We start from the raw sequence: 57,671 nt of genomic DNA, 5'->3' as shown, positions 1-57,671 counted from the left end.
CAGGGGGTCGCCGCGCCACAGCGCTTCGGCGTCGGCCAGCAGCGTCAGCGCCGACTCGGGCGAGCCGTCCTTCGCCGCACGGGCGGCCTCGCCGACGAGCCGGGTGAACCGGTGCGCGTCGACGGCGTCCGGGTCGACGGCCAGCGAGTACCCCGGGCCGCGGGTGGACAGGACGGCGCCGTCCGGCAGCAGCCGGCGCAGGCGCCACACGTACGTCTGCAGGTTCGCGGTGGCCGACGTCGGCGGCCCGGCCGGCCAGATCGCCTCGGTCAGCTGCCCGGGCGTGACCATCCGGTTCGCGTTGAGCAGCAGGTGGGCCAGCAGCACCCGCTGCTTCGCCCCGCCGAGCGCCAGCGAGCGGCCGCCGTCCGTCACGGTCAGCGGTCCGAGCAGGTGAAACCGCAGTTCAGGCCCCATGTGCACCCCGTTCCCCGGCGGCCGCCCCCAGGCGGAACCGGTAGCCGGACTGTAACCGGACGACCCCGCGGCCCGTGGGCAAATCGCCCACATCCGAGACAGCGCGGGGGTGGATGTCACTCGATTGCCGCACCCCGATTTGCCCTCGCGACGAGAGTGAGTGTACAGTCACTCACATGACGAAACGCGGTGCCACCCTCTCCACCTCCGACGCCCGGCGGGACGCCGTCGTCGACGCGGCCATCGCCGAGTTCGCCCGCGGCGGCTACCACAGCACGCCGATCAGCACCGTGGCCGCCCGGGCCGACATCTCCCCCGCGTACGTCTTCAAGTTGTTCCCCGGCAAGGTTTCCCTGTTCGTCGCCGCCCTCGACCGCTGCTACGAACTCGTCGCGCACGCCCTCTCCCACGGCGCCGCCCGTGCCGAGGACGCCGAGCCCGGAAAGATCCTCCACGAGATGGGGGGCGCCTACGCACAGCTCATCGCCGATCGGAACCTGCTGATGCTGCAGGTGCACGCCCAGTCGGCCGCGGACACCCCGGAGATCGCCGACGCCGTCCGCCGCGGCCTGGCCAAGGTGACCGAGCTGGCCAAGGCCCGCTCCGGCGCCGAGGACGACCAGGTGCAGCGGTTCATCGCCTACGGCCAGCTCTGCCACCTGATCGCCACCCTCGACCTCGACGAGCACACCGGCGACTGGGCCGCCGTCCTGTCCGCCGGCATCCGCCACCCCGGCAAAAACTGACCTTCACCAGGTCGTTCTTTTTCGCGCCCGTCGAGTGACTGACCAGTCACTCACACTGAAAGGAAGCACCATGAACGTCACCGAGATCGTCCTCCCCGGCCTCGTCGAGCCGGACGGCCTGCGCGTCGAGCACCGCGAGCTGCCGCCCCTGGCCCGCGGGGAAGCCCTGGTCCGCGTCGAAGCCACCGGCGTCTCGTTCGCCGAGCAGCAGATGCGCCGGGGCAAGTACTACGACCAGCCGCCGTTCCCCTTCGTGCCGGGCTACGACGTCGTCGGCACCGTGCTCGAAGCCGAGGACGAGACCTTGGTCGGGCGCCGCGTCGCCGCCATGACCAAGATCGGCGGCTGGCGCAGCCACCTCGCCGTCCCCGCCGACGACCTGGTTCCGGTGCCCGACGCGCTGGACGCGGCCGACGCCGAGACGTTCGTGGTCAACGGCATCACGGCCCACCAGATGCTGCACCGGACCGCGAAGGTCGGCCCCGGCGGCACGATCCTGGTCCACGGCGCGAGCGGCGGCGTCGGCTCGACGCTGGTGCAGCTCGCCCGGGCGGCCGGGATCGAGGTGATCGGCACCGCGTCGGCCCGCAACCTCGACGTCGTGACCGCGCTCGGCGCCACCGCCCTCGACTACCGCGGCGACGTGCCGGCCCGCGTCCGCGAACTGGCGCCCGGCGGGGTCGACGCCGTCTTCGACCACGTCGGCGGTCCCGGCATCGTCGACTCGTTCCGCCTGCTCGCCCCGGGCGGCACGCTGGTCGCCTACGGCAGCGCGTCCACGGTGAACACCGGCGGCAACCCGAAGCCCGCCGTGCTGAAGCTGGTCGCCCGGCTGCTGTGGTGGAACGTCCTGCCGAACCGCCGCGGGGCGCACTTCTACAACGTCTGGGGCGGCAAGCGGAACCTCGCGAAGTTCCGCGCGCGGCTCACCGAAGACCTCACCGCCGTCTTCGCCCTGGCGGCGAAGGGGCAGCTCACGGCGCAGGTGGCCGCGCGGATCCCGCTGACCGAAGCCGGGAAAGCCCTGGCGCTGGCCGAATCCGGCACGGTCACCGGCAAGGTCGTGCTCGTGCCCTGACCGCGCGGAAGGCCACCACGAGCACCGTGGTGGCCGTCGCGGGTCAGTCCGTGCCGAACTCCATCGCGGCGCTGTCGAGCAGTTCGACGTCGTCGGTCTTGCCGCGCGAGGCGATCACCTCGGCGCCACCCTCGGGCATCGCGCCGATGAGCCCGGTCGACGCGGCCTGGGCGGCGCCGATCAGCTTCGGGTTCGAGCCGCCGACCATGCCGAGGAGCGCGTACTGCTCCAGCTTCGCCCGCGAGTCCGCGATGTCGAGGTTGCGCATGGTGAGCTGGCCGATCCGGTCGACCGGGCCGAACGCGGAGTCCTCGGTGCGCTCCATCGACAGCTTGTCCGGGTGGTAGCTGAACGCCGGGCCGGACGTGTCGAGGATCGAGTAGTCCTCGCCGCGGCGCAGGCGCAGCGTCACCTCGCCGGTGATCGCGGTGCCGACCCAGCGCTGCAGCGACTCGCGCAGCATCATCGCCTGCGGGTCCAGCCAGCGGCCCTCGTACATCAGGCGGCCGAGGCGGCGGCCCTCGTTGTGGTAGCTGGCGAGGGTGTCCTCGTTGTGGATGGCGTTGACGAGCCGCTCGTAGGCGGCGTGCAGCAGCGCCATGCCCGGGGCCTCGTAGATGCCGCGGCTCTTCGCTTCGATGATCCGGTTCTCGATCTGGTCGGACATGCCCAGGCCGTGCCGGCCGCCGATGGCGTTGGCCTCCAGGACCAGGTCGACGGCGGTGGCGAACTCCTTGCCGTTGATCGTCACCGGCCGGCCCTGCTCGAAGCCGATGGTGACGTCCTCGGCCGGAATCTCGACCTCGGGGTCCCAGAACGCCACGCCCATGATCGGCTTGACGATCTCGATGCCGGTGTCCAGGTGCTCCAGGGACTTGGCCTCGTGCGTGGCGCCCCAGATGTTGGCGTCGGTCGAGTAGGCCTTCTCGGTGCTGTCCCGGTAGGGCAGGTCGTGCGCGGCCAGCCACTCCGACATCTCCTTGCGGCCGCCGAGCTCGGTGACGAAGTCGGCGTCGAGCCACGGCTTGTAGATCCGCAGGGAGGGGTTGGCCAGCAGGCCGTAGCGGTAGAACCGCTCGATGTCGTTGCCCTTGTAGGTGGAGCCGTCGCCCCAGATCTGGACGTCGTCCTCGAGCATGGCGCGCACCAGCAGGGTGCCGGTGACCGCGCGGCCGAGCGGGGTGGTGTTGAAGTAGCTGCGGCCGCCGGTGCGGATGTGGAACGCCCCGCAGGTCAGGGCCGCGAGCCCCTCTTCGACCAGCGCTTCCCGGCAGTCGACGAGCCGCGCGATCTCGGCGCCGTACTGCCCGGCCCGGCCGGGCACCGACTCGATGTCGGGCTCGTCGTACTGGCCGATGTCGGCGGTGTAGGTGCAGGGGACCGCGCCTTTGTCGCGCATCCACGCGACCGCTACGGAAGTGTCGAGGCCACCGGAGAAGGCGATACCGACACGCTCGCCGACGGGCAGGGAAGTGAGCACCTTGGACATGCGAATGATTATGCACGCCCATGCATCGTCGTGCAATCCGGGGTGCCCTGGCTCACGGAAACCCGGTTGACCTGCATGGTTCGCTGATCGCATGGTCCGGATGCACGCCGACGAGCACGCCGTCGACACCGAGCTGGCCGAGCGGTTGGTGCGCGGGCAGTTCCCGCAGTGGGCGGACCTCCGGGCCACTCCCCTGGCGTCGGGCGGCACGGTCAACGCCGTGTACCGCCTCGGGGACGAGCTGACCGTCCGGCTTCCGCTCACCGCGGGCGGCGCCTCCGACATCGCGAAGGAACGCCGGGTGCTCGGTGCCCTGGGCGAGCTGCCGGTGGCGGTCCCTGCTGTCCTCGCCGTGAGCGAACCCGCCGAAGGCTTTCCGTGGCCGTGGGCGGTGCACGGCTGGCTCGACGGCGAACCGGCGGTCGAAGGCCGCCCGGCCGAAGGCTTGGCGGAGTTCGTCGTCGCGCTGCGGGCGAACACCGCGACCGGTCCCCCGGCCTCGCGCGGCCGGCCGCTGTCCACAGTGGACACGGCCACCCGCCGGGCGATCGAGGAGCTGAGCCGGACGGATGAGCCGTTCGACGCCGAGGCGGCCCGGCACGTCTGGGCCGAGGCGCTCGACGCTCCACAGTGGACCGGGCCGCCGTGCTGGGTGCACGGCGATCTGATGCCGAGCAACCTCCTGCTGCGCGACGGCCGCCTCTCCGGCGTCCTCGACTGGGCCACGGCCGGCGTGGGCGACCCGGCGATCGACCTGATCCCCGCGTGGAACCTCCTGACCGCGGCCACCCGATCCGCTTTCCGCGACGTCGTGGGCGCCGACGACGCGAGCTGGGCCCGCGGCCGCGGGCGGGCGCTGTCGATGGCCGTCATCCAGCTGCCGTACTACCGGCACACGAACCCCGTCATCTCGGCCAACGCGCGCTACGTGCTCACGGAGCTGGGATGCGCTCCAGCTCCGTGAGCACGCCGGATCAGCTCGGCAGGAGCGCCGGCGCCGCGAGGCGGGTGGCGTTCGCCGCCGCGTCGTCCGGGGCCTCCTGGGCCGAGCGCTCCGCCTCGACGCGGGCCAGGTAGTTCGCCACCTCGCGGTCCGTCCGGTGCGCGTCCCAGCCCAGCAGCGGCGCCATCAGCCCGGCGACGACCGGAGCCGCCGCCACCCCGCGGTCGCGCTCCTCGATCGAGATTCGCGTCCGCCGGGTGAGGACGTCCTCCAGGTGCAGCGCACCCTCGTGGGAGACCGCGTAGACGGCCTCCACGCGCAGGTACTCGGAGGTCTCCGTGATCGGGTCCCCGAGCGAAGGATCGTCCTCGATCAGCGAAACGAGGTTCCAGATCCGCGTGCCGTACCGCTGCAGCAGGTGCTCGACGCGGGTCAGCGGCAACCCGGCCCGCGCGGCCAGGGCGAACCGGCCCTCCCACAGCTCGTGGTAGCCGTCGGCGCCGACGATCGGGAGCCGGTCGGTCCACGACGGCGGAGCCGGGCGGCCGACCTCCTCGACCGCGGCGTCGACCGCGTCCGCGGCCATCACCCGGTACGTCGTGTACTTGCCGCCGGCCACGATGACCAGGCCCGGCACCGGGCGGGCCACCGCGTGCTCCCGCGACAGCTTCGTCGTCGCGGTCGCCTTCGCCGCCAGCAGCGGGCGGAGGCCGGCGTAGACGCCCTCGATGTCATCGTGCGTCACGGGTGTCCGGAGCACGGCGTTGAGGTGCCCGAGCACGTAATCGACGTCCGCCCGGCTGGCCGCCGGGTGCTCGCGGTCGAGGTCCCACTCGGTGTCGGTGGTGCCGACGATCCAGTGCCGTCCCCACGGGATGACGAACAGCACGCTCTTCTCCGTGCGCAGGATCAGCCCGGTGTCCAGGTCGATCTTCTCCCGCGGCACCACCAGGTGGATGCCCTTCGAGGCGCGGACGGTGAACGGCGCGGGAATGCCCGCCGCCTCCGCCATGTCGTCGCTCCACACCCCGGTCGCGGCGACCACCGTGCGAGCGCGGATCTCGAACTCGACCCCGCTCTCGCGGTCCACGACCTTCGCCCCGACGACGCGCTCGCCGTCGCGAAGCAGCGACGTCACGCGTGTCCGCGTCAGGACCGAAGCGCCCTGCTCGGCGGCCGTCCGCGCGATCGTCATCGTGTGGCGAGCGTCGTCGACCTGGGCGTCGTAGTACTGGATCGCCCCGATCAGCGCGTCGTCCGCGAGCGCCGGCGCCGCTTTGAAGGCACCCCGCTTGGACAGGTGCCGGTGCCTCGGCAGCGCGCGGGCGCCGCCGAGGGTGTCGTACAGCGTGACGCCGGCGCCGATGTAGCCGCGCTCCCACACCCGGTGCTGCAGCGGGACCAGGAACTTGACCGGCCGCACCAGGTGCGGGGCCAGCTTCTGCAGCAGCAGGCCGCGTTCCTTGAGGGCTTCGCGCACCAGCTTGAAGTCCAGCTGCTCCAGGTAGCGCAGGCCGCCGTGGATCAGCTTGGACGACCGGCTGGACGTGCCGGCGGCGAAGTCGCGGGCCTCGACCAGCGCGGTCTCCAGGCCCCGGGACGCGGCGTCGAGCGCGACGCCGGCCCCGGTCACGCCCCCGCCGACGACGAGCACGTCGACCTCTTCGCTCACCAGCTTCCGCAGGGTCTCCGCCCGGTACTGCGGGGAAAGCGGGGTCACGGTGTTCCTCCTCGTACTCACTGCACGTCGACCCAGTCGAGCGTGCGGCCGACGGCCTTCTGCCAGCCCGCGTAGCCCTCGGCGCGCTGCTCGTCGCTCCACGACGGCGTCCAGCGCTTGTCCTCGTTCCAGTTCTGCTCCAGCTCGTCGGTCGACTTCCAGAAGCCGACCGCGAGCCCGGCCGCGTACGCGGCACCGAGCGCGGTGGTTTCGGCGACGACCGGCTTCGACACCGGCACGCCGAGGATGTCCGCCTGCAGCTGCATGCACAGCTCGTTGGCGGTGACGCCGCCGTCCACCCGCAGCACGTCCAGCGTCACGCCGGAGTCGTTCTGCATCGCCTCGACGACGTCGCGGGTCTGGTAGCAGATCGCCTCCAGGGTGGCCCGCGCGATGTGGGCGTTCGTCGTGGCGCGGGTGAGGCCGACGATCGCGCCGCGGGCGTCGGAGCGCCAGTACGGGGCGAACAGGCCGGAGAACGCCGGGACGAAGTAGACGCCGCCGTTGTCCTCGACCTGGCGGGCCAGGCTTTCGCTCTGGGACGCGCCGCTGATGATGCCGAGCTGGTCGCGCAGCCACTGGACGGCCGACCCGGTGACGGCGATCGAGCCTTCGAGGGCGTAGACCGGCTTGTCGTCGCCGAACTGGTAGCACAGCGTCGTCAGCAGGCCGTGCTGCGAGCGCACCAGCTCCTGGCCGGTGTTGAGCAGCAGGAAGTTGCCGGTGCCGTAGGTGTTCTTGGCTTCGCCGGGCCGGAAGCAGACCTGGCCGACGGTGGCGGCCTGCTGATCGCCGAGGACGCCGGTGATGGCGACCTCGCCGCCGAGCGGGCCGCCGGTGCGGGTGGTGCCGAAGCCGGGGTTCGACGACGGCCGGATCGCCGGGAGCATCTGGCGGGGGACGGTGAAGAACGACAGCAGCTCGTCGTCCCAGTCGAGGTTCTCGAGGTCCATCAGCATGGTGCGGGAGGCGTTGGTCGGGTCGGTGACGTGCACGCCGCCGTCCGGGCCGCCGGTGAGGTTCCAGATGAGCCACGAGTCGGTGGTGCCGAAGAGGGCGTCACCCTTCTCGGCGTCCTCGCGCACGCCCGGGATGTTCTCGAGGATCCACTGCAGCTTGCCGCCGGAGAAGTAGGTGGCGGGCGGCAGGCCGGCCTTGCGGCGGATGATGTCGCCCTTGCCCTCGCGCTCGAGCGCGGAGGCGATCCGGTCGGTGCGGGTGTCCTGCCAGACGATGGCGTTGCCGTACGGGCGGCCGGTGCGGCGGTTCCAGACGACGGTGGTCTCGCGCTGGTTGGTGATGCCCAGCGCGGCCAGGTCGTTGACGGTCAGGCCGGCCTTGTTGAGCGCGGTCGCGATGACCGAGCGGGTGCGTTCCCAGATCTCGGTGGCGTCGTGCTCGACCCAGCCCGGCTTGGGCAGGATCTGCTCGTGCTCGAGCTGGTGGCGGGCGATTTCGTTGCCGCCGTGGTCGAAGATCATGAAGCGGGTGCTGGTCGTGCCCTGGTCCACGGCACCGACGAAGTCCGGCATGGTCGTGCTCCTGTGTTCGATCGGTGGGTCAGTTGGCGGGCTCGAGGTCCTTGGCGGGCATGGCGTCCAGCGGGTCACCGGCGGGCAGGAACCGCTCGATCAGGTACTTGTAGATCGCGCCGCCGACCAGGGCGCCGATGACCGGGCCCACGATCGGGATCCACCAGTAGGGGAAGCCGTACTGGTCGGTGAACGCCGTGTCGTAGCCGGTCAGCCAGGAGGCCAGGCGCGGGCCGAAGTCGCGGGCGGGGTTGATCGCGTAGCCGGCGTTCGTGCCCCAGGCCATGCCGATGGCGACGACGAGGAAGCCGACGACGACCGGGGCCAGGTTCGCGCCCGGCGAGGTGTTGCGGAGGTCGGTGATGGCGAACAGGACGATCAGCAGGATCGCGGTGCCGATGATCTGGTCGCGGAAGGCACCCCAGTCACCCACCGGCAGGGTGCCGTTACCCGGCAGGGTGGAGAACACGCCCTGGGTCTTGATCGTCAGGCCGGGGTCCTTGGCGTTGAGCACCTCGGTGTAGTTCCAGCGCACCAGCAGCGCGGCCAGGAACGCGCCGACGGTCTGCGCCAGGGCGTAGGGGGCGACCTTGCGCCACTCGAAGCCCTTGAACACCGCGAGGGCGATCGTTACGGCCGGGTTCAGGTGCGCGCCGCTGATCCGCGAAGCGACGTAAACACCGAGCGTGACGCCCAGGCCCCAGGCCCAGGCGATGCTGTCGTGGTCCCCGATGCCCGCGGCGGCGACCTGCGCCACCACGCCACACCCGAAGAGGATGAGGATCATCGTCCCCACGAACTCGGCGGCCATTTCGCCGGCGAGTCCACGGGCCTTGAGGCTTCGCACCATTGCTTTCCTCCACAAAGGACCTTGTCCCCCTATTGGTGGATGAAAGTTAAGTTCGCTGGTCGAGAGGGTCAACGGACGGCGGTCGGCATTGTCGAACGGCCGATGTGGATGTTCGACATTGTCGAATCGCGGCCGGTCGCGTTAGGGTCGCGCGGTGCCCGGTCCGATCCAGTCCATCGAGCGCGCCGCCGCGATCCTGCGGTTGCTGGCGCGCGGCTCGGGGCGCCTGGGCGTCGGCGAGATCGCCGAGTCACTCGAACTGGCGAAGGGCACCGCGCACGGGATCCTGCGGACGCTGCAGGGCGTCGGGTTCGTCGAGCAGGACCGCGACACGGGCAAGTACCAGCTCGGCGCGGCGCTGCTGCACCTGGGCACGAGCTACCTGGACGTCAACGAGCTGCGCTCCCGGGCGATCAACTGGGCCGACGCGCTGGCCGCCCGCAGCGGCGAGGCGGTCCGGATCGGCGCGCCCCTGGAGGGCCGGGTGCTGGTCGTGCACCACGTGTTCCGGCCGGACGACAGCCTGCAGACCCTCGACGTCGGGACGCTGCTGCCGCTGCACGCGACCGCGCTGGGCAAGGTCCTGCTGGCCTACGACACGACGCTGAAGGCGGCTCCGGAGCCGTACACGCGCCGCACGCTGGTCACCCAGACGGCGATCAAGCGCGCGTGTGCGAGGGTACGGGAGGCGGGCTGGGCCGCGGAAAACGGCGAAATGATCTCGGGCGAGGCCGGGATCGCGGCCCCGATCCGCGGCCACGGCGGCATCGTGGTCGGTGCGATCGGCGTGTCCGGCGCGGTGGAGCGCATCTGCGAGCCGGACGGCACCCCGAGCCCGCGGCTGCTGGGCCACGTGCGCGACGCGGCGCGCGCGGTGTCGCGGGACCTGGGTGCGTCACGATGGTGAAGGAGGCGACGAGGGTGACCCGCCCGCGGCCCGGCCGGGCCGCGCTCGACCGCGCGGCGCGGCGCCGCCTCACGCGGCCCTTGCCGTGTCGAGCCACGACCGCGGCCCCTCGCGCCCGGCTCGGCTACGCTCCCCGCCGCGGCGGGCCCTCGAGACCCGGCCTGCCGCCCACGGCTTGCGCCGCCGACCGCGCGGCCCGGCACGCCGCGCAGCCTGTGCCCAGTACGCCCGGCCGAGGGAGGTGAGTCCATGGTCCAGCGGTACGTGATGTCCATCGACCAGGGCACCACCTCCACCCGGTGCATCCTGTTCGACGCCCGCGGCCGGCTCGTCTCCGTCGTGCAGCGGGAGCACCAGCAGCACTTCCCCCGCCCCGGCTGGGTCGAGCACGACGCGACCGAGATCTGGCGCAACCTCTCGCGGATCGTCCCGCAGGCCCTCGCCGACGCCGGGGCGAGCGCCGAGCAGGTCGTCGGGCTCGGGATCGCCAACCAGCGCGAGACCACCGTCCTCTGGGACCGGCGCACCGGCAACCCGGCCGGGCGGGCGATCGTCTGGCAGGACACCCGCACCGACGCCATGCTCGAACAGCTGGCCCGCGAACCCGGCGCCGACCGGGTGCGGCAGCTGTGCGGCCTCCCCCTGGCCACCTACTTCTCGGCGCCGCGCATCCGCTGGCTGCTCGAACGCACGCCGGGGCTGCGCGAGCGCGCCGAACGCGGGGACGTCCTCTTCGGCACCATCGAGAGCTGGCTCATCTGGAACCTCACCGGCGGCGCCGAGGGCGGCGTGCACGTCACCGACGTCACCAACGCCTCGCGCACCATGCTGATGAACCTGCGCACGCTGAACTGGGACGACGAGCTCCTGGACTTCTTCGACGTCCCGCGCGCGATGCTGCCGGAAATCCGCTCGTCGACCGAGGTCTACGGCACCACCTCGCGGGTCGTCCCCGGCATCCGGATCGCCGCGGCCCTCGGCGACCAGCAGGCCGCCCTGTTCGGCCAGACCTGCTTCGCGCCCGGCGAGGCGAAGTGCACCTACGGCACCGGCAGCTTCCTGCTGCTCAACACCGGCCCGACGCCGGTGCTGTCCACCCACGGCATGCTCACCACGGTCGGCTTCAAGATCGGCGACGAGCCCGCGGTGTACGCCCTGGAAGGCTCGATCGCCGTCACCGGGTCGCTGGTGCAGTGGTTCCGCGACGGGCTCGAACTCATCGGCAGCGCACCGGAGATCGAGACCCTCGCCCGGACGGTCGAGGACAACGGCGGCTGCTACATCGTGCCCGCGTTCTCCGGCCTCTTCGCGCCGCACTGGCACAGCGAAGCCCGCGGCGTGATCGCCGGGCTGACGTCGTACATCACGAAGGGCCACCTGGCGCGGGCGGTGCTGGAAGCGACCGGCTGGCAGACCCGCGAGGTCGTCGACGCGATGAACGCCGACTCCGGGCTGGCGCTGACGTCGCTGAAGGTCGACGGCGGCATGACCGCCGACAACCTGCTGATGCAGTTCGTCGCCGACGTCCTCGACGTGCCGGTGGTGCGCCCGATGGTGGCGGAGACGGTGTCGCTGGGCGCGGCCTACGCGGCGGGGCTGTCCGTCGGGTACTGGCCGGACCTGGAGGGCCTGCGGCGCAACTGGCACCGGGCCGGGCAGTGGCTGCCGGCGATGGACCCGGCCCGCCGCGACACCGAGTACGCGCACTGGCGCCAGGCCGTCGAGCTGACGTTCGGCTGGATGCGCCCGGCCCCGGCCGCGGCCGCCCCCGGCTCGGACCTGGTCGAGGTGCTGCTGGCCGACCACCGCCGGTTCGAGCAGCTCCTGCGCGACCTGCGCAACGCCGAAGCCGACCGCCCGGCCCTGGTGGCCGAGCTGGCTGCGCTGCTGGTCGCGCACGCGACGGCGACCGAGCGGATCGTCCGCCCGGACGCGCCCGGTTCGCCCTTCGCCGAGGACCTGCTGGCGGTCCTGGAGGGCGACGACTTCGAGAAGGCGTTGCTGCGCCTGGAGAACGCCGTCGACGCGCACGTACGCGGCGAAGAACGCGGGCTGCTGAACGAACTGCGCCGGACGACGTCCACTTCGGACCGGACCGGGCTGGGCCGCGCGTTCGTCGCGGAACGCCGCCGCCAGCTCGACCTGGGCTGCGGCGACGCCGGCCACATCCGCGGCCTGGGCGACCGCTTGAAGCTCTGAAACCCGTTGCCCGATGCGGGTGGCGTCTGCCAGGGTCGGCTCCAGTCGTCCGGACCGCCTCGGCCGGGCCGCGTCCCTCCACAGGGGACTTCCCATGCCATCCACCTATCGCTCGGTGCTGCGCGTTCCCGGCGCCGCCCCCTTCTTCTTCACCGCCGCCGCGGGACGCGTGGGCATCGCCATGACCGGCCTCGGCCTGCTGTGGCTGCTCCACGCCCGCACCGGCTCCTACGGCACCGCCGGCCTCGCCGCCGGCGGGTTCGCCGTCGCCGAAGCCGGGCTCGGCCCGCAGCTTGCCCGCCTGGCCGACCGGTTCGGCCAGCCGCGCGTCCTGACGGTTTCCGTTGCCGTGCACGGGATCGCCATCACCGGCGTGCTCTGCTCGCCCACCCCGGCGGCCCTCGCCTTCGCCGGCTGCGCGGGCGCGGCCGTCCCGCAGCTCGGTGCCCTCTCCGCGGTCCGCTGGGCGCACCTGCTGCCGGCCGCGGACCTGCCCACCGCCTTCGCCCTGGAGTCCCTGGCGAACGCCACCGCGTTCTTCCTCGGGCCGGTACTGGTCACCGCGCTCGGGGCCGCCGGTCAGGCAGCTCTGGCCAGTGCGCTCGCCGCGGCCCTGATCGTCGGCGGCGGCGCGGCCCTGGCCGTCCAGCGCCGGACCGCGCCCCCGCCCGCGCGCCCCGGTTCTTCGCGGCCGCGGTTCCTGCGCCTCACCTTGCTCAACCTGGCCGTGGGGCTGTACTTCGGCACCATGGGTGTGTCGGTGAGCGCGTTCGCCACGGAGTACGGCGTGCCCGGGGCGGCGACGCCGATCGTGGCCGCCGGGAGTGTCGCCGGGCTGGTTTCCGGCTGGCTCCACGGCCTGCGCCGGCACCCCGCCCCGGCGCGTCTCCAGCTCGTCGTCGCCGCTGCCTACCTGACGGGAACGGCGTTGTTGCTCCCCCTGGCGCCGTCGGCGCTGTGGCTCGGCGCCGCGGTGGTCGTCACCGAGGCCGCGATCCCGCCCACGCTGGTCCTGCTGAACGTCCTCACCGAGCGGGCCGTCGACCCGGCCGTCCTCACGCGGGCGTTGACCTGGAACAACTCCGCCAGTGCGGCCGGTTCCGCGCTGGCGGGGTTCCTCGCCGGACGCGTCGCCGACACGCTGGGCGCGTCCGCCGCCTTCGGCGTCGCCCCGGTGGCCGGGTTCGCCCTGCTCGCGCTGGCCGTCACTCTGCCATCGGGGTGACACCGGGTCCGGACCCTGCCCCGGCGCGGGTGCCGAGGAGAAGACTGCGGGCATCGGTTCGCCACCGGAGGGAGCGCTCGTGTCCGCAGCCGCCGACCAGGCTTTGCTGTCCCTGTCCACCCCGGCCGGGCTCGCCGATCCGTACCCGGTCTACGCGAAACTCCGCGAAGAGACGCCGATCTTCCGCAGCGAGGTCTTCGGCGGCTGGGTCCTCAGCCGGTTCGCGGACTGCCAGCAGGTGCTCGCCGACGGCGATACGTTCCGCGTGCTGGACGCCGGGTGGCGCGACCGGCACCGGCCGGGCTGGCGCGACAACGCCGCGATGGCGTTGCTGGCCGACCTGCTGCCGTGGAAGAACCCGCCGGACCACACGCGCGAGCGCCGCCTGCTCGTCCGCGACTTCACCGTCCGGCGCGTCCAGGAGCTGGAACCCGCCGTCCGCCGGGCCACCGACCGGGTCCTGAACCGCTTCGCCGACGCCACCGCGGACGGGACCGCGGCGGAGTTCGTCGGCCTGGTCCTCTACCCGCTCGGGATGGCCGTGATCGGCGACCTGGTCGGCGTGCCCGAAGCCGACCACGACCGGCTCCGCCGCCTCACCGACCTGATCGGCAAGCAGGTGAACCCGGCGATGTCGCCGGACCTGCGCGCCGAGGTCGACGCGGCCGCCGTCGAATTCCGGGCCTACTTCACCGAGCTGATCGTGCGGCGGCGCGCGGAACCGGGCGCCGACCTGACGTCCGCGCTGCTGGCCAGGCCCACCGGCGGCGCGGAGCCGATGTCCGAGGAGGAGGTGCTCAACGCGCTGGTCGTGCTGTTCGGCGGCGGCTACGAGACCACGGCGGGCGCGCTGGGCAACGGGATCCACGCCTTGCTGACCCACCCGGACCAGTTCGCCCTCCTCTCCGGCGACCCCGGACTGGCGGCCGGCGCGGCCGAGGAGGCGTTGCGGTGGGACGGAGCCGCCCAGATGAGCCAGCGCGCGGCCGCCCGGCCGGCCGTGCTCGACGGACACGAGATCCCGGCGGACGACGCGATCACCGTTCTCGCCGGAGCGGCGAACCGGGACCCCGCGCGCTTCGCGGACTCGGACCGCTTCGACATCACCCGCGACGACGGCCGCGGGTTGTTCTTCGGGCACGGCCTGCACCTGTGCCTCGGCGCGGCCTTGGCCCGGCTCGAGATGACCGTGGTGCTCGAACAGCTGGGAAAGCGGTTTCCCGGACTGCGGATCGGCGGGGAGGTGCAGCGGCGCCCCAACCCGGCGCTGCGCGGGATGGCGGCCCTGCCGCTGACCCGGTGATCGGCAGGCCGGGCTCGCGCTGGAGCAGGGCAAGGGTCCGTCGACCGCGGCCGGGTACTGCCCCATCATGACGGGCGCCCCGGCGATCCCGGACCGGAAGCCGGTGTGTCCCAGGCGCCCCTGAGGCAGCGGCTGCTCTCCCGGACCACGAGCTCGACCTCGGCCGCACCGCGGGCCGGCGCCGGCCCGCCGTCGATGCGGGCCGCGAGTGCCGCCAGGGTCTGGCGGCCCGCCGCCACGAAGTCCTGGCGGACCGTCGTCAGCGGGGGCGCGAAGTAAGCCGCCTCCGGCACGTCGTCGAAGCCGACCACGTGCGCGTCACGCGGGACCCGCATGCCTGCTTCCGCGAACGCCGCCAGCAGGCCCAGTGCCATGTGGTCGTTGGCCGAAAACACCGCGCCCACCCCGGATTCCACGGCCAGGGACTGGCCGGCGCGGTAGCCGGACCGGGCGGACCAGTCGCCGCGGACCACCGGCGGGACCTCGGCCCCGTGCCGCTCCAGGGTCTCGCGCCAGCCGCGTTCGCGGGCGCGGGCCATGGGGCCGTCCTCCGGGCCGCCGAGGTGCCAGACGGTCGGGTGGCCGAGCTCCAGGAGGTGCTCGGTGGCCCGGCGGGCGCCCGCGTACTGGTCGGTGGACGCCGCCGGCACGAGCGGGATCCCGGTCACCGGCGCGAGTTCGGCCAGCAGGTGCCCGTCGAGCATCACGATGCCGGCCACACCCTGCAGCCGGAGGCCGGCGACCGCCGCCAGCACGGCCGGGCCACTGTGGCCGGACACGCTGAACACGCTCAACGCGTACTCCTGCTCGCGCGCGGCCGCGCGCAGGCCGTGCAGGACCGGCCCCGACGCCGCCGCCCCGGTCGCGATCACCCCGAGCGTGCCCCGCCCGCGCACCCGCGCGCCGAGCGGACCTGCGTCGTCCACGGACATGGGTTGATGTTAGCGATCACAGAGTCAGACGTGAACTTTGTTCACCTTCCATAAATAACAAACGGATAACGGCGGAATCGCGGCCTGAACCGGTCCCGGTCCGCAGCCGTTCCCCCCAATGCCGGAACCAGTGACACCGGGCGGGGTCCCCCGATACCCGAGCCCCGGTGCCGCTCCCCGGGTTCCGCGCGTCTCCAGCCCGGGAACGCAGGCTCTCTTCGGCGTGCCCGGAAAACCGAACGAGGTGACCATGGCCCGGAATACCACCCGCACCCCCGCCACGGGCAGGCATCGCATCAGCCGCCGCACGAAGATCGCCACCGGCGGTCTGGCCCTCGCGATCGCGGTCGGCGGCATCGTCGTCGCGACCACCGCCGGGCGCACCGGCGAGGCCAGCGCCGATCCCGCCGACAAGTCGTTCTTCATCGACATCGCCAAGGTGCCCGCCGGGATCAACGTGAACAAGGCGCTGCAGCGCAAGGGCGCCCGCGGAACGTTCACAGTGGACTGCGGCCGCAACGAGAACCAGCACTTCAATCCCGACAACTTCATCGCGCAGCCGGGGATCAAGAACGGTGCCCAGCACCTGCACGACTACGTCGGCAACCTCTCCACCAACGCCGACTCCAACAACAAGAGCCTGGCGAAGGCCGGCACCACCTGCAAGAACGGCGACAAGTCCGCCTACTTCTGGCCGGTCGTCCGGATCGACACCGGCGACGACGAGAAGAACCCGCCCGCCACGCAGCCCGACCGCGCCGGCAGCGCCAAGGACAAGGCGAGCGCGCAGGTGGACTGCCCGGACGTCGCGAGCAAGCTGCCCGACGTCCCGGACCAGGCGATGGACGAGGTCAACCGCAACCTCGACCTGCTGGACAAGCAGATCGACGAGGCGAACAAGCGGATCGCGAACGGGGACCTGAAGACCCCGCAGGACATCCAGAACGCCGTCGTCGGCCCGCTGAAGGACAAGCGGGCCTCGACCATCGACCGGATCGCCATCGCGATCGGCCGCCGGGCCGCCAAGCCGACCGACCTCGGCGAGCTCGCGCAGTGCGCGCTCAAGCAGAACGGCCAGGGCGGCCTCGACAACGGCGGCCAGAACTCGGGCGGTCAGCCGGCGGAACTGCCCGGCGTCAACGACAAGAACGAGGTCGGCGACAACGACGGCGAGATCCAGCGCGTCCAGTCGGCGACGATCACGTTCACCAGCGGCGGCGCGAGCAAGGTCGTCGCGATGCCGCAGTTCCTCAGGATCCTGTACGGCGACGCCAAGCAGAGCACCAACGGCCCGGCGAACGCCCGCCCCAGCTGGACCTGCACCGGCTTCGAGGACCGGCTCACCGACCACTACCCGATCTGCCCGCAGAACAGCAAGGTCGAGCGCATCCACGCCTTCCCGAACTGCTGGGACGGCAAGAACATCGACAGCACCAACCACCGCACGCACATCGTGTTCGCCGACCAGCAGGGCAAGTGCCCGCAGGGCTTCAAGAACGTCCCGCAGCTGGTGATCAAGCTGGTCTACAACATCCCGCACGACATCCAGGTCAAGGGCGAGTACAAGGTGGACGCGTTCGCGCAGGAGAAGCACAACCCGCGTTCGGACCACGACGACTTCGCCAACGTCATGGGCCAGCGCCTGATGAACCAGGTCGTCAACTGCATCAACACCGGCAAGCGCTGCCAGCAGTGAGGGCGAGGTGGCCGCGCCGGGAAATCCCCGGCGCGGCCCTTCGTGTCGTCTTTCCAGTCACGCGTGATGCCCCTTCGATCACGCATGAAGCCCGCTGGCTCACACGTGATGCCCTTCCGCGCACGAGCGAAGCCGCGGCCGGCGTGACCGAACCCGGGACTCGCGTGATCGGCGGCGGATCTCGCGTGATCGGCGGCGGATCTCGCGTGATTGGAGGGCGACACGGCGTGTAAAGGGGGCCTCCCGCGGTGACGCGGGAAGCCCCCTTCGACCACCCGGCTCAGGAAGCCGCGCGGCGCTTGGTCCAGATGTCGTAGGCCACCGCCGCCAGCAGGACCACGCCCTTGACCAGCATCACCCGCTCGCTCGGGGCGCCGATCAGGGACATGCCGTTGTTGATGACCGCCATGATCAGGCCGCCCGTGATCGCGCCGACCACCTTGCCGACGCCGCCCTGGACCGCCGCGCCGCCGATGAAGGCCGCCGCGATCGCGTCCAGCTCGAAGTTCACGCCCGCCGTCGGGCCCGCCTGGTTGAGGCGGCCGGCGAAGATGATCCCGGCCAGGGCCGCCAGCACGCCCATGTTGACGAAGATCCAGAACGTCACCTGCTTGACCTTGACACCCGAGAGCGTCGCCGCCTGCAGGTTGCCGCCCACGGCGTAGATGTGCCGGCCGAACACCGACTTGCCCGCCACCAGCGAGTAGCCGAGCACCAGCACCGCCAGCAGGATCAGCACCCACGGCAGGTTCTTGAACCGGGCCAGCTGCACGACCAGGGCGAGCACCAGCACCGCGATCCCGGCGATCTTCAGCACGAACAGCGGGAACGGGTCGACGTCCTGGCCGTAGCCCAGCCGGCCCATCCGCTTGCGCCACTGGGTGAACACGATCCCGGCCACCGCGGCCACGCCGGCCAGCAGCGACACCAGGTCGGCGCCACCCAGCGGCCCGAGGCCGATGTTGCCCAGGTAGCCGTCGGTGAAGCCGTTCGACAGCGTGCGGATCGTGTCCGGGAACGGGCCGATGCCCTGGTTGCCCAGCACCGTCAGGGTCAGGGCCCGGAACGCCAGCATGCCGGCCAGCGTCACGATGAACGCCGGGATGCCGAAGTAGGCGACCCAGTAGCCCTGCCACGCCCCGATCGCCGCGCCGACGACCAGGGTGATCAGCACGGCCAGGAACCACGGCACGTGCGAGTTCACCATCAGCACCGCCGACACCGCGCCGGTCATCGCGACGACCGAGCCGGCGGACAGGTCGATGTGCCCGGAGATGATCACCAGGATCATCCCGATCGCGAGGATCAGCACGTAGCTGTTCTGCACGATGATGTTGGAGATGTTCTGCGGTTCCAGCAGCGCGCCGCCGGTGAGCACCTCGAACAGCACCACGATCAGCGCGAACGCGACGTAGATGCCGCTCTGGCGCGGGTTGATCGAGATCCTCCGCTTGGAGCGCTCAACCGGGGGCACGGCGGGCCGCGCTTCGGTCGTGGTCATTCCCGTTCCTTAGTCATGTACTGCATCAGCAGTTCCTGGGTGGCTTCTTCGCGCGTGGCCTCGCCGGTGATCCGGCCCGCCGAGAGCGCGTAGATCCGGTCGCAGAGCCCGAGCAGCTCCGGCAGCTCGGAGGAGATGACCAGGACGGCCTTCCCCTGGGCGGCCAGCTCGTTGATGATCGTGTAGATCTCGAACTTCGCGCCCACGTCGATGCCACGGGTCGGCTCGTCCAGGATCAGCACGTCCGGGTCGGTGAAGATCCACTTCGCCAGCACGACCTTCTGCTGGTTGCCGCCGGAGAGCTTCCCGGTCACGCTCTGCACGCTCGGCGCCTTGATCCGCAGGTCTCGGCGGTATCGGTTGGCGGTGTCGTGCTCGGCGTGCTCGTTGACCCAGCCGCGCTTGGCCAGCTTGCCCAGCCCGGCCGCGGACACGTTGCGCTGGATGTCCTCGATCAGGTTGAGCCCGTAGCGCTTCCGGTCCTCGGTGGCGTAGGCGATGCCGTGGCGGACGGCCTCCTGCACCGACCGGACCTCGATCTCCTGGCCGTGTTTCAGGATCCGGCCGGAGATGTCCTTGCCCCACGACCGGCCGAACACGCTCATCGCGAGTTCGGTGCGGCCCGCGCCCATCAGCCCGGCGAGGCCGACGATCTCCCCGCGCCGCAGCGAAAGTGACGCGTGGTCGACGACGACCCGCCCGGCCTGGGTCGGGCTGTGCACCGTCCAGTCCTCGATCCGCAGCACCTCTTCGCCGATTTCCGGCTCCCGGGGCGGGAACCGGTGCTCGAGGTCGCGCCCGACCATGCCGGTGATGATGCGCTCTTCGGTCAGCCCCGCCGCGTCGAGCGTTTCGATCGTCCTGCCGTCACGCAGGATCGTGACGGTGTCGGCGATCGCCGTCACCTCGCCGAGCTTGTGCGAGATGATCACGCAGGTGACGCCCTCGTCCCGCAGCCCGCGCAGCAGCTCGAGCAGGTGGGCCGAGTCGTCGTCGTTGAGCGCCGCGGTGGGCTCGTCGAGGATCAGCAGCTTGACCTCTTTGGACAGTGCCTTCGCGATCTCGACGAGCTGCTGCTTGCCGACCCCGAGTTCCTGCACCGCCCGCGTGGCGTTTTCGGCGAGGCCGACGCGCTTGAGCAGCGCGCCGGCCTCGTGGTTGGTGCGGTTCCAGTCGACCCAGCCGCGCTTGGCCTGCTCGTTGCCGAGGAAGATGTTCTCCGCGATCGACAACTGGCCGCACAGCGCGAGTTCCTGGTGGATGATCACGATCCCGCGCCGTTCGCTGTCGCGCACCGACCCGAACTCGCACCGCTGCCCGTCGAAGGTGATCTCGCCGTCGTACGTCCCGTGGGGGTAGACGCCCGAGAGCACCTTCATCAGGGTGGACTTCCCGGCGCCGTTCTCCCCGCAGATCGCGTGGATTTCCCCGCGGCGCACGGAAAGAGTGACGTCCGACAGCGCCTTGACCCCGGGGAAGGTCTTGGTGATCCCGCGCATGCCGAGCAGTTCGGTCATTTCAGCTGACCTGCCGTGTAGTAGCCCGAGTCGACGAGTTCCTTCTGGTAGTTGGCCTTGTCCACGGTGACCGGCTGCAGCAGGAAGGACGGGACGACCTTCTTGCCGTTGTCGTAGTCCTTCGTGTTGTTGACCTCGGGCTTGCCGCCCTTGAGCACCGCGTCGGCCATCTTCACCGTGGTGTCGGCGAGGATGCGGGTGTCCTTGAAGATCGTCGAGTACTGCTCACCGGCGATGATGGACTTGACCGAGGCGACCTCGGCGTCCTGCCCGGTGACGATCGGGTACGGCTGGCCGGCGGTGCCGTAGCCGTTGCTCTTCAGCGCCGACAGGATGCCGATCGACAGGCCGTCGTACGGCGAGAGCACGCCCTGGACCTTCGCGCCACCGGTGTAGGTCTTGGTGAGCAGGTCTTCCATGCGACGCTGCGCGGTGGCCGGGTCCCAGCGCAGGATGGCCGCGCGGGCGAAGTCGGTCTGACCGCTCTTGACGACCAGCTTGCCGCTGTCCATCAGGGGCTTGAGGACCGACATCGCGCCGTTGAAGAAGAAGGTCGCGTTGTTGTCGTCCGGGGAACCGGCGAACAGCTCGATGTTGAACGGGCCTGCTCCGTCACCCAGGCCCTTGACCAGCGAGTTCGCCTGCTCGACGCCGACCTTGAAGTTGTCGAAGGTGGCGTAGTAGTCGACGTTCGGCGAGTTGCGGATCAGCCGGTCGTAGGCGATGACCGGGATCTTCTTGTCCGCGGCCTCCTGCAGCTGGGTGGTGATCGCGGTGCCGTCGATCGAGGCGATGACCAGGAGCTTGGCGCCCTTGGTGATCTGGTTCTCGATCTGGTTCACCTGGGTGGGGATGTCGTTCTCGGCGTACTGGAGGTCGACCTTGTAGCCGAGCTTCTCCAGTGCGGACTTGATGTTGTCGCCGTCGTGGATCCAGCGCTCCGACGACTTCGTCGGCATGGTGACGCCGACCAGGCTGCCCGCGGCACTGGCACCCGACGAGGCCGCCGCCTGGTCCGCGGTCTTCTGGCTCGAGCCGCACGCCGACAGCGTGAGCACGAGCCCCGCGGCGGCGACCGCCGCGATTCCTCTGGTGAACTTCATCGTTCCTTCTTCCTTTCTCAACGACCCGGCACTTCCACGTGGAAGTGCCGCGTCAGAAACCTTGGGCGAGCCGGTGGTAGGCCTGGTTCCAGCGGATGCGGTCGGCGAAGTCGTGCGGGGTCGTGTCCTTGTCGATGACGAGGAGTTCTACACCCAGCAGGTTCGCGAAGTCGCGAAGGGTCTCCGTGCCCACCGCCTGGGTCAGCACGGTGTGGTGCGGGCCGCCCGCGGTGATCCAGGATTCCGCGGACGTCGACAGCGACGGCGCCGGCTCCCAGACCGCCCGGGCGACCGGCAGGTTCGGCAGCGGCTCGTCCGGCGTGACGACGTCGATCTCGTTGGCCACCAGGCGGAACCGGTCGCCGAGGTCGACCAGGCCGAGCACGACACCCGGGCCGGGCGCCGCGTCGAACACGAGCCGGACCGGGTCCTCGCGGCCGCCGATGCCCAGCGCGTGGATCTCGCAGGACGGCTTGGCGGCGGCGATGCTCGGGCAGACCTCCAGCATGTGCGCGCCGAGGATCTTCGGCTTGCCCGGCCCGAAGTGGTAGGTGTAGTCCTCCATGAACGACGTGCCCGCGGTCTTGCCGACGCCCATCGCCTTGACCGCGGCGAGCAGCGCCGAGGTCTTCCAGTCGCCCTCGCCGCCGAAGCCGTAGCCGTCGGCCATCAGGCGCTGCACCGCGAGGCCCGGCAGCTGCCGCAGGCCGCCGAGGTCCTCGAAGTTCGTGGTGAACGCGCCGAACCCGCCGTCGGTGAGGAACTTCCGCAGCCCGGCTTCGATGCGGGCCGCGTAGCGCAGCGACTCGTGCCGCGCTCCCCCGGCCGCCAGGTCCGGGACCACGTCGTAGTCCGCGGCGTAGGCGGCGACCAGCTCGTCCACAGTGGACACGGCGTCCACCAGTTCGACCAGGTCGTTCACGCCGTAGGTGTTGACCGAGACGCCGAACCGCAGCTCGGCCTCGACCTTGTCGCCTTCGGTGACGGCGACGTCGCGCATGTTGTCGCCGAACCGGGCCAGCCGCAGGTTGCGCAGGTGGTCCGCGCCGATCGCGGCGCGCGCCCACGCGTCGATCCGGGCGACCACGGCCGGGTCGGACACGTGCCCGGCGACGGTCTTGCGCGGCACGCCGAGGCGGGTCTGGATGAACCCGAACTCGCGGTCGCCGTGCGCGGCCTGGTTGAGGTTCATGAAGTCCATGTCGATGGTCGACCACGGCAGGGCTTCGTTGAGCTGCGTGTGCAGGTGCAGCAGGGGCTTGCGCAGCGCGTCCAGCCCGGTGATCCACATCTTCGCGGGCGAGAAGGTGTGCATCCACGCGATCACGCCGACGCAGGCGGCGTCGGCGTTGGCCTCCTGCAGCACGCGGCGGATCGACGCGGCCTCGGTCAGCACGGGCTTGCCGACGATCTCGGCCGGGAGCGCGCCCGAGGCGGTCAGCAGCTGCTGGATCCGCAGCGACTGGCCGGCGACCTGCTCGAGGGTCTCCTCGCCGTAGAGGGCCTGGCTCCCGGTGAGGAACCAGAGCTGGGGTTTCGATGCCGGAGTCATCGTTCTCCTTGGGAAGGTCAGTGCTGGCCGTAGACGTTCTGGTACCGGGCGTAGAGCCGGTCGACGTCCTCGGGCGGGAGGGGTTCGGGCGTGCCGAGCTCGAAGGCCTTGTGGACGGTGCGGGCCACGTCCTCGACCATCACCGCGGCCTTGACCGCGTCGCGCGCGGTGCGGCCGACGGTGAACGGGCCGTGGTTGCGCATCAGCACCGCCGGCGAGCGGCTGGAGCGAAGCGTTTCGACGATGCCGCGGCCGATGGAGTCGTCGCCGATCAGGGCGAACGGCCCGACCGGGATCTCCCCGCCGAACTCGTCGGCGATCATCGTCAGCACGCACGGGATCGGCTCGCCGCGGGCCGCCCACGCCGTGGCGTAGGTCGAGTGGGTGTGCACGACCCCGCCGATCTCCGGCAGGTGCCGGTAGACGTAGGCGTGCGCGGCGGTGTCGGACGACGGCGCGAGGTCGCCTTCGACGAGCTCGCCGTGCAGGTCGGTGACGACCATGGTGTCCGCGGACAGCGTGTCGTAGGAGACGCCCGAGGGCTTGATGACCAGCAGGTCCCGGCCGGGGACCCGGGCCGAGACGTTGCCCGCGGTCCAGATGACCAGCTCGTTGCGGGTCAGCTCGCCGTGCAGCTTGGCCACCGACTCCTTCAGTTCGGCGACGGTGTCGAGCACTTCACCGGTCAGCGACATCAGGACTGTCCTTTCGCGACGGCACGCTTGCGGGCGGCCAGCCGGTGCATGACATCGTTGCCGCCACGGCCGAAGTAGTCGTGCAGCTCGGTGTATTCGGCGTACAGCTCGTCGTAGGCGACGACGTGCGCGGGCACCGGCCGGTACACCGCGCGCCGGACCGACCCCATCGCCGCGGCCGCTGCGCGGATGTCCGCGTGGGCCCCGGCGGCGACGGCCGCGTGGATGGCCGACCCGAGCGCGGGCCCCTGGTCCGATCCGATCACCGACAGCGGGAGGTTGGTGACGTCGGCGTAGATCTGCATGAGCAGCGCGTTCTTCGTCAGGCCGCCCGCGATGATCAGCTCGGTCACCGGGACGCCGGCCGCGTCGAACGTTTCGATGATCTTCCGGGTGCCGAACGCGGTCGCCTCCAGCAGGGCGCGGTAGACGTCCTCGGCGCGGGTGGCCAGCGTCTGCCCGACGACCACGCCGGACAGCTCGTGGTCGACCAGCACCGACCGGTTGCCGCTGTGCCAGTCCAGGGCGATCAGGCCGTGTTCGCCGATCTCCTGCTGGGCCGCCAGGCGGGTCAGCTCTTCGTGGCCGGCGCCGGCGAAGTGCTCGACGAACCAGCCGAAGATGTCGCCGACGCCGCTCTGGCCGGCCTCGTACCCCCACAGCCCGGGCACGATCCCGCCTTCGACGACGCCGCACATGCCCGGCACCTCGTGCAGTTCGGCGCCGTTCATCACATGGCACGTCGAGGTGCCCATGATCGCCACCATCTGCCCCGGCTCGACCGCCTGGGCGGCGGGGGCGGTGACGTGGGCGTCAACGTTGCCAACGGCCACGGCGATGCCTTCGGGCAGCCCGGTCCACCCGGCGGCCTCGGCCGACAGCGAACCGGCGCGGGAACCCAGCTGGCCGAGCGGGTGCTCCAGCTTGTCGGTCACGAAGGACTCGAAGCCGGGGGCGAGCTCGCGGAGGAAGTCGCGGCTCGGGTACTGGCCGTCCTGCAGGATGCCCTTGTAGCCGGCCGTGCAGGCGTTGCGGACGTAGCTGCCGGTGAGCTGCCAGACGATCCAGTCGGCGGCCTCGACCCAGTGCCGCATCGCGGCGTAGACGTCCGGGGCCTCCTCGAACAGCTCGAGGGCCTTGGCGAACTCCCACTCGGACGAGATCAGCCCGCCGTAGCGCGGCAGCCACTTCTCGCCGCGGGCGCGGGCCAGGTCGTTGATCCGCACGGCCTGCGGCTGGGCCGAGTGGTGCTTCCACAGCTTCACGTACGCGTGCGGGTTGCCCTCGAACTCGGGCAGCGCGCACAGCGGCGTCCCGTCCGCGGTCGTCGGCACCATCGTGCACGCGGTGAAGTCGGTGGCGATGCCGACGATGTCGCCCGCGTCCACGCCGGCGTCCCGCAGCGCCGCCGGTACGGCGTTGCGGAGCACTCCGACGTAGTCCGCGGGCACCTGCAGCGCCCATTCCGGCGGCAGCGCGCGGCCCGTGGCCGGCAGCGTCTCGTCGAGCACCCCGTGCGGGTACTCGAAGACGGCGGAACCGAGTTCCGCTCCGTCACGGACCCGCACGACCACCGCGCGGCCCGACAACGTGCCGAAGTCGACGCCGACGGTGAGTGGTTCTCCCACGGTGTCCTCCCTCCTGGTTGGTGACCGGGACGCGGCGCGGGCGGCGGTGAACGCGCCGCGTCCCGGGGTTCTAGCGGCCGGTGAGGACCAGCGTCGTCACGGAGTTCGCCGGCAACGTCAGCTTCGACGTCGCGGCCAGCCCGGTGATCTCCCTGGTCTGCGGCACGATGGCGGCGGGCGCGGCGAGGCTGTTGCGCCCCGCCGGGTCGCCGGTGAGCGTGGTGAGCGTCCCGGTGCCGTCGACGGCGGTGACGCCGGTGAGCGACAGCCGCGCGGTCTGCACCTGCGAAGTCGGGTTGACGAGTTTGACCGTGAAGGTCTTCCTTCCGCTCTTCGTGGTCACGTTGACCACCTGCCGCAGGGGGCTGCCCTGGTTGAGGCGGCTGGTCACGATCTGCTTGCCGAGGGTGCTGGAGAACATCTGCTGCACCCAGTACGACGGCGAGGCGTAGCTGGTCCCGGCGTCGAAGCCGATCAGGTTGACCGGCCAGTTGGCCTGGTTCTCCTGCACCAGGACCGGCGCGTACATCGAGCCGATGACGACGTCGCTGTTGCGTTCGAGCCCGGTGAGGAACGCGGCCTCGCCGATGGCGGCGGCCAGGGTGCCGGTGGGCCGGCCGTCCTGGGCGCCGTACTCGCCGACGAGGATGTCCGGGCCGCTGCGGTCGGCGGTGTCGTACCGGGTCGAGTTGTCGGTGAACCACTGCGGCGACTGGTAGTAGTGGTCGTCCGCGGCGTCCGGGCGGACCCCGGTCGACGTGCTCGACGCCGAGCCGCCCTGCAGGCCGCCGGTGGTGGCGATGACGGTCAGCTGCGGGTACTTCGCCTTGATGGCGTTGTTCATGTCGGTGAAGCGCCAGGCGTAGCTGCCCGAACCGTCGAACCAGTCCTCGTTGCCGACCTCGACGTAGTGCAGGTCGAACGGCGCCGGGTGCCCGTCGGCGATCCGCTTGGCCCCCCACGTCGTCGAGCTGTCGCCGATGGCGTACTCGATCTCGTCGAGGGCTTCCTGGACGTAGGCCGGGTAGTCGGCCTGGTCGACGTGCTGGCCGTTGAGGGTGTAGCCGGCGAACAGCGCGAGCAGCGGCTGGGCGCCGATGTCCTCGGACAGCTTCAGGTAGTCGAGGATGCCGAAGCCGTCGGTGGACCAGTAGCCCCACGCGGTGTTCTGGTGGCCGGGCCGCTGCTCGAGGGGCCCGGTGGTGTTCTTCCACGCGAACCGCGTGTCGAGGGTGTTGCCCTCGAGGTAGTTGCCGCCGGGGACGCGGAAGAGGCCGAGCTTCATCGCCGCGAGCTTCTGCCCGAGGTCGGCGCGGACGCCGTTGGGCCGGTTCTTGAAGGTCGGCGGGAACACCGACACCTGCTGGAACCAGGCGTCACCGCCCAGCGCCTTCTTGCCCTTGTTGACCAGGGACACGACGATCCGGTTGTCGGTGGACGCGGTGATCGTCGAAGGCGTGGTGAAGCTGAAGCTCTGCTGCGCCCAGGCCGGGCCGACCGGCTGGAGGTCCTTGCTCGCCAGTACCGTGCCGTCCGGCTTCTCCAGGCTGACCCGGACGCCGCCGGTCCAGGTCCCCTTGGCGAAGAAGCTGCCGGTGTACTTCGTGGACGGCTTCGCGGCGACACCGTAGAAGCCGACGTTCGCGGCGGCCACCCGGCCGGCGGCCGGGACGGTGTCGGCGTGCAGCTTCAGCGAGCGGTCGAGCGCGGTGTTCAGCGGGTTCGCGGTGTCGACCGCGTAGGTCCCGGCCGCGCCCGTCGAGGTGAGCAACGACCAGTACGGCACCGGCGTGTTGCCCGCGCCGCTGCCGGGCTGGTAGCCCTCCTTGAACGTGCGGTTGCGGACGAGCTCGGCGTAGAGCCCGCCCTCGACCGAGTGGCTGATGTCTTCGAGGATCGAGCCGTAGGTGGTCGGGCGGGTGTTGGCGCGGACGACGTTGGCGTCGACGGCGAGCTGGTTCGCGCCGGCGAGGGTGCCGATCTGCGCCGCGGTAAGCGGGAAGCGGCGCAGCTCGACCTCGTCGACGGCGCCGGTGAAGCCGGCGCCGACGGTGAACGGCGCGGCCGCGGTGCCCGAAGCCGGGCAGGCGGAGACGTCGAGGGTGGTGCCGGTGGGTGTGCCGCAGGTGCTGGTGACCGCGGACGCGTCCCCGTCGGCGTACACGGTGAGCCGCTGCGACGCGCGGTCGAGGACCAGGGCGGCGTGGTGCCAGTTGCCGTCGGCGAGGCCGCCGCCGCTGGTGGTCACCTGGATCGTGCCGACGCGGGCGGTCAGCTTGCCGCCGGTCACGCCGAGCGCGTAGCCGTCACCGTGGTCGACGAGGGTGCCGGACCCGGTGGTGCGGAACCACGCGGCCAGGGACAGCGAGCCGGTGCCGGTGTCGAACGCGGGCGAGCTACCCATGTCCACAGTGGACTTTCGGTCGAGCTGGACGGCCCGGCCGGCCGCGCCCGCGGTCCACGTGGCCCCGTGCAGCGTGCCGTCGGCCGCGTTGGCCGAGGAGTCGCGAGCCACCGTGCCGGTGCCTTCGTCGAAGTGCCACGACCCGCTCGCGGCCAGCGCGGCCACGGCGGACGCGGTCAGCGGCGTCGGGTACGCGCGGACGTCGTCGACGCCGCCGTCGAACCAGTCGACCGGGCTGCCCGCCCACTTGCCGCGGCCGATCTCCAGGTGCCCGGAAGCGGTCCACGGCGTGGTGAACGGGACGCTCTGCTGCAGGGTTCCGTTGACGTACAGGGAAAGCGTGCCGGCGACGCGGTTGTAGACACCCACGACGTGCTGCCACTGGCCGGCCTGCGCGGGCGATGTGGAGACCGCCGAGGACGCGGCGGAGTCACCGTCGGCCGCGCGGCGGGTGAAGGCGAACCGGCCGTCGGCGGCGCGCTGCAGGTAGAAGCCGCTGATCGCCGAGCCGTCGATGCTCACGGCGGTCCGGAAGCCGGTGGCCGCGGTGGGCTTGACCCACGCCGAGACCGAGAAGCTCTGGGCGGTGTCGACGACCGGGGCCGGGACGTCGACCGCGGCGTCGGCGCCGTTCAGCGCGACGCCGTGCGGTCCGACGACGCCGTCGCCCCAGGCCGCACCGCCGGTCAAGGTGCCGGTGCGCAGGTCGAGGGAGTCGTCGGCGGTGGTGGTGCCGGTGCCCTCGTCGAGGCCCCAGTGCCCGGCGATGGCCAGGCGGGCGGCGCCGGCGGCGGTCACGGCGCCCGGGTAGGCGCGGACGTCGTCGATCGTGCCGTCGACGAAGTCCACCGGGTTGCCGCCGTACTTGCCGCGGCCGATCACCAGGTGGCCGGTGCCCGCCCAGGCGGTGGGCGCGGCGACGGTGGTCTGGCGGGTGCCGTCGACGTACAGCGACAAGGTCGACGCGCTCGCGTCGTACACGCCGGTCAGCTGGTACCACTGGCCGGCGACCGGGTCGAAGTTCGCGCCCGCGACGACGCCGTCGGTCGGCGCGTCGCCGGCCAGCCGGGTGAAGGCGAACCGGCGGGAGTCGTCGCGGAACTGCAGGAAGAAGGTGCTCACCTGGGTGCCGTCGACGCTGACGAACGTCTGGAAGCCGGACGTCTTGTCCAGCTTCACCCAGCTGCTCACCGAGAAGCTCTTGGCCGTATCGAGCACGGGCGCGCCGGCGTCGGCGAACCCGGAGGCGCCGTCGGTCGTCAAGGCGCCACCGCGCAGGCCCGGGCCCCAGCCCGCGCCACCGGTCAGCGTCGCCGGGTGGCTGCCCGCCGTGTCGGCGGCGGTCGACCCGCTGCCGTCGTCGAACGTCCAGTGCCCCGCCAGGGCCGGGTCGGCGTCGGCCGAAGCCGCTGGTGCCACCGCGATCGGGACGGCGGAGCACAGCGCCAAAGCGGCGAGCACGGCCATGGGCCGCCGCAGTCTGCGGAGCATGACTCTCCCTCGAGGGTTCAGCGGGTCCGTCGGGTGACGAGACGCTGCAGGACGATGAAGACGAACAGGAGAGCCCCGGTGATGATCGAGGTCCACCAGGAGTTGAGGGTGCCGTCGAAGGTGATCAGCGTCTGGATGATGCCCAGCACCATGATCCCGAGCACGGTGCCCAGCACGTAGCCGGAACCACCGGTGAGGATGGTGCCGCCGATGACGACCGCGGCGATCGCCGTCAGCTCCAGGCCGACGCCGTTGAGCGGGTCGCCGGAGGACTTGTACAGCACCAGCAGCAGGCCGCCGAGCGCCGAGCACAGCCCGCTGATCGTGTAGACCGCGATCTTGGTGCGGCCGGTCTTGAGCCCCATCAGCATCGCGGACTGCGCGCTGCCGCCGATCGAGTAGACCGTGCGCCCGAACCGGGTGAAGGCCAGGACGTAGGCCGCGGCGGCGACGACCACCAGGGCGACCACCACGCTGATCGAGATGTGCAGCTCGCCGCCGAGCGGGAGCTGCGTCTGGGCCAGGGTGGCGATCGTGGTGTTGTCGATCGAGTACGCCTCGGTGGTGATCGTGTAGCAGAGGCCGCGGGCGAAGAACATCCCGATCAGCGTCGCGATGAACGGCTGGATCTCGAAGAAGTGGATCAGCGCGCCCATCCCGGCCCCCAGCAGCGCCCCGACCACCAGCACCACGGCGATCGCCGCGTACGCCGGCCAGCCGTGCTTCTGCAGCAGGTCACCGGAGATCACCGTGGACAGCGCCACCACCGAGCCGACCGACAGGTCGATGCCGCCGGTGAGGATCACGAACGTCATGCCGACGGCGACCACGAGCAGGAAGGCGTTGTTGATGAACAGGTCCAGGATGACCTGGCCGGAGCCGAACGCGTCGTAGCTCGACGCGCCGAAGATGTACGCGCCGATGAGCAGCGCCATCGTCGCGAGGATCGGCAGGTGCCGCTGCTGCGGCCGGTAGCCCTTGACGCGGGCGAGCGTGGTCATGCCGTGACCTCCACCTTCTCCGGAGCGGGCGTGGTGGCCGGCTGCCCCGCCGCGGGCGTCCGGCGGCGGCGGAGCTTCCGGCGGAAGGCCGGCGACTGCAGCAGGCACACGGCCAGCACGACCAGGGCCTTGAAGAGCATGATCGCCTCGGGCGGGATGCCGAGGGCGTAGACGGTCGTGGTGAGCGTCTGGATGAGCAGCGCGCCGATCACCGAGCCGCCGAGGGAGAACCGGCCGCCGGTCAGCTGGGTGCCGCCGACGACCACGGCGAGGATCGCGTCGAGTTCGATGAACAGGCCGGCGTGGTTGCCGTCGGCGCTGTGCACGTTCGCGCTGATCATCAGCCCGGCGATGCCCGCGCACAGCGCGCAGAACACGTAGACGAGCCAGGTCAGCCGGGCCGAGCGGAGACCGGCCAGCCGGCTGGCTTCGGGGTTGCCGCCGACCGCCTCGACCAGCAGGCCGAGCGCGGACCGCCGGACGAGCACCGACGCCAGCACGAACACCGCCAGCGCGATGAGGATGGCGCTGGGCAGGGTGAACAGGAACCCGCTGCCGATCCACTCGAAGGAGTGGGAGTTGACGGTGATGATCTGACCGTCGGTGATCAGCTGCGCGATGCCCCGGCCGGCGACCATCAGGATCAGCGTGGCGATGATCGGCTGGATGCCCAGGGCCGCGACGAGCCAGCCGTTCCACACGCCGAGCACGAGCGACAGGCCGAGCGCCAGCCCGAACGCGATCAGTGTCGTCCCGATGCCGTCGGGGTTGTCGCTCACCCAGAGGCAGGCGAGCGCACCGCTGATCGCCACCACCGAACCGACCGAGAGGTCGATGCCGCGGGTGGCGATGACCAGCGTCATGCCGATCGCGATGAGGATCAGCGGGGCGCCGTTCTTGAGGATGTCGACGAGGTTCCCGTAGAGGTGCCCGTCGCGCAGCTCGATCTTGAAGAACGACGGGCTCGCGATCAGGTCGCCCAGCAGCAGCACCAGCAGCGCCACCACGGGCCAGAAGAGCCGCTGTTTCGTCAAGCCGGTCAAGCCTTTCACGCCTGCACCCCCTCGGCCATCGTGGCCATGACGTCGTCCGCGGTGAGCGCCTGGTTCTCCCGCTCCGCCACGACCTTGCGATCCCGCAGCACCACGACCCGGTGGCTCAGCCGCAGGACCTCTTCGAGTTCGGCGGAGATGAACACCACGGCCATGCCGTCGCCCGAGAGCTGGGTGACCAGCCGCTGGATCTCCGTCTTGGCGCCGATGTCGATGCCGCGGGTGGGCTCGTCGAGGATCAGCAGCCGCGGTTCGGTGATGAGCCAGCGGGCCAGCAGCACCTTCTGCTGGTTGCCGCCGGACAGGTTGCCCACCAGCGCTTCGGGGTCGGCGGGCCGGATGTCGAGCGCCTTGACGTACTTCTCGGCGATTTCGTCCTGGCGGCGGCGCGACAGCGGCCGCGCCCAGCCGCGGGACGCCTGCAGCGCCAGCACGATGTTCTCGCGGACGGTGAGCTCTTCGACGAGCCCCTCGGCCTTGCGGTTCTCCGAGAGGAACGCGATCTTGTGGTCCAGACCGGCCCGCGGGGTGCGCAGCGAGGTGGGTTCGCCGTCGACCTGCACCGAGCCGCTGTCGGCGTGGTCGGCCCCGAAGAGCAGCCGGGCGAGCTCGGTGCGCCCGGAGCCGAGGAGACCGGCCAGGCCGACGACCTCGCCGGCGTGGATGGTGAAGTCGAAGGGCGCGACGCCGCCCTTGCGGCCGAGGCCCTCGGCGGCCAGCAGCACCGGCGCGCCGGCGACCTCGGCCCGGCTCGGGCCGGAGTCCTCCAGGTCCTCGAGGACCTGGAGCTCCTTGCCGATCATCCTGGTGACCAGTTCGACCGGGGTGATGTCCGCGGTGCGGTACTCCCCGATCAGCTTTCCGTTGCGCAGCACGGTCATCCGGTCGGCGATGGCGAAGACCTGGTCGATGAAGTGGGACACGAACAGGATCGCCAGGCCGCTTTCGCGCAGGGACCGGACGACCTCCAGCAGCTGCTCGACTTCGCCGGCGTCCAAACTGGACGTCGGCTCGTCGAGGACGAGCACCCGCGCGTCGACGTCGAGCGCGCGGGCGATCGCGACCAGCTGCTGCACCGCGATGGAGCAGGTGGACAGCTCGGCCGAGACGTCCACGTGGACGTCCAGCCGGGCCAGGAGTTCCTCGGCCCGCCGCCGCATCGGGCCCCACTGGATGCGGCCGAAGCGGCGGGGTTCCCGGCCGAGGCAGACGTTCTCCGCCACGGACAGGTTCGGGCAGAGGTTGACCTCCTGGTAGACCGTGCTGACGCCGGCCTGCTGGGCCTCGCCGGGCCCGCTGAAGGCGACGTGGCCGCCGTTCAGCTCGATCGTGCCCGCGTCCACCCCGTACACCCCGGTCAGCACCTTGATGAGGGTGGACTTGCCGGCGCCGTTCTCGCCCATCAGGGCGTGGACTTCGCCGGGGAACATCCGGAAGTCGACCCCGTCCAGGGCGAGGACGCCGGGGAACTCCTTGCGGATACCGCTCATCCGCACCATGGGTTGCGGTTCAGGCATGTGGTGTGCTCCGGGGTGGACGCGGGGGTTTCGGATCAGTACTGGCGCTGCGGCAGCGCGGCCTTGGCCGACGCCTGGTCGAACTCGGTCTCCTGGGTCTCGATGCGCGCGGGCACCGACTCGCCGGCGGACACCTTCTTCACCAGGTCCATCAGCTGCGGGCCGAGGAGCGGGTTGCATTCGACGACGTGGTTGATCTTGCCGTCGGCCAGGGCCTGCAGCGCGTCCTTGACGCCGTCGACCGAGACGATCTTGATGTCCTTGCCCGGGACCTTGCCCGCGGCTTCGATGGCCTCGATGGCGCCGAGGGCCATGTCGTCGTTGTGGGCGTAGAGGACGTCGATCTTCGGCTGGGACTTCAGGAAGGCCTCCATGACCTCCTTGCCCTTGGCGCGGGTGAACTCACCGGTCTGCGAGGCGACGATCTTGTACTTCGGGTCCGCGGCGATGACGTCGCCGAAGCCCTTCTTGCGGTCGTTCGCCGGCGCGGAGCCGGTGGTGCCCTGCAGCTCGACGATGTTGACCTGGCCGGTCGCGCTCCCGAACTCCTTGGTCAGCCACTCGCCGGCCTTCTTTCCTTCGGCGACGAAGTCGGAGCCGAGGAAGGTCTTGTAGAGCGACTTGTCCGGCGAGTCGATCGCCCGGTCGGTGAGGATGACCGGGATGTTGGCCGTCTTGGCCTCCTTGAGCACGGTGTCCCAGCCGGATTCGACGACCGGCGAGAAGGCGATGACCTTGACCTTCTGCTGGATGTACGAGCGGATCGCGGAGATCTGGTTCTCCTGCTTCTGCTGCGCGTCGGAGAACTTCAGCTCGATCCCGGCGGTCTTGGCCGACTCCTGGATCGACTTGGTGTTCGCCGTCCGCCAGCCGCTCTCGGCGCCCACCTGGGCGAAGCCGAGCGTGATGGCCCCGCCCGAACCGCCGGACGAACCGCCACTCCCGCAGGCGGTGAGCAGCACGAGTCCGGCCGCCGCGGCCGCCGCGGCGGCCCATCGCTTCTTCAGCACGTTCACTCCTCGATCGACGATGATCAGTGGTAAAGCCCTGAGCTGTGACAATTTCCTGTTAGCGCTAACAATCCCTGCGGAACCACCGGTGGCGCACCGGCCGCCGCACTACCGCGGTCCGGTGCTCTCGCGCACGATCAACTCGGGGACGACCAGGGCGCGCGCGTGCCGGTCGCCTCCGTCCATCCGCCCGGCCAGCAGGCCGAACGTACGCCGTCCGACTTCGATGAAGTCCTGGCGCACCGTCGTCAGCGGCGGCGTGAAGTACGCCGCCTCGGGGACGTCGTCGAAGCCCGCCACGCGCACGTCCCGCGGCACCGAGATGCCCGCTTCGGCGAACGCGCGCAGCAAGCCCAGTGCCATCTGGTCGTTGCCGGCGAAGACGGCGTCCAGATCCTTTTCCTTGACGAGGGATCGCCCCGCCTCGTACCCGGAGCGCGAGCTCCAGTCGCCGCGGATCACCCGCGGGGCCCCGACGCCGTGGCGTTCCAGGGTTTCCCGCCAGCCGAGCTCGCGGTCACGGGCCTCCAGCCAGTCCTCCGGTCCGGCGATGTGCCACACCGTCCGGTGACCCAGCGCCAGGAGGTGTTCGGTGGCCCGGCGGGCCCCGTCGCGCTGGTCGACCGAGATGACCGGCACCGGTGCCGCCTCCCCGCCGCCGACCGCGACCACCGGGAAGTCCGCGGGCGCGGCCTCCAGGGCCCGGCCCGCGGTCACGTGCGGGGCGATCACGATGATGCCCTCGACGGCCTGGCGGCGGAGGTTTTCCACCGCGTCGGCGATCGACGACCGGCCCGGCCGGCTGACGCTGGAGATCGTGATCGCGTACCCGGCTTCCCGGGCGGCGTTCTCGATGCCGTACAGCGTGCTGGCCGGACCGTACAGATTGGACTCGAGCGCCACGACGCCGAGCGTGCCGGTCCGCCCGGTGACCAGCGCGCGGGCCGCGGAATTGGGCCGGTAGCCCAGTTCTTCGATCGCCGCGAGCACCCGGGCGCGGGTCTCGGGGCGTACCGGGCCGGTCCCGTTGATCACCCGGGACACGGTCATGTGGGACACGCCCGCGACCCCCGCGACGTCGGTCAGGCTCGGCTGCCGCGTCCCGGCCGCGGTCGCCTTCAGGGGTCCGCCGGAGCGGGGTCGTTCGGCCACCGGCGCCCCCTTCCGTCCGCTCCGACATGGTCTGCGTCACCTGTTCCGGTGACGACGAGGAGTTAGTGTTAGCGATAACACCCACGGGGTCAACCCCGGGTCGCGTAACGGTCTAATCACGTGACCCCGGAGTGCCCCGATCGCCGGATTCGACGGCCCGACCTGCGCGGAGCGTCGTTCGAAATTCACCGCCCGTCAGCGCGGCCCGGTGTTCAAGGGCATGTTCGCCCCCGACCGAGGCCGGATTACCACAGCGCCCGGCGGCCCGGCCCTCCAGGTACGCGAACCGGCGGTCGCCGCCGCTTCCGGGGACGCCGGGTTCCGGGGTCAGAACGCCACGGTGGCGGCGACGGGCAGGTGGTCGCTGCCGGTCGCGGGCAGCGTCCAGGCCGCCACCGGCCGCACGCCGCTGACGAAGATCTGGTCGATCCGGGCCAGCGGCAGGCCCGCCGGCCAGCTGAAACCGAAGCCGTCGCCGGCCTCGTCCTGCGCGGCTCGCAGGCGGCCGGTGATCGGGGCGAGGGCGCGGTCGTCGGCCGTTCCGTTGAAATCGCCGGCCAGCACGGTGCGGGGCGCGGATTCCGCGGCGATGGCGGCGGCGAGGACGCGCATCGCGGCGTCACGGCCCTTCGCGGTGAAGCCCGCGTCGAGGCGCACGCGCACCGACGGCAGGTGGGCCACGAAGATCGCCACCGGGCCCTTCGGAGTGTCCACAGTGGTCCGGAGCGCCCGGGTCCACGGCATGATCTCCACCGGTCGCGTGTCCCGGAGCGGGAAGGTGCTCCAGACCCCGACCGTGCCCTGGACGGAGTGGTGCGGGTAGGCCGCGGCCAGGGCGTCCTCGTACTTCGGGATCTCGGACCGCTTGAGCTCCTCGAGCGCGATCGCCTGGGCGCCCGCCGCGGCCAGGGCCCGCGCGGTGCCCGCCGGGTCCGGGTTCTCGTCGTTGACGTTGTGCGACACGATCGTGAAGTCCCCGCCGGCCGCCCGCTTGTCGGACAGCCGGCCGCCGAAGGAGCCGCCCCAGACCAGCGCCGGCAGCAGGAGGGCCACGAGGGCCAACGCCGAGCGCCGCAGCAGCGCCGCGACGAGCAGGGGCACGACGAACAGGCCGGTCCAGGGCAGGAACGTCTCCAGCAGGCTGCCGGCGTTGCCCACCCAGTTGGGCACCAGCGGGTGCGCGAGCAGCAGCACCGCGGTCAGGACGGCGAAGGCGGCGATGACGCGGCCGCGCCGCCAGGTCCCGGCCCACCGGCCGCGGCGGGGCCCGGCCACCGGCCGTTCGGAGGTCGCGGTCACCGGGTGGCCGCCGGCAGTTCCCGCTGGATCGCGGCGATGAGCTTGCCGCTGTTTTCCAGCGCGGCCCGCAGCCCGGCCGCCGGCGTCCCGCCCGGGTTCTGGTGGAGGACGACGCCGAGGATCAGCGCGCCGTCGCGTGCCCGCGCCGCCCACATCAGGGCGCCGCCGGCCGCGGTCGACGAGCCGGTCTTCAGCCCGATGACGCCGTCGCGGCCGAGCAGCGTGTTCGTGTTGGCGATCGGGCCCGGCACGCCGTCGACCCGCAGGTCCGCGGTCGCGACGATCTCGCGGATCACCGGGTCCTGCATCACCACGCGCGCCAGCCGCAGCTGGTCGGTGGCGGTGCTCGTGGTCGAGTCCTCGACGCCGCTGGCGCCGGTGTAGGTGGTGCTGGTCATGCCGAGCGCCGCGGCTTCGCGGTTCATCTTCGCGACAAACGCCTCCTGGCTGCCCGCGTCCCAGCGGGCGAGCAGGCGGGCCACGTTGTTGCCGGACGGGACGAGCATCAGGGCCAGCAGGTCCCGCTCGCCGATCCGGCGGCCCGCGCGCACCGGCGCGCTCGATTCCTCGGCCGAGCCCGCCTCGGCCTCGGCCTGCTCGTCGACGGTGATCTCCGGACCGGCCTCGCCCGGGCGCAGCGGGTGGTCCTTCAGCACCACGTGGGCGGTCATCACCTTCGTGACGCTGGCGATCGGCACCGGTTCCTGCTCGCCGTGGCGGCCCAGCGAGCCCAGGTTCTGCACCTCGGCGCTCGCCTGGCCCGCCTCGGGCCACGGCAGCGGCAGGTCGACGACCGGGCGGGCGGCGATCGCGCGCCCGGCGGTCTCGGGCGGGAACACGACCCAGCAGGCGGCGGCGAGCGCCACGGCCGCGGCGGTGGCGAGGCCGCCGGCGACGGGTGGGATGCGGGGACGGGCCATCGGTCTCCTCCGGGTGCCGGGTGCGCTCGGGGAAGCGCACACCGGTCACTCTGTCCGGAGAAGATCGCCGGCCCGTCGGGGTTGTTCGACAGGTCTGGATCAGAAATGTCCCGGTTGTGTCCCGGAACCGGTCACGTCGACCGCTGGACGCAGTAGATGCCCAGGCCGAGCGCGGTGACGACGTACTGGCAGATGTGTGACGCGTGCGCCTGGTCGCTCTGCGTGCAGGAGACGGGCATGCCGAAGAGGTCGACCGAGCAGTAGGCGTAGAACTGGGTGGTGCTGCCGGGCACCGTGTCCGCCGAGGCCGGCGCCGCCGTGGCGACCACCGCGGAAACCGTGAGCGCCGCGGCCGCCGCCCAGGAAGCGATTCGGGTCTTCATCGTGCTCTCCTTCCGCAAACTTTCCCCCGCCGTCAAGGGGTTCACCGGGCAGAATTCCCCGTCCCGCACGCCCCCAGCGCGGCGTCACCGGAAAGTGTTCACGGGGGACTGCGTTCACGTACATGATCAATGTTCATCCTGTTGACTGATTCCGGGGCGGTGTCCTATAAAGGAAACGTCCGGGTGTCCGCCGCAACACCTCCGCTGTTCCCGTTTCCGGAGGCCGTCGGTGTCCCTGCGAAAATCCGTTTTCCTCGGCGTGATCACCATTTCCGCCGCTGCCGCCGTGATCGCCTTCGGCAGCCCGGTCACCGCGCGGGCCGCGGCGGTGAACCTCTCCGCCGCCTTCGCGCAGACATCGGTCTGGACCACTGGCTACGGCGGCGGCTACACGCTCACCAACCGCGGCGACGCGGCCGCCACCGGCTGGACCGTGGAGTTCGACCTGCCCGCCGGTTCGGCGGTGAGCAGCTCGTGGAGCGCGGTGCGGACGCAGGCCGGGCCGCACTACCGGTTCACCAACGCGGGCTTCAACGGCACGATCGCCCCGGGCGCCACCGCGACCTTCGGGTTCAACGTCGCCGGCACCGGCCGGCCGGTCGCGTGCACGGTGAACGGCGTCCCGTGCGATGGCGGCGGCCAGGCGACGACGACCCCCACCACCACTGCTTCGCCCCCGTCGACCACCACCACTCCCCCGCCCACGGGTGACGTCGTCGACGTCTCCACGGCCGCCCAGCTGCAGGCGGCCCTGGCCGGCGCGACCCCCGGCCAGGCGATCCGGCTCGCGGCGGGCACCTACCGCGGCTCGTTCGTCACGACGAAGGCCGGCACGGCGGCCCGGCCGATCCGGCTGTCCGGCCCGGCGGACGCGGTGCTGATCAACGACGGCCCGGCCGGCGAGGCCCCGAGCTGCCCGGGGCCGACGGCCGGCTGGGATTCCGGCTACGGCCTGTGGCTCTCCGGTGCGCCGTACTGGACGTTGAGCGGGTTCACCGTGCAGGAGTCGAAGAAGGGCATCGTCGCGGACGACTCGCCGCACACGACGATCGACGGCGTCACGGTCCACCACATCGACGAGGAGGCGGTGCACTTCCGCCGTTCGTCGGCCGACAGCGTGCTGAAGAACTCCACGATCAGCTACACCGGGCTGGTGCAGCCGGGCTACGGCGAGGGCGTCTACCTCGGGTCGGCCAACTCGAACTGGGGCTGCCACGGCAACTCCGGCGGCGTCGACCGCGGCGACCGCATCCAGGTGCTGGACAACCACATCGGCCCGTTCGTCGCGGCCGAGCCGATCGACGTCAAGGAAGGCACCTTCGACGGCCTGATCCGCGGCAACACGTTCGACGGCCGCGGCATCAGCGGCCAGAACTCGGCCGACTCCTGGATCGACGTGAAGGGCATCGGCTACACGATCGAGGGCAACACGGGCACGTTCGCCCCGCCGGGCACGTTCGCCAACGGGTACGAGAACCACAACCCGAGCACGAGCCCGTCGTTCGACAACGGGTGCGGCAACGTCTGGCGCGCCAACCGGTCCGACCTCGGCGGCGTGGGCGAATACGCGATCAAGATCAGCTCGGTGTCGAAGTGCGCGGCGAGGCCGAACGTGGTCTACGCCTCGAACACGGTGACGAACGCCCGATCGGGGCTGACGAACGTCCCGGTCACGCCGTGAGGAGCTCCGGGGCCGGGAAACCGGCCCCGGGGCTCACGGCACGATCGCGTCGACGTACCCGCCGTCCACCCGCACCGCCGCGCCCGTCGTCGCCGAGGCGAACGGGGAACTGAGGTACACCACCAGGTTCGCGATCTCGGCCGGCTCGATCAGCCGCTGCAGCAGCGACTGCGGGCGGTGCTGCTTCATGAACTCCCGCTGCGCCTCGTCCCACGGCAGGTCCTTGTCCACCAGCTCGTAGACGAAGTCCTCGACGCCGCCGGTGTGCGTCGGGCCCGCGATCACCGCGTTCACCGTGACCCCGGTTCCGGCCGCGTGCTTGGCGAATCCGCGGGACACACCGAGCAACGCCGTCTTCGACACTCCATAGTGGATCATCTCGGCCGGGATGACGATCGCCGAATCGCTGGCGATGTACTGGATGCGGCCCCACCCTCGCTCGGTCATGCCCGGCAGGTACGCGCGGGTGAGGCGGACCGCCGCCAGGACGTTGACCTCGAAGTAGCGGCGCCAGTCCGCGTCCGTGATGTCCAGGGGCTCCTGGGCGCCGAAGATGCCGAGGTTGTTGACCAGGATGTCGGCGTCCGGCACCTCCTCGACCACCTGGGCCGCGCCGGCCTCCTCCGAGACGTCGCCCGGGGCCGGCAGGAAGTCCGCGTCCGGCACGTCCTCGCGCAGCCGCGCGATGGCCTTGTGGACGCCGGTTTCGCTCCGGCCGTTGATCGCCACCCGCGCGCCCGCCGCCGCCAGGCCGGTCGCGATCGCCGCGCCGATGCCCTGGGTGGAGCCGGTGACCAGTGCCGTCTTCCCGCTCAGGTCGACCCGCATCGTGAAAGCCCTTTCCTCGCCGCCGTGGCTCCCCCGGCCGATTCAAGCACAGCTCGGCGGAGCCCACCGGCTGGAAATCCGGTTGCCCGCTCCCGCCGGTCGCGGCCACGATCGGGCCATGACCACGCACCGCACCCCGCTCCTGCCGACCGTGGCCGCGACCGCCGCGCCGGCCCGGCAGCAGCGCTGCCGTCCGCGGGGGTCGATCACCCCGGCGCCGTGAGCGCCGCGCTGCTCGCCGGCCTGGTCGCCGGCTACGGCATCGCCATCCCGGTCGGCGCCGTCGGGACCTACCTCGTCGCCCTCACCGCCCGCACCTCGTTCCGGACCGGCCTGGCCGCCGCCCTCGGCATCGCGACCGCCGACGGCGTGTACGCCCTGGTCGCCGTGCTCGGCGGCGCCGCGATCGCGGGCGTCGTCGCGCCCGTGGCCGGGCCGCTGCGGCTGGTCTCGGCCGCGGTCCTGATCGCGCTGGCGGCCCTCGGCGCCGTCCGCGCGATCCGGTCCCACCGAGAGGCCACCGCACGGGCCGTGACGCCGCTCGCGCCCGGCCGCGCCTACGTCAGCCTGCTGGGCATCACGCTCGTCAACCCGGCCACCGTCGTGTACTTCACGGCGCTGGTCGTCGGCGGCCGCGCCGGCGCGGAGGTCCCGGTGCCCGACCAGGCGGTGTTCGTGCTCGCCGCGTTCGCCGCCTCGGCGAGCTGGCAGGCCGCCCTGGCCGGCGGCGGGGCCCTGCTCGGCCGGGTCCTGACCGGGCCGCGGGGCCGGCTCGTGACGGCGCTCGCCTCCAGCGCGGTGATCACCGCCCTCGCCGTCCGGCTTGTCCTCACCTGACGCGGAAAGCGTTGTCCTGTAACGGTTTGTCCGGTTCGCCGGCGCACACCGGAAGACGTCCGGCGCCCGTGCGCCCGGTTAGCGTCGAGGTGAGGGGAACGCGGGAGGTGGCCATGACGATGCCGATGCCGACGTCGGGCTGGGACACCGCGGGCGCGGTGCTGCTGGTGCTGTGGGCGCTGGCGATGGGGACGGCAGTGGGCGTGCTCGCCTACGCCAACCGCCGGCCGGTGCGGCTCCGGGTGTACCGCGGCGCGCTGGGGGTGGTCGCCGTCGGCGTCCTCGGGCAGCTCGGGCACGTCCAGGAGCACGTCGCCCAGGCCGGGTACTGGCTCGGCCACCCGAACGCCCCGGCGTGGATGACGCCGTGGGGCGCCGGGCTGGCGGCCGGGCTGCAGCAGGCCCTCCCGGACCGGCCGGCGTTCGGGATGGAACTGCTGCACCTCACCGGCAACTTCCTGTTCCTGGCCGGCCTGGCGGGCGTCATGGTGCTCACCCGCCGCGCCCGGGGCACCCGCACCCGCCGCTGGGCGAAGATGGGCGTCTGGATGCAGGGCCTGCACGGGCTGGAGCACCTGGTCCTGACGCTGTCGGTCGCGTTCGGTGCGCCCCGGGCGATCGGGCTGTCCACGTTCTTCGGGCTCGTGGACCCCGGCCCGGGGCTGACCACCTACCGCGTCTGGTGGCACTTCACCGCGAACGTCGCCGGCTCGATCATCTTCGGGCTCGCGCTGTACCACCTGTGGCGCGAACGGCGGGCGATCCGCGCCACCTTCGTGCTCCAGCCGCTGCCCGCGGTCACCGGCCGGGCGGCGTGACGCAGGTCAGCGTCGGCACCGCCCAGTCGGCGTGGTCCTGCCCGTTGCCGTCGCCGCCGTCGGACACCAGCAGGTCGAGCACCTGGGCCCCGGTGACGTCGACGTCGACCGGCACCGCCGCCTGCCCGCCGCGGACCACCGGCGTCGTCACTTTCGTGATGCCGTCGGCGGCGACGCTGAAGCTGACGCTGCCGCCGGTGCCGGTTTCGCCGTCGACCCCCACCGAAGCCGTGAACCGGGTGCACGAGCCGGCCAGATAGAGCTGCACGTCGCTCGCCGCGTGGGCGCCGAGGCCCTTGGCGTAGGCGACCCCGCCGATGGTCATCGGCTTGCCGTCGCCCGCGTTCGCTTCGCCGTTGCTCGTGTCGCGTTCGACCGGGCCCCAGCCGTTCGTCGCGGTGAGGAACGGCAGCGAGCTCACCGCCACCTGGCCCGCGGGCGGCGCCGGGGGAACGGCCCCCACGATCCGTTCGCCGGTGACCGAACCCGCGCGGCCCGCCTGCCGGTAGGCCACCGCGACCTCCAGCGCGGCTGTATCCACAGTAGACGGAGGCGTCACCGTCCAGGAGAACGTCGCCGCCTTCCCGCCGTCGATCCGCGGGACCGACGGCGGCGACGCGGCGCCGATCGTCCACCCGGCCGGCGCGGTGAGGGCCAGCTTGACGTCGAACGCCGGCGGCGCGCCCGCCGGGACCCGCACGGTCGCCGACGCGGTGAACGCCTGTCCGCCCGATGCCGTGTCCGGCGCGGTCAGCGCCACCGCGGCGGTGGGCGCCGGCGGCATCGCGTACCGCACGGGGTCGTAGCCGGGCGAAGCGTTCTGCCGGACGGTCAGCGGCGAGCGGTAGCTGCCGTAGTTCGTCCACTCGATCTTGCCGAGCCCGCCGGTGCTGCCGTCGAGGTTCCACACCGCGACGGCGATCGTGTTGTGCCCGTCCGGGTTCAGGATCCCGTTCGGGATCGGGAAGCTGTGCTGCGGCCCGAGGTAGTTGACGTACTGGCCGAGCTGCCAGCCGTTGACGAACACCAGCGCGCGGTACTGCCGCGCCGGGTCGTCGGTGATGGTCAGGCCGAGCGAGGTGTCCTGGCCGCGCGGAAGGTCCAGATCCGCCGTGGTGCGGTACCACGAGACCCCGGGGGTGGCGTCCTTCGCCGGGAGCGACGCCGGAGCCCAGCCGCGGTCCGGGAAGCCGGGCAGCGACCAGCCCGCGCGTTCGCCGTACAGCCCGCCGGTGTTGAGCGGCCCGCGGACCGGGTCCAGGCCGGTTTCGCCACCGCGGACGCCCTGCAGCCGCCAGGTCACCGACGTCAGCGGGGTGCCGGTCAGCCGCGCCGCGGTGAGCCCGCGGGCGGCCTTGTTCCCGTTGCTGGCGCCGTAGTCCTCTTCGTGGCCCATGTTCACGGTCAGCACGGAGATCTCGTTGTCGCCCTGGTGCAGCGCCCCCGCCGGGAAGGTGAACGTGTGCTGCGGGCTGGTCGAGCTGCCGAGGAAGACGCCGTTGAGCCACGCCGAGAACGCGCCCGCCGGGCCGCCGCTCTGGCTCGACAGGGTGATCCCGGTCTGCTTCCCATCGCCGGTGAAGTGCCCGCGGTACCAGGTGTTGCCGGTGTGGAAGCCGTAGTCGTCGGCGAACAGGACCGGTTTCGTGCCGAGCGCGGTCGAGCTGTTGGTGGTGTCCTTGTCCGCCACCGGCCACGCCGAGTCGTCGAACGCGGGCCGGCTCTCCGGGGACTCCTGCTGGTGCTTCCAGCCGGTCAGCGCGGGCAGGGCGACGGCCTTCGCGACCGGGGCGGTTCCGGCGAGACCGCCACTGGACGTCGGCTGCGCCGGCACCCAGGACCCGTTCCACAGCACCGCTTTCGCCGTGCTGAACACCTCGAAACCGCCGTCGGTCCCGGTGTCGCCGGTCAGCGACAGCAGCCCGTACTGCCCGGCCGCGGTCCGGATTAGGTGGGTGCCGCGGACCAGCACCGGGCCGGTCGCGGTGTCCTGGCGCCAGAACGTCGCCGCCGTCGCCTTGTCGGCGAGCAGCAGGAGCAGCGGGCGCGCGCCGGGCGCGGTGACGAGCACCCGGGCCAGGCCGTCGTGGGTGTAGTTCAGCCGCAGGTCGCCGCGGGCGGCGTCCCAGGTGCTCGTCGCGGCGCCGCCGAGGACCTGCACCGCCGGCTGCTTCGCGAACCGCAGGACGGTCTCCCCCGGTCCGCCGTGGTCGCCGTAGAGCACCGCGACGTCACGGTCGCCGATGGCGGCGTTCGTCAGGATCTCCGACGTCGAGTACTGCATCCGGGTGGCGCCGAGGTCGTAGCCGGCGACGAGGATCTTCGACTGCCGCCCGTTCAGCGTGAGGCCGGTGCCGGGCTGCTGCGGCACGACCGGGTAGTAGTCGGTGCTGCCGGCCAGCAGGTCGACGGCGTCCACCACGACGAACGCGCCGTTCGCCTGCGCGTTCTTCTGCCCGGTGACGACGATCTTCAGCGTGTGCGGCCCGGCGGGCAGGTCCCGCACCTCGTAGCCGGTGATCTGGTTCTGCTTGCCCGCCGCGTAGAGGTCGGCCGAAGTCACCTTCGTGCCGTCGAGGTAGACGTCGGCGATGCCGTGGCTCGGGTCCTTCGACGTCACCCACCGGATGCCCGTCCCGGTGAACGGGACGCTCACGCTGTCCCCGGCGATGTTCGAGAACGACTCGGTGTGCTGGTGGTCGCCGCCGGTGTAGTCGACCTCGGGGCCGACGTGGCTCCACGTCCCGGCGTAGCCGACCTCGGCCGCGCGGTCGTCGTAGGTGTAGCCGGCGTGCGCGGCGAGGTCGAGCGCGACGCTGGTGGTGTTCGTGGCGGTCGACGTCGAGTCGCTGTGGCGCAGGGTGTGGAACTGCGTGCGGGTGTCCGGGTTGATCCGGGCGGTGTCGGCGAGCGCCGGGTCGGTCAGCGGCGCGGCGGCCAGCCCGTCGGTCTTGGTCAGCGGGGCGACGGACTGGGTGAAGTAGCCGATCAGCTTGTCCTCGGCGTACTTCGGGTCGAACTGGCGGCCTTCGGTGATCGCGGCGCCGTAGTCGTAGGAGGTGTAGTTCTGCGGGATCGCGCTCCAGCCCCAGGACGTGCCGCCGTGCAGCATGTAGAAGCTCTGGCCGGTGGCGCCCACGGCGATGTTCTGCTTGTAGAAGACGTTCGCGAACTGGTCGTTGATCAGCTGGGCGCACTTCTCGTAGCCGGGGCCGCCCCACGGGTCGAAGGCACCGCCCTGGAATTCCGCGGTGATCAGCGGCTTCCCGGGGACGTGGTCGTAGCTGATGTCCGGCACGCCGTTCCAGCGCGTCGGGTTCGAGCAGTCGAAGCCCTGCGGGTAGGAGTCGGCGGCGTCGACGTCGAGCGCGGCGGCGCCGGCGTTGAAGGTGCCGTTGTTGTTGCCGACCAGAGGGACGGTGATGCCGTCGGCGCGGGCTTTGTCCTCCAGGTGCTGCATGTAGGCGCGGCCGTCGGCGTTGCCGTTGTAGTACTCGTTTTCGACCTGGTAGGCCAGCACGCTGCCGGTGCCGTTCGTGAGCTGGTGGCGCGCGATGATGCGGTCGATCTGCGTCTGCCACTCGTCGGAGTACTTCAGGTAGACCGGGTCGGCGCTGCGGGTGTGGCCGGGCGTAGTCGACAGCCAAGTCGGGAACCCGCCGCCGTCGACCTCGGCGTTGATGTAGGGCCCGGGCCGCGCGATCACGTAGAGCCCGGCCTGCTGCGCCATGTCGAGGAGCTTGTCGAGGTCCCGGACGCCGGTGAAGTCGTAAACGCCCTGGCGCGGGGAGTGGTAGCCCCAGTCGAAGTACAGCGACGTCGAGTTGAAGCCGGCCGCCTTCATCTTCTGGAAGATGTCGAGCCACAGGTCGGGGCTCGGCAGCCGGTAGGAGTGGAACTCGCCGGACCACAGGTAGGTCCGCTTCCCGTCGACCAGGAACGAATAGCCGTCGTAGGTGACGGCGTGGGGGGCCCGCACCGCGGGAGCGGCCGCAGCCGTTGCGGGCACGGCGATTCCGGCGAGGGCGAACAGGACGGAAAGAAGGACGGTGAACAGCATCCGGCGACGGCGGCGCATGCGGGGGCCTCCTGGAGCGGCGGGGACCACAATCGAACACGAACCTTTGCCGATTGCACAGAAGCGGTCAAGATACAACACCAAAATGGATCAGTGCCGACGTTTTGTTAGCGCTAACATTCGGCCGGTGAACGGGTTTCCGGCGCGAAAGTGAGACGTTCCGGCGGTCCACCGGATCAGCGCCGCCGGGTGCTCTCCCGAACCACCAGCTCCGCGGGCACCAGGTGGCGGGCCCCGGCATCGCCGCCCGCCATCCGCTCTTCGAGCAGGCCGAACGTGCGGCGGCCGACCTCGATGAAGTCCTGCCGCACCGTCGTCAGCGGCGGGGTGAAGTACGCGGACTCGGGCACGTCGTCGAACCCGGCGACGTGGACGTCCTCCGGTACCCGGATGCCCGCCTCGGTGAACGCCCGCAGCAGGCCGAGGGCCATCTGGTCGTTGGCCGAGAAGACCGCCTTCAGCCCGCGCTTGCCGACGAGCGCGCGGCCCGCCTCGTAGCCTGAACGCGGGCTCCAGTCGCCGCGGACGACCGCGGGCACCCGCAGGCCGCGGCCTTCCAGGGTCTCCCGCCAGCCGCGTTCCCGGTCGCGGGCCTCCAGCCAGTCCTCCGGGCCGGCCAGGTGCCAGACGGTCCGGTGACCCAGCGACAGCAGGTGCTCGGTGGCGCAGCGGGCGCCGTCGTACTGGTCGACCGAGATCACCGGCACCGGCGCCGCATCGCCGCCGCCCACCGCGACCAGCGGGATGTCCGACGGCGCCGCGTCGAGCGCGCGCCCGGCCGTCACGTGCGGGGCGATCACGACGATCCCCTCCACGGCCTGGCGCCGCAGGCTCTCCACCGCGTCGCCGATCGACGTCCGGCCCGGCCGGGTCACGCTGCAGATCGCGACGCCGTACCCGGCCTCGCGAGCCGCGTTCTCGATGCCGTAGAGGGTGCTCGCCGGGCCGTACAGGTTGGACTCGAGCGCGACCACGCCGAGGGTGCCGGACCGCCCGGTCACCAGCGCCCGCGCGGCGGTGTTGGGCCGGTACCCGAGCTTCTGCACGGCGGCCAGCACGCGTTCACGGGTCTCCGGGCGCACCGGCCCGCTCTCGTTGACCACGCGCGAGACGGTCATGTGCGAGACGCCGGCCATGCCGGCGACGTCGGCCAGGCTCGGCTGGCGGGGCCCCGGCAACGGCACCCTCGTCTGCTCCCCCGGCTTCGCCCGGTCCACCACCCTGGCCCCCTCCACGTCGTACCGCCTCACCCCCGAGACGGTACCGCCGAACCGGCGAGTTCCGGACGCCCCGCGCCGCGTCCGGGACCCCGAGCAGGCCAGAAAGCGCTTTCAAGCTCGTGCGGGCGCCGGGCTTCGCCCCCGGCCGGTTCGTGAGCGCGCGATCACGGCCCGGGAGCTGCTCCCCGGCCTCGTCCGCCGGCGATCAGCGGCTCGGCCGGGCCCGCGGCGCGGTGGATCGCGGCCGGCCGGCCGGGGCCGAGGTCGCGCGGTCGTGGACGAGCGCGCTCAGGTCTCCGGGAACGGGTTCCGCGTAGCCGGCGGACCGGGGCGCGGCGGTGGCCGTCGTGGCCACGCTCGTCGTCAGCACCGGTGGCGGGGGCGGCGCCTGCGCCGGTCCCGGCGGCCGGACCGCCGCGGCCACGGCCAGGATCGCCGCGACCGCGGCGAGGCACGTCCCGGCGAGCAGCAGCGCACTTCGTCGGTCCATACCCGTTGTTGTCCGAAGCGGGCCGTGCCGTTCCCGCGGTGTGGCGTGCGTCTCATCCGGCCGGGCGACCGGGGACGCGGGCGACCGGCGGCGACAACCAGTAGCGTGACCAGAATCGTCGCACGGCTGGACCGGCCCGACCTCACCGCACGGGACCCGAAAGAGGTCTTCGCGCGGCTCTTCGACGAGTACGCCCCTCCCCTGCGCGGTTACCTCGCGGGCCGGGTGGGCGTGCACGTCGCCGACGACCTCGTGGCGGAGACGTTCGTCGTCGCGCTGCGAAGACGGGCGGCCTACGACCCGGCCAAGGCGCCGATCCGCGGCTGGCTCTACGGGATCGCCACCAACCTCCTGCGCAACCACGTGCGCCAGGAGGTCCGCGGGTTCCAGCTGACCGCCAAGGCCGGCGTCGAGGACCGCCCGGCCGAGAACCACGACGCCGCGGTCGCCGGCCGGGTCGACGCGGCGGCGCGCCTGCGCGTGCTCGCCGCCGCCCTCGCCGGACTGTCCGAACAGGACCGGGACGTCCTGCTGCTCACGTCCTGGGCCGGTCTCGAACCGGCCGAAGTCGCCGAGGCGCTCGGCGTCCCCGCCAGCACCGTGCGCTCGCGGCTGCACCGCGTGCGCCACCGCCTCCAGGCCCTGCTCGTCCCCACCGAGGAGAACCAGTGATGAACGAGCTCGACGCGACCCTCGAGCTGCTCCACCGCGACGCCCGCACCGCCCCGGCCGACCTGGCCGCGGCCCGCGCCCGGCTGCTGGCCGAGCTCGACGCCGAGCCGGCCGCGACGGTCGTCCCCCTGCGGCGGCGCCGGTTCGCCCGGCCCGTCGCGGCCGCGGCCGCCGTCGCCGGCGTGGTCGCGGTGACCGCCGTCGTCGTCGTGCGGCAGCACCCGGCGGATCCGCCGCCGGCGGCCGTCCCGCCGGTCCCGTCCGCGGCACCGGTGCCGGTCCCGACGGGGGCGGCCCCGGACATCCGGCTGATGTCGGCGGCGCAGGTGCTGCTGCGGGCGGCGGACCTCACCGTCGGCGCGGCCGACCAGCCCGTCGGGCCCGGGCGGTTCCGGTACGTCGCCGAGCACACCTGGGTGCAGCGCGGCGTCCGGACCGGCGACGGCAGCACGGGGTACACCTACCTGTGGGAGCAGCAGGTGGACCGCTGGATCCCGGCGGACGAGCACGACGTCTGGCAGGAGACGCGCCGGATCCTGCGCACGGGGAAGTTCCTGGGCGGCTCGGTGCCGCAGTCGCAGGCCCCCGAGCCGCCGGTCGACGACACCGACCAGGGCCAGTGGCAGGGCCGCTGCGGGGACTTCTTCCCGGAGGCCAAGCCCCCGAAGAAGTGCGGCGACCCGACGGACTTCGACAGCCCGGCGTTCTACGCGGCCCTTCCGCACGACCCGGCGGCGCTGTACGCGAAGCTGAAGAACCTGACGAAGGGCCGCGGTTCGACGCCGTCGGTGATGTTCCACTTCGGCATCGAAATCCTGCGCGCGGGCCAGATGCCGGCGCCGCTGCGGGCCCAGTGGTACCGGGCGCTGGCGAAGATCCCGGGCATCACGGTCCTGGCGGCGGAGACGAACCTCGACGGCCGCACCGGCGTGGCCCTCGGCCTGGCCGACAGCCACGAGGTCCGCCAGCTGATCATCGACCCGGTGACCGGCGCGTTCATCGGCGAGCGCACGATCGCGGGACCCCAGCCGGACGAGCCGTGGATCAAGCCGGGCACGGAACTCGGCGCCAGCGCGATCACGACGGCGGTCGCCGGCCGCCTCGGCGAAGTACCGCCGAAGTAGGGCAGAGCCCGGGCCGCCCCGGCAGCGAGGCGGCCCGGCTCAGTCCCGGGTGAGGCGCACGCAGCAGAAACCGGGCTGCGGATCCAGCCGCGCCCGCAGGCCGCCGTCGGCCGCGCCGTCGAGCATCCCCTCCACCAGCCCCAGGTTCATCTCGCACACCAGCTGCGTGTGCGTCTCGGCCAGCCGGTGGAACGGGCAGTTGCCGAGAAGCACCTCCGCGCCCTCGACACGGGGCTCGAAGCCGTTTTCCTCCAGCGTCCCGACGATGTCCGGCGCGCCGCCGGCCAGCTCCGCCCCGCGCTCGCGGGCGCGGCGGCCCAGTATTTCGCGCGCCGAGCCGCCGGTCCGGTCGGCTTCCTCGACCGCCGCCGCCAGGAGGCCGCCCGCCAGTTCGTAGTGGCGCTCCGGCAGGGACACACTCACCTGGCGGTCCGACCGGCGGTACAGCTTGGCCGGGCGGCCCGCCCCCGGCCCGCTGCGGCCCGTGCGGCGCTCGTGGCCGACCGCCAGCAGCCGCTCCTCCACCAGGCGGTCGAGGTGGAACGCGACCGTCGCGCGGGGCACGCCTAGCGCCGCCGCGACGTCGTCCCGGCTCACCGGTTCCGGGCAGCGGACGACGTACTCGTACAGCCGGCGCCGGGTCGGCTCGTCGAGCGCCGCCACCGCGGCCAGCGCGCCCGCCTGGGTCTCGTACATCTCCGCATTCTAAAACACATACCTGTTGACGAAAACCCCCGGGAGCTTCTAGCGTCGGTTCACCTTGTTTTTAGAAGGAGGCATCCCGTGACCGTCGATCCCGTCAGCGCCCCGGTCCCGCTGCGGCACCTCGGTGTCGTTCACAACCGCGACTCCGTCGACCTGCGCGCGGCGGAGCGCGCGGTCGCCGACCTGCTCCGGGCCCTCGGCAAGGACCCGGCGTCGGAGCACCTCGGCGACACGCCGCGCCGGGTGGCCCACGCCTACGCCGAAATGCTGCAGCCGCGCGACTTCCAGCTGACGACGTTCCCCAACGACGAGGGCTACGACGAGCTCGTGCTGGCCAAGAGCATCCCGGTGCAGTCGCTGTGCGAGCACCACCTGCTGCCCTTCCGCGGTGTCGCGCACGTCGGCTACCTGCCCGGCGAACGGATCCTCGGGCTGTCGAAGCTCGCCCGCGTCGTCGAGATGTTCTCGCGCGACCTGCAGGTGCAGGAACGGCTGACCAAGCAGGTCGCCGACTGGCTGCAGGAGCACCTGGCCCCGAAGGGCGTCGGCGTGGTGATCGAGGCCGAGCACCTGTGCATGTCGCTGCGCGGGGTGCGCGCGAGCGGCGCCCAGACCGTCACGTCGTCGCTGCACGGCCTGCTGCGGGAAGAACCCAAGACGCGGCAGGAGTTCTTCGCGCTGACCGGAGTGATCGCCTGATGGACACCTTCGTCGTCGCCGGCGCCGGCCTGACCGGCGCGAAGGCCGTGGAAACCCTGCGCGCCGAAGGGTTCGGCGGCCGCATCGTGCTCGTCGGCGCCGAGCCGGACCTGCCGTACGAGCGCCCGCCGCTGTCGAAGGGCTACCTGCTCGGCCGGGACGACCGGCCGTCGGTGTTCGTCCACGACGAGAAGTGGTACGCCGACCAGGGCATCGAGCTGCTCACCGGCCGCCGGGTGACGGCTTTGGACCGCGCCGCGCACGAGGTCGAACTCGCCGGCGGTGAACGGATCGGCTACACGAAACTGCTGCTCGCGACCGGAGCATCGCCGCGGCGGCTGCGGGTGCCGGGCAACGACCTCGACGGCGTCCACTACCTGCGCCGGCTCTCCCACGCCGACCGGCTGCGCGACGCGCTGGCCACGGGTGGCCGGGTCGTCGTCGCCGGCGCGGGCTGGATCGGCCTGGAGACCGCCGCGGCCGCCCGGCACCACGGGTGTCCGGTGACGATCGTCGAGCCGGCCGAGAGCCCGCTGCACGCCACGCTCGGGCCGGAGGTGGGCGGGTTCTTCGCCGGCCTGCACCGCCGCCACGGCGTCGAGCTGCGGCTGGGCACCGGGGTCACCGGTTTCGAGGGTGATTCCTCGGTCTCGGCCGTGCTGACCGACGACGGCGAGATCCCGGCCGACGTGGTCGTGGTGGGCATCGGCGCCCGGCCGGAGACGCAGCTGGCCGCCGACGCGGGCCTGGCGGTCGACGACGGCGTCCTGGTCGACGCGGGCCTGCGCACCGAGGACCCGGACGTCTTCGCGGCCGGCGACGTCGCGAGCGTGTGGCAGGAGCGCTACGGCCGGCGCGTCCGCGTGGAGCACTGGGCCGCGGCGACGAACGGCGGCCCGGCGGCGGCCCGGGCGATGCTCGGCCGCGAGGTGGTCCACGACGAGCTGCCGTACTTCTTCTCCGACCAGTACGACGCCGGCATGGCGTTCACCGGCTGGTTTCCGCCCGGCGGCTACGACCGTGTGGTGACCCGCGGCGACGCCGAGGCGTTCCACGCGTTCTGGCTGGCCGGCGGCCGGGTGGTGGCCGGCCTGCACGTCAACCGCTGGGACGAGGGTCTCGACGCGGTGCGCGAGCTGATCCACAGTGGACGGACGGTGGACCCGGACCGGCTCGCCGACCCGGCTCGCCCCCTGACGGACTGAGCGGCGCGGTACGAGCAGGTCATCCGCGGGGATGACCTGCTCGTACCGCCGTCATCGATCGGCAGGGCCGGACCGGGCCACCGTCCACTCCGGACCGGGCTAGTCCGCCCGGCGGTGCCGTCCCCGCCGGGCGCCCGTGAGCGCCCGGACCCGGGTCGCCAGGTCGCCGCGGCGGGCCCGGCGCGCGTACTCCAGCAGCGCCTCCGCCTGTTCCTCCGGCAACCAGCCCTGGTCCGCGCCCGACTCCAGCCGCAGCAGGTGCGTGACCAGCTCGCGTGACTCCTCGTCGTGCTCGCCCGCCAGCTCCGCGAACCGGCGGGCCGCCTCGGCTTCGCCGTCGCACCACGCCGTCATCGCCAGGAGCGTGGCCGTGGCCGTCAGGATGTCGCCGCGGTGGACGCCACCCTCCGCCGCCAGGTGCTCCGCCAGCTGGAAGCTGCGCGTCCCGACCCCGCCGGCCCCTTCCCGGCGCACCGCTTGCGCGAGTGCCCGGATCTGCTGCGTGACATAGTCCCCGCCCGACAACCCCGACATGCCGTCCCCTCTGCCGCGCACGCGAACTGGTGCGTCACCCGACAGGTGTACTCCATCGGCGGCTGGATACGTCGAACGCCCCACCGGTTACGTCCGATCAGGCGCGGATTCAGCCCGATCGTCCCGGTTCCGCCTTCCGCTGGGACATGTACACCGCCGCCGACGTCCGCCGCTCGACGCCGAGCTTGTGCAGGACGGACGAGACGTAGTTCTTCACCGTCTTCTCCGCCAGGAACAGCCGCTCGGCGATCTGGCGGTTGGTCAGGCCCTCCGCGACGAGGTCCAGCACCCGCCGTTCCTGCGGGCTCAGCTGCTCGTAGCGCGGGTCGGGCGCCGCGACGTTCTCGCCACGCAGCTTGTTCATCACCGACGCCGTCAGCGTGGCGTCCAGCAGCGAGCCGCCGCCGGCGACCGTGCGGACCGCCTCGACCAGGGACCGGCCCGACACCTGTTTCAGCATGTAGCCCGCCGCGCCGGCCATGATCGCGCCGAACAGGGCGTCGTCGTCCGAATAGGACGTCAGCATCAGGCAGGCCGGCGGCGGGTCCACGGTGGACCGGATCTCCCGGCAGACCGCCACCCCTTCGCCGTCCGGCAGCCGGACGTCGAGGACGGCCACGTCCGGGCGCGCCTGCGGGATCCGCACCAGCGCCTCGGCCGCCGTCCCGGCCTCCCCCACGATTTCGATGTCGGTCTCCGGCTCGAAGACGGTCTTCAGCCCGGTCCGGACCAGTTCGTGGTCGTCCAGCAGGAACACCGCGATCGTCATCGTCCACCTCCCTGCTCGCCGGTCATCGCCGGCAGGTCCGCCGTCCATTCCAGCCGGGAGCCGCCGTCCCCGGCGGACGCCAGCACGCAGTGGCCGCCCCACCGGGCCGCCCGCGCGGCCAGGTTGGCCAGCCCGCTGATCCGGCCCGCCTCGGCCGGCGGCCCGCCGCCGTCGTCGCGCACGACCAGCGTGAGCCGGCGGCCGAACCGGTCCACGGTGACCTCCACCGACGACGACTTCGCATCGGCGTGCCGCGCCACGTTCGTCAGCGCTTCCCGCAGTGTCGCGATCAAGTCGGAGCGGACCGCGTCCGGCACCGCGGCGTCCAGCGGCCCGTCGAAGCCGACGCGCGGCTCGAAGCCGAGCGCGTCGCGCGCGTCGACGGCCACCCGCAGCAGTTCCGCGCGGAGGCTGCCCTGCGCCTGCGCGGGGGCCTGCAGCGAAAAGATGCTGTTGCGGATCTCGCGGATCGTGCCGTCGAGGTCCTGGGCGAACCCGGCGACCCGCGTGGCGACCCCCGGGTCGGCGATCAGCCTGCTGACGCCCTCCAGCCCGAGCCCGGTCGCGAACAGCCGCTGGATCACCAGGTCGTGCAGGTCGCGGGCGATCCGGTCGCGGTCGGAGAACACCGCCAGCTGCTGGCGCGCGTCCTGCGCCCGGGAGAACTCGACGGCCAGCGCGGCGTGCCCGGCGAACGTCTCGGCCAGCTGGACGTCGGAGTCGGTGAACGGCGACCGGTCGCGGAACTTGGCCACCACCAGCACCCCGAGGGTCTCCTCGCCGACCATCAGCGGCACCGAGATGGCCGAGTCCAGGTCCTTGATCATCGCCGGCATCGGCCCGGCGTGGTTGCGCTGCTGCTCCTGCACGTGCTCGCCGTAGTCGCGGACCACGACCGGGCGCCGGGTGCTGAACGCCATCCCGGTGGCGGTGCCTTCGGTCGGCACGGTCAGCCCGGTGAGCCGGTCGGCGTCCTCCCCCGGCGGCTCGACGACGTCGAACACGAGCCGTCCCGGGCCGTCGGGCCGCGCGATCGCGCCCGCCGTCCCGCCGGCGACGACGCGGGCGCGTTCGGCGACCAGCCGCAGCGTGGCTCGCAGGTCCTGCGCGGCGAGCAGGGCGCGGGTGACGTCGTAGGACGCCTCGAGCCAGCGTTCGCGGCGGCGCATCTGGTCGACGAGCAGGGCCTTTTCGACGGCCATCCCGGTGGCCGCGGTGACGGCGCCGAGCACCTCGCGCTCGCGGCGGCCGAACTCCCGGCCGGCGCCGGGTTCGAGGGTGAGCGTCCCGAAGGTCTGCGCCCCGGCCCGGATCGGCAGCTGCACCGCGCCCGCGCCGAGCGGGCCCCGGCCGTACTCGGCGACGCCGCTCTCGGCCAGGTCCAGCCGGCCGCGCCGGGCGCCGAGCAGTTCGCAGGTCGCGGTGACCGCGCGGGTCAGCAACGCCGGCAGGTCCAGCTCGCGGGCGATGCCGCCCACCGCCGCGAGGATCGCCGGCATGCTGATTTCGTCCGCCACGTCCCGTCGACTCCGCTGGCTCCGCGCGAATCCCGGGCCTGCCCCGGGCCGTCAAGGGTCCCACAGGTCACTGCCCGTGCCGGCCCCATCGGGTTCGTCCATCCGGTGGGTCGATGGCGGGACCCATCCCGTTACGGATGCCGCGCAATCACTCCGCGTGACACGCGATGCGGTGCCCGCTGATCGTCTCGGCGGGCACGCGCAGGAAGCGGTGACCGGCCCGGACGGCCCCCGGGCACCCGCAGGAGGTGTCGCCGAAGTCGACGACGCCGGATTCGGCGGCGCGGCCCAGCAGGCTGACGTACCAGCCGGCGCCGGTGTCGGCGAACTCGTCGGCTTCGAAGGCGACGACGGCGTCGCGCGCGCCCGCGTACAGCGGGCTGCCGGCCGGCACGGCGAACACCACGGCGTCGTCGACCACCGTGAAGCGCACCGGGCGGACGGCGGGCATCGCCCGGTGGGTGAAGATCACCCGGCCGAGGCTCGCCGTCCGGAGCAAGGCGAGGCACTGCTGCCGGTCCAGCAGCAGCCCGAAGCCCACGTCGTCCACCATCGCGTCCCTGTGTTTCTCCTGTGAATAATCCCCGGCCACCAGCGTGATCGGTACGCCGTGTCCCCCGATAGGGCCGTTCGGCCCGGCCGCCCGCACCGGCGGCGGGCAGACACACCCCGGTGCCGGTCACCAGGGCCGGAAGACCCGGTTTTCCATGGTCACCCGGCCGGTGCGGCGGCCACGCGGAGTCACTTAGCGTCGTGACCGTCCGTTGCCGGAGGCGGGAAGAAGGGGGTGAGGCCGGATGACGCCGCATTCCACCGAGGGTGGTCCCGCGCCCACGGTGACGTTCTCCCTCGACCCGCTGCTCGTCCGGTCGGCGGTGCAGGGCAACCGCGCCGCGGTCGCCGGGCTGCTCCGCGCGCTGCGGCCGATGGTGTACCGCTACTGCCTGGGCCGGCTCCGCACGTGGCAGGACGGTTCGTCCGACGCCGAGGACTGCGCGCAGGACGTGCTCCTCGCGATCGTCCGGGCGCTGCCCGGGTACGCCAGGGGCGCCGACGGGTTCCTGCCGTTCGTCTTCGGCATCGCCGCGCACAAGGTCGCCGACTTCCACCGCCGCCGGGCGCGCGACCGCACCAGCCCGGTCGCCGAGCCGCCCGCGGACCGCGACGGCGGCGCGGACCCCACGGGCGAAGCGGCCGAGCGGTCGGCGGCGCTGGACTGGTCGGCCGGGCTGCTCGACACGCTCCCGCCGCGCCAGCGCGAAATCCTCGTCCTGCGCATCATCCTCGGCCTGACGGCGGAGGAGACGGCCGCCGCGGTCGGCCTCGCCAGCGCCGGCGCGGTCCGCGTCGCCCAGCACCGCGCCTTGACCACGCTGCGGCAGCTGCTGGCGGGAACTCCGGCGACATCCTGAAAACCGGAGCCGGTTTCGGCGGTTCGCGGGCGTGAATGACCGCCATCAACGCATTCCCCGGCCATTTACCCGCGCTTCCGGACCGTGGGCATTCGCCGGGTCTCACTCAGGCATACGGCTGCCGGTTCAGTTCGGTTCAAACTTTTTTCCGCGACCACCCCGAACAGGGTAAATCTCCAGGTCAGCGGCCGGTTCGGTGACGGAAACGCGAACCTGGCCTGACGGTTCGTGACGACGGAAAAGAACTTCTTGCCCGGTGTCAAATGCCCGTGTAGGTTGCATAACGGAACGATAACCAGCCGGTTGACGGCGCGGCCACGGGCAGGTGAGCCGCGCGACCACTGATGTCGGGTCAGTGGACCAGCCGGGTGTCGTTCCTGCCGACGCAACCCATTGCCAGAACTTCGCGCACGGACCCCGCCTGACCGCCGGCGAGCCTGGGGCTCGCACCCGGTCGACAGCCGTGCGCGCCCGCCAGCCCGACATCCGGAGGATCTTCCCATGTCCCGCACCCAAGGACGGCATCGGCTGTCCCGCCGCACGAAGATCGCGACCGGCGGTCTCGCCCTCGCGATCGCGGTCGGCGGCATCGTCGTCGCGACGACCACCGGCAACACCGGTGAAGCGAGCGCCGACGAAGCGAACCCCGCCTTCTTCGTCGACATCCTGAAGGTGAAGCCGAACCAGTTCGACCCGCGCCCGGTCACCGGGGCGTCGACCGGCACGTTCACCGTCGACTGCGGCCGCAACGAGAACCAGCACTTCAACCCGGACAACTTCATCGCCCAGCCGGGCGTCCGCAACGGCGCCCAGCACCTGCACGACTACGTCGGCAACCTCTCGGCCAACGCCGACTCGAACAACAAGAGCCTGGTCAAGGCGGGCACCACCTGCCGCAACGGCGACAAGTCCGCCTACTTCTGGCCGGTCGTGCGCATCGACACCGGCGAGGAGGAGAAGAACGAGCCCGCCAAGGCCCCCGACGGCGACCGGGCGCAGGCCGACCGGGAGAGCAAGACCGCCCAGGTGGCCTGCCCGGACGTGGCCAGCAAGCTGACCGACATCCCCGACCAGGCCATGGCCGAGGTCGACAGCAACCTCGACCAGCTCGACGGCCAGGCCGACGAAGCCAACCAGCGCATCGCTGCGACGCAGGGCCAGGGCGGCCCGGACTTCGTGCGCAACGCCATCCTGAACCCGCTCAAGGATCGCCGCGCCGCGATCATCGACCGGATCGCCACCGCGATCGGCCGGTTCGCGCCGAAGCCCGGTGACCTCGGCGGGCTCGCCCCGTGCGCGACCAAGCCGGGCAAGGACACCGGCACGCCGACGCCGCCGCCGTCCACCACCGCCGGCGGCGCGCTGCCGGGCCAGGACGAGAACAACGAGCTGCCCGGCAACGACGGTCAGATCCTGCGGCCGCAGCGGGTGCAGATCACCTTCCGCGGCAGCCCGGTCGGCAAGGTCGTCGCGATGCCGCGCTTCCTGCGCGTGCTCTACGGCGACGCGAAGGTGTCGACGAACGGGCCGGCCAACGCCAAGGCGAGCTGGACCTGCACCGGCTTCGAGAACCGCGTCACCGACAAGTACCCGATCTGCCCGCAGGGCAGCAAGGTCAAGCGCATCCACACGTTCCCGAGCTGCTGGGACGGCAAGAACACCGACAGCGCCAACCACCGGACGCACATCGTGTTCCCGGACCAGTCCGGCCGGTGCGCCAAGGGGTTCAAGGCCGTGCCGCAGCTGCAGATCTCGCTGACCTACGACATCCCGCACGACATCCAGGTGAAGAAGCAGTACAAAGTGGACGCTTTCCCGCA

General features: G+C 72.1%; 47 protein-coding genes (2 of these 47 cut by a window edge). 17 read left to right on the top strand and 30 right to left on the bottom strand.

Annotated elements, in window-relative coordinates; translation table 11 throughout:
- Positions 1-417: the 5' portion of a BTAD domain-containing putative transcriptional regulator gene (locus C2L59_RS10270; RefSeq protein WP_233223386.1), read on the bottom strand. Its footprint begins 2,349 nt before the window's first position; only the first 417 of its 2,766 coding nucleotides appear in the window; the start codon lies at positions 415-417; the stop codon falls past the left edge of the window.
- Between the two features lie 176 nt (positions 418-593).
- Here C2L59_RS10270 and C2L59_RS10265 point away from each other — a divergent pair, with 176 nt between their 5' ends.
- On the top strand, positions 594-1,163 hold the full coding sequence (locus tag C2L59_RS10265; protein WP_103349285.1) for a TetR/AcrR family transcriptional regulator: 570 nt from the start codon (positions 594-596) through the stop codon (positions 1,161-1,163).
- A gap of 70 nt (positions 1,164-1,233) precedes the next feature.
- Positions 1,234-2,241 carry a medium chain dehydrogenase/reductase family protein gene (locus C2L59_RS10260; RefSeq protein ID WP_103349284.1) on the top strand — a complete coding sequence of 336 codons (1,008 nt, stop codon included), beginning with the start codon at positions 1,234-1,236 and terminating at the stop codon, positions 2,239-2,241.
- 43 nt (positions 2,242-2,284) lie between these two features.
- Here C2L59_RS10260 and argG read toward each other — a convergent pair whose 3' ends face one another.
- A complete protein-coding gene (argG, locus tag C2L59_RS10255) occupies positions 2,285-3,730 on the bottom strand; it encodes an argininosuccinate synthase (protein WP_103349283.1) in 1,446 nt (481 codons plus the stop codon).
- Between the two features lie 91 nt (positions 3,731-3,821).
- Between argG and C2L59_RS10250 the strand changes: the two genes are divergently transcribed.
- Positions 3,822-4,694, top strand: a complete 873-nt coding sequence (locus C2L59_RS10250) for an aminoglycoside phosphotransferase family protein (RefSeq protein WP_103349282.1) — start codon at positions 3,822-3,824, stop codon at positions 4,692-4,694.
- Between the two features lie 10 nt (positions 4,695-4,704).
- On the opposite strand, the gene glpD is transcribed toward C2L59_RS10250, so the two are convergent.
- Genes glpD through C2L59_RS10235 form a run of 3 tightly spaced genes read right to left on the bottom strand, consistent with a single transcriptional unit; the run spans position 4,705 to position 8,775 of the window.
- Positions 4,705-6,393, bottom strand: a complete 1,689-nt coding sequence (glpD, locus tag C2L59_RS10245; protein WP_103349281.1) for a glycerol-3-phosphate dehydrogenase — start codon at positions 6,391-6,393, stop codon at positions 4,705-4,707.
- A gap of 17 nt (positions 6,394-6,410) precedes the next feature.
- A complete protein-coding gene (gene glpK / locus C2L59_RS10240; RefSeq protein WP_103349280.1) occupies positions 6,411-7,925 on the bottom strand; it encodes a glycerol kinase GlpK in 1,515 nt (504 codons plus the stop codon).
- A 28-nt stretch (positions 7,926-7,953) separates the two neighbouring features.
- Positions 7,954-8,775 carry an MIP/aquaporin family protein gene (locus C2L59_RS10235; RefSeq protein ID WP_103349279.1) on the bottom strand — a complete coding sequence of 274 codons (822 nt, stop codon included), beginning with the start codon at positions 8,773-8,775 and terminating at the stop codon, positions 7,954-7,956.
- Positions 8,776-8,929: 154 nt separating this feature from the next.
- Between C2L59_RS10235 and C2L59_RS10230 the strand changes: the two genes are divergently transcribed.
- From C2L59_RS10230 to C2L59_RS10215, 4 genes are all read left to right on the top strand, one after another.
- Positions 8,930-9,682, top strand: a complete 753-nt coding sequence (locus C2L59_RS10230; protein WP_103349278.1) for an IclR family transcriptional regulator — start codon at positions 8,930-8,932, stop codon at positions 9,680-9,682.
- 249 nt (positions 9,683-9,931) lie between these two features.
- Complete coding sequence (gene glpK / locus C2L59_RS10225; protein ID WP_103349277.1) at positions 9,932-11,881, top strand: glycerol kinase GlpK; 1,950 nt, start codon at positions 9,932-9,934, stop codon at positions 11,879-11,881.
- A 94-nt stretch (positions 11,882-11,975) separates the two neighbouring features.
- Positions 11,976-13,106, top strand: coding sequence for an MFS transporter (locus C2L59_RS10220; RefSeq protein ID WP_103349276.1), 1,131 nt, complete (start codon positions 11,976-11,978; stop codon positions 13,104-13,106).
- Between the two features lie 79 nt (positions 13,107-13,185).
- The gene (locus tag C2L59_RS10215; protein ID WP_103349275.1) at positions 13,186-14,409 is read left to right on the top strand and encodes a cytochrome P450; all 1,224 of its coding nucleotides are present in this window, start codon (positions 13,186-13,188) and stop codon (positions 14,407-14,409) included.
- Between the two features lie 65 nt (positions 14,410-14,474).
- Here the strand turns inward: C2L59_RS10215 and C2L59_RS10210 are convergent, their stop codons facing one another.
- Positions 14,475-15,341, bottom strand: coding sequence for a substrate-binding domain-containing protein (locus C2L59_RS10210; RefSeq protein ID WP_103349274.1), 867 nt, complete (start codon positions 15,339-15,341; stop codon positions 14,475-14,477).
- 250 nt (positions 15,342-15,591) lie between these two features.
- Between C2L59_RS10210 and C2L59_RS10205 the strand changes: the two genes are divergently transcribed.
- Entirely contained in the window at positions 15,592-17,037 is a 1,446-nt protein-coding gene (locus C2L59_RS10205) for a DUF1996 domain-containing protein (RefSeq protein WP_103349273.1), read from the top strand.
- Positions 17,038-17,317: 280 nt separating this feature from the next.
- Here C2L59_RS10205 and mmsB read toward each other — a convergent pair whose 3' ends face one another.
- From mmsB to C2L59_RS10130, 15 genes are all read right to left on the bottom strand, one after another.
- Positions 17,318-18,538 (bottom strand): multiple monosaccharide ABC transporter permease, encoded by a 1,221-nt coding sequence (mmsB, locus tag C2L59_RS10200; protein WP_103349272.1) that lies wholly within the window; start codon positions 18,536-18,538, stop codon positions 17,318-17,320.
- Positions 18,535-20,055 (bottom strand): multiple monosaccharide ABC transporter ATP-binding protein, encoded by a 1,521-nt coding sequence (mmsA, locus tag C2L59_RS10195; protein ID WP_103349271.1) that lies wholly within the window; start codon positions 20,053-20,055, stop codon positions 18,535-18,537. Before mmsA ends, mmsB begins: the two co-directional genes overlap by 4 nt.
- Positions 20,052-21,158 carry a multiple monosaccharide ABC transporter substrate-binding protein gene (chvE, locus tag C2L59_RS10190; RefSeq protein WP_103349270.1) on the bottom strand — a complete coding sequence of 369 codons (1,107 nt, stop codon included), beginning with the start codon at positions 21,156-21,158 and terminating at the stop codon, positions 20,052-20,054. The genes mmsA and chvE overlap by 4 nt, the downstream gene beginning before the upstream one ends.
- Before the next feature lie 52 nt (positions 21,159-21,210).
- Complete coding sequence (gene araA, locus C2L59_RS10185; protein WP_103349269.1) at positions 21,211-22,710, bottom strand: L-arabinose isomerase; 1,500 nt, start codon at positions 22,708-22,710, stop codon at positions 21,211-21,213.
- 17 nt (positions 22,711-22,727) lie between these two features.
- Positions 22,728-23,405 carry an L-ribulose-5-phosphate 4-epimerase gene (locus C2L59_RS10180; RefSeq protein ID WP_103349268.1) on the bottom strand — a complete coding sequence of 226 codons (678 nt, stop codon included), beginning with the start codon at positions 23,403-23,405 and terminating at the stop codon, positions 22,728-22,730.
- Positions 23,405-25,033 (bottom strand): ribulokinase, encoded by a 1,629-nt coding sequence (gene araB / locus C2L59_RS10175; RefSeq protein WP_103349267.1) that lies wholly within the window; start codon positions 25,031-25,033, stop codon positions 23,405-23,407. The genes C2L59_RS10180 and araB overlap by 1 nt, the downstream gene beginning before the upstream one ends.
- Positions 25,034-25,103: 70 nt before the next feature.
- The gene (locus C2L59_RS10170) at positions 25,104-28,928 is read right to left on the bottom strand and encodes a LamG-like jellyroll fold domain-containing protein (RefSeq protein WP_103349266.1); all 3,825 of its coding nucleotides are present in this window, start codon (positions 28,926-28,928) and stop codon (positions 25,104-25,106) included.
- 17 nt (positions 28,929-28,945) lie between these two features.
- Positions 28,946-29,929, bottom strand: coding sequence for a galactofuranose ABC transporter, permease protein YjfF (yjfF, locus tag C2L59_RS10165; protein ID WP_103349265.1), 984 nt, complete (start codon positions 29,927-29,929; stop codon positions 28,946-28,948).
- Positions 29,926-30,972, bottom strand: a complete 1,047-nt coding sequence (locus C2L59_RS10160) for an ABC transporter permease (protein ID WP_103349304.1) — start codon at positions 30,970-30,972, stop codon at positions 29,926-29,928. Before C2L59_RS10160 ends, yjfF begins: the two co-directional genes overlap by 4 nt.
- Positions 30,973-30,977: 5 nt before the next feature.
- Positions 30,978-32,480 carry a sugar ABC transporter ATP-binding protein gene (locus C2L59_RS10155; RefSeq protein ID WP_199199001.1) on the bottom strand — a complete coding sequence of 501 codons (1,503 nt, stop codon included), beginning with the start codon at positions 32,478-32,480 and terminating at the stop codon, positions 30,978-30,980.
- A gap of 53 nt (positions 32,481-32,533) precedes the next feature.
- Positions 32,534-33,514, bottom strand: coding sequence for an ABC transporter substrate-binding protein (locus C2L59_RS10150; RefSeq protein WP_103349263.1), 981 nt, complete (start codon positions 33,512-33,514; stop codon positions 32,534-32,536).
- A 102-nt stretch (positions 33,515-33,616) separates the two neighbouring features.
- On the bottom strand, positions 33,617-34,660 hold the full coding sequence (locus C2L59_RS10145) for a LacI family DNA-binding transcriptional regulator (RefSeq protein WP_103349262.1): 1,044 nt from the start codon (positions 34,658-34,660) through the stop codon (positions 33,617-33,619).
- Between the two features lie 327 nt (positions 34,661-34,987).
- Positions 34,988-35,935: an endonuclease/exonuclease/phosphatase family protein gene (locus C2L59_RS10140; RefSeq protein ID WP_370444727.1), complete on the bottom strand. Its 948-nt coding sequence runs from the start codon at positions 35,933-35,935 to the stop codon at positions 34,988-34,990.
- Between the two features lie 20 nt (positions 35,936-35,955).
- Positions 35,956-36,879, bottom strand: a complete 924-nt coding sequence (locus C2L59_RS10135; protein WP_103349260.1) for a D-alanyl-D-alanine carboxypeptidase family protein — start codon at positions 36,877-36,879, stop codon at positions 35,956-35,958.
- Between the two features lie 131 nt (positions 36,880-37,010).
- Positions 37,011-37,262, bottom strand: a complete 252-nt coding sequence (locus C2L59_RS10130; protein ID WP_103349259.1) for a hypothetical protein — start codon at positions 37,260-37,262, stop codon at positions 37,011-37,013.
- 235 nt (positions 37,263-37,497) lie between these two features.
- Between C2L59_RS10130 and C2L59_RS10125 the strand changes: the two genes are divergently transcribed.
- Complete coding sequence (locus C2L59_RS10125; RefSeq protein ID WP_370444726.1) at positions 37,498-38,943, top strand: cellulose binding domain-containing protein; 1,446 nt, start codon at positions 37,498-37,500, stop codon at positions 38,941-38,943.
- Positions 38,944-38,976: 33 nt separating this feature from the next.
- On the opposite strand, the gene C2L59_RS10120 is transcribed toward C2L59_RS10125, so the two are convergent.
- Positions 38,977-39,771, bottom strand: a complete 795-nt coding sequence (locus tag C2L59_RS10120; protein WP_103349257.1) for an SDR family NAD(P)-dependent oxidoreductase — start codon at positions 39,769-39,771, stop codon at positions 38,977-38,979.
- A gap of 219 nt (positions 39,772-39,990) precedes the next feature.
- On the opposite strand from C2L59_RS10120, the gene C2L59_RS10115 reads away from it, so the two are divergent.
- A complete protein-coding gene (locus C2L59_RS10115) occupies positions 39,991-40,608 on the top strand; it encodes a LysE family transporter (protein ID WP_199198996.1) in 618 nt (205 codons plus the stop codon).
- Positions 40,609-40,721: 113 nt separating this feature from the next.
- Positions 40,722-41,426 carry a DUF6008 family protein gene (locus tag C2L59_RS10110; protein WP_233223385.1) on the top strand — a complete coding sequence of 235 codons (705 nt, stop codon included), beginning with the start codon at positions 40,722-40,724 and terminating at the stop codon, positions 41,424-41,426.
- On the opposite strand, the gene C2L59_RS10105 is transcribed toward C2L59_RS10110, so the two are convergent.
- From C2L59_RS10105 to C2L59_RS48750, 3 genes are all read right to left on the bottom strand, one after another.
- The gene (locus tag C2L59_RS10105) at positions 41,407-45,504 is read right to left on the bottom strand and encodes a beta-galactosidase (RefSeq protein WP_103349256.1); all 4,098 of its coding nucleotides are present in this window, start codon (positions 45,502-45,504) and stop codon (positions 41,407-41,409) included. The genes C2L59_RS10110 and C2L59_RS10105 overlap by 20 nt on opposite strands.
- 176 nt (positions 45,505-45,680) lie before the next feature.
- Positions 45,681-46,724 carry a LacI family DNA-binding transcriptional regulator gene (locus tag C2L59_RS10100; protein WP_103349255.1) on the bottom strand — a complete coding sequence of 348 codons (1,044 nt, stop codon included), beginning with the start codon at positions 46,722-46,724 and terminating at the stop codon, positions 45,681-45,683.
- Positions 46,725-46,929: 205 nt separating this feature from the next.
- Complete coding sequence (locus C2L59_RS48750) at positions 46,930-47,214, bottom strand: hypothetical protein (protein ID WP_233223384.1); 285 nt, start codon at positions 47,212-47,214, stop codon at positions 46,930-46,932.
- 105 nt (positions 47,215-47,319) lie between these two features.
- On the opposite strand from C2L59_RS48750, the gene C2L59_RS48745 reads away from it, so the two are divergent.
- Positions 47,320-47,886 carry an RNA polymerase sigma factor gene (locus C2L59_RS48745; RefSeq protein ID WP_233223383.1) on the top strand — a complete coding sequence of 189 codons (567 nt, stop codon included), beginning with the start codon at positions 47,320-47,322 and terminating at the stop codon, positions 47,884-47,886.
- On the top strand, positions 47,886-49,010 hold the full coding sequence (locus tag C2L59_RS10090) for a CU044_5270 family protein (RefSeq protein WP_233223382.1): 1,125 nt from the start codon (positions 47,886-47,888) through the stop codon (positions 49,008-49,010). The genes C2L59_RS48745 and C2L59_RS10090 overlap by 1 nt, the downstream gene beginning before the upstream one ends.
- Positions 49,011-49,049: 39 nt before the next feature.
- Here C2L59_RS10090 and C2L59_RS10085 read toward each other — a convergent pair whose 3' ends face one another.
- Positions 49,050-49,706 carry a metalloregulator ArsR/SmtB family transcription factor gene (locus tag C2L59_RS10085; protein ID WP_103349254.1) on the bottom strand — a complete coding sequence of 219 codons (657 nt, stop codon included), beginning with the start codon at positions 49,704-49,706 and terminating at the stop codon, positions 49,050-49,052.
- 87 nt (positions 49,707-49,793) lie between these two features.
- Between C2L59_RS10085 and folE the strand changes: the two genes are divergently transcribed.
- Together folE and C2L59_RS10075 are read left to right on the top strand one after the other, a co-directional pair.
- Positions 49,794-50,414, top strand: coding sequence for a GTP cyclohydrolase I FolE (gene folE, locus C2L59_RS10080; RefSeq protein ID WP_103349253.1), 621 nt, complete (start codon positions 49,794-49,796; stop codon positions 50,412-50,414).
- Positions 50,414-51,619 (top strand): NAD(P)/FAD-dependent oxidoreductase, encoded by a 1,206-nt coding sequence (locus tag C2L59_RS10075; RefSeq protein ID WP_199198995.1) that lies wholly within the window; start codon positions 50,414-50,416, stop codon positions 51,617-51,619. The genes folE and C2L59_RS10075 overlap by 1 nt, the downstream gene beginning before the upstream one ends.
- A 99-nt stretch (positions 51,620-51,718) precedes the next feature.
- Here C2L59_RS10075 and C2L59_RS10070 read toward each other — a convergent pair whose 3' ends face one another.
- The 4 genes from C2L59_RS10070 to C2L59_RS10055 form a co-directional block, all read right to left on the bottom strand.
- Entirely contained in the window at positions 51,719-52,153 is a 435-nt protein-coding gene (locus tag C2L59_RS10070; protein ID WP_103349252.1) for a hypothetical protein, read from the bottom strand.
- A 109-nt stretch (positions 52,154-52,262) separates the two neighbouring features.
- Positions 52,263-52,922 (bottom strand): response regulator transcription factor, encoded by a 660-nt coding sequence (locus tag C2L59_RS10065; RefSeq protein WP_103349251.1) that lies wholly within the window; start codon positions 52,920-52,922, stop codon positions 52,263-52,265.
- The gene (locus tag C2L59_RS10060; protein ID WP_103349298.1) at positions 52,919-54,421 is read right to left on the bottom strand and encodes a GAF domain-containing protein; all 1,503 of its coding nucleotides are present in this window, start codon (positions 54,419-54,421) and stop codon (positions 52,919-52,921) included. Before C2L59_RS10060 ends, C2L59_RS10065 begins: the two co-directional genes overlap by 4 nt.
- A gap of 166 nt (positions 54,422-54,587) precedes the next feature.
- On the bottom strand, positions 54,588-54,992 hold the full coding sequence (locus C2L59_RS10055) for a pyridoxamine 5'-phosphate oxidase family protein (protein WP_103349250.1): 405 nt from the start codon (positions 54,990-54,992) through the stop codon (positions 54,588-54,590).
- Between the two features lie 244 nt (positions 54,993-55,236).
- Here C2L59_RS10055 and C2L59_RS10050 point away from each other — a divergent pair, with 244 nt between their 5' ends.
- Together C2L59_RS10050 and C2L59_RS10045 are read left to right on the top strand one after the other, a co-directional pair.
- Complete coding sequence (locus C2L59_RS10050) at positions 55,237-55,851, top strand: sigma-70 family RNA polymerase sigma factor (protein ID WP_103349249.1); 615 nt, start codon at positions 55,237-55,239, stop codon at positions 55,849-55,851.
- A 501-nt stretch (positions 55,852-56,352) separates the two neighbouring features.
- On the top strand, positions 56,353-57,671 hold the 5' portion of the coding sequence (locus C2L59_RS10045; protein ID WP_103349248.1) for a DUF1996 domain-containing protein. The gene runs 112 nt beyond the window's last position; the window shows 1,319 of its 1,431 coding nt (coding positions 1-1,319); it begins with the start codon at positions 56,353-56,355; its stop codon lies off the right edge, out of view.

The organism is Amycolatopsis sp. CA-128772 (genome assembly GCF_002904295.1).
Taxonomy (GTDB): Bacteria; Actinomycetota; Actinomycetes; order Mycobacteriales; family Pseudonocardiaceae; genus Amycolatopsis.
This window is presented reverse-complemented; position numbering and strand designations above follow the sequence as displayed.

Bases quoted from the DNA above. Each gene is read 5' to 3' on its own strand.
- C2L59_RS10265 (WP_103349285.1), top strand. From the start codon at position 594: ATGACGAAACGCGGTGCCACCCTCTCCACCTCCGACGCCCGGCGGGAC.
- C2L59_RS10260 (WP_103349284.1), top strand. From the start codon at position 1,234: ATGAACGTCACCGAGATCGTCCTCCCCGGCCTCGTCGAGCCGGACGGC.
- argG (WP_103349283.1), bottom strand. From the start codon at position 3,730: ATGTCCAAGGTGCTCACTTCCCTGCCCGTCGGCGAGCGTGTCGGTATC.
- C2L59_RS10250 (WP_103349282.1), top strand. From the start codon at position 3,822: ATGGTCCGGATGCACGCCGACGAGCACGCCGTCGACACCGAGCTGGCC.
- glpK (WP_103349280.1), bottom strand. From the start codon at position 7,925: ATGCCGGACTTCGTCGGTGCCGTGGACCAGGGCACGACCAGCACCCGC.
- C2L59_RS10235 (WP_103349279.1), bottom strand. From the start codon at position 8,775: ATGGTGCGAAGCCTCAAGGCCCGTGGACTCGCCGGCGAAATGGCCGCC.
- glpK (WP_103349277.1), top strand. From the start codon at position 9,932: ATGGTCCAGCGGTACGTGATGTCCATCGACCAGGGCACCACCTCCACC.
- C2L59_RS10220 (WP_103349276.1), top strand. From the start codon at position 11,976: ATGCCATCCACCTATCGCTCGGTGCTGCGCGTTCCCGGCGCCGCCCCC.
- C2L59_RS10210 (WP_103349274.1), bottom strand. From the start codon at position 15,341: ATGTCCGTGGACGACGCAGGTCCGCTCGGCGCGCGGGTGCGCGGGCGG.
- C2L59_RS10205 (WP_103349273.1), top strand. From the start codon at position 15,592: ATGGCCCGGAATACCACCCGCACCCCCGCCACGGGCAGGCATCGCATC.
- mmsB (WP_103349272.1), bottom strand. From the start codon at position 18,538: ATGACCACGACCGAAGCGCGGCCCGCCGTGCCCCCGGTTGAGCGCTCC.
- mmsA (WP_103349271.1), bottom strand. From the start codon at position 20,055: ATGACCGAACTGCTCGGCATGCGCGGGATCACCAAGACCTTCCCCGGG.
- chvE (WP_103349270.1), bottom strand. From the start codon at position 21,158: ATGAAGTTCACCAGAGGAATCGCGGCGGTCGCCGCCGCGGGGCTCGTG.
- araA (WP_103349269.1), bottom strand. From the start codon at position 22,710: ATGACTCCGGCATCGAAACCCCAGCTCTGGTTCCTCACCGGGAGCCAG.
- C2L59_RS10180 (WP_103349268.1), bottom strand. From the start codon at position 23,405: ATGTCGCTGACCGGTGAAGTGCTCGACACCGTCGCCGAACTGAAGGAG.
- C2L59_RS10170 (WP_103349266.1), bottom strand. From the start codon at position 28,928: ATGCTCCGCAGACTGCGGCGGCCCATGGCCGTGCTCGCCGCTTTGGCG.
- yjfF (WP_103349265.1), bottom strand. From the start codon at position 29,929: ATGACCACGCTCGCCCGCGTCAAGGGCTACCGGCCGCAGCAGCGGCAC.
- C2L59_RS10155 (WP_199199001.1), bottom strand. From the start codon at position 32,480: ATGGTGCGGATGAGCGGTATCCGCAAGGAGTTCCCCGGCGTCCTCGCC.
- C2L59_RS10135 (WP_103349260.1), bottom strand. From the start codon at position 36,879: ATGGCCCGTCCCCGCATCCCACCCGTCGCCGGCGGCCTCGCCACCGCC.
- C2L59_RS10130 (WP_103349259.1), bottom strand. From the start codon at position 37,262: ATGAAGACCCGAATCGCTTCCTGGGCGGCGGCCGCGGCGCTCACGGTT.
- C2L59_RS10120 (WP_103349257.1), bottom strand. From the start codon at position 39,771: ATGCGGGTCGACCTGAGCGGGAAGACGGCACTGGTCACCGGCTCCACC.
- C2L59_RS10110 (WP_233223385.1), top strand. From the start codon at position 40,722: ATGACGATGCCGATGCCGACGTCGGGCTGGGACACCGCGGGCGCGGTG.
- C2L59_RS10105 (WP_103349256.1), bottom strand. From the start codon at position 45,504: ATGCGCCGCCGTCGCCGGATGCTGTTCACCGTCCTTCTTTCCGTCCTG.
- C2L59_RS48750 (WP_233223384.1), bottom strand. From the start codon at position 47,214: ATGGACCGACGAAGTGCGCTGCTGCTCGCCGGGACGTGCCTCGCCGCG.
- C2L59_RS10090 (WP_233223382.1), top strand. From the start codon at position 47,886: ATGAACGAGCTCGACGCGACCCTCGAGCTGCTCCACCGCGACGCCCGC.
- C2L59_RS10085 (WP_103349254.1), bottom strand. From the start codon at position 49,706: ATGTACGAGACCCAGGCGGGCGCGCTGGCCGCGGTGGCGGCGCTCGAC.
- C2L59_RS10075 (WP_199198995.1), top strand. From the start codon at position 50,414: ATGGACACCTTCGTCGTCGCCGGCGCCGGCCTGACCGGCGCGAAGGCC.
- C2L59_RS10070 (WP_103349252.1), bottom strand. From the start codon at position 52,153: ATGTCGGGGTTGTCGGGCGGGGACTATGTCACGCAGCAGATCCGGGCA.
- C2L59_RS10065 (WP_103349251.1), bottom strand. From the start codon at position 52,922: ATGACGATCGCGGTGTTCCTGCTGGACGACCACGAACTGGTCCGGACC.
- C2L59_RS10060 (WP_103349298.1), bottom strand. From the start codon at position 54,421: ATGCCGGCGATCCTCGCGGCGGTGGGCGGCATCGCCCGCGAGCTGGAC.
- C2L59_RS10055 (WP_103349250.1), bottom strand. From the start codon at position 54,992: ATGGTGGACGACGTGGGCTTCGGGCTGCTGCTGGACCGGCAGCAGTGC.
- C2L59_RS10050 (WP_103349249.1), top strand. From the start codon at position 55,237: ATGACGCCGCATTCCACCGAGGGTGGTCCCGCGCCCACGGTGACGTTC.